Origin of the sequence: Rhizobium sp. H4, from assembly GCF_003013335.1 — a bacterium.
Classification (GTDB): Bacteria; Pseudomonadota; Alphaproteobacteria; order Rhizobiales; family Rhizobiaceae; genus Rhizobium; species Rhizobium sophoriradicis.
Window position 1 is genome coordinate 224,888 of sequence record NZ_PSOW01000001.1, and the last position, 56,641, is coordinate 281,528.

Here is a 56,641-nt window from a genome sequence, read left to right on the forward strand (position 1 = left end):
GTTCCATTCGAAGAAGGGGAAGTCGACGATCCAGCAGAGTTCGAAGCGGTCGCGGTCGACGAGGTTCAGTTCCTCGCCGGCCTTGGTGCGCGCTTCGCCGGCAAACTTGTAGAATTTTTCCGGCTCGCCGGCGACGAAGAAGCAGGCGTCGCCATCGCCGAGGCCGAGCTGGGTGCGGATCGCTTCGGTGCGCTCCTCGCCGATGTTCTTGGCGAGCGGTCCCGCACCTTCGAGCTTGTCGTTCTCGCTGCGCCAGAAGATATAGCCGAGGCCGGGCTGGCCCTGGCTCTGCGCCCAGGCGTTCATCCGGTCGCAGAAGGCGCGCGAGCCGCCGGTCTTTGCCGGGATCGCCCAGATCTGAACCTTCGGGTTGGAAGCGATCATGCCGGCGAAGACCTTGAAGCCGGAGCCGGCGAAATGGTCGGTTACCGCTTCCATGACGATCGGGTTGCGCAGATCCGGCTTGTCTGTACCATATTTGCGGATCGCCTCGTCATAGGGGATGCGCGGCCATTCCTTGGTGACCGGCTTGCCTTCGGCGAACTCCTCAAAAATCTGGGTCATCAGCGGACCCATGGTGTTCCAGACATCTTCCTGGGTGACGAAACTCATTTCGAGGTCGAGCTGGTAGAATTCGCCTGGCAGGCGGTCGGCGCGCGGGTCCTCGTCGCGGAAGCACGGCGCGATCTGGAAGTAGCGGTCGAAGCCGGCAACCATCAGCAGCTGCTTGTACTGCTGCGGCGCTTGCGGCAGCGCGTAGAAAGTGCCGGGATGGATGCGCGAGGGAACGAGGAAGTCGCGCGCGCCTTCCGGCGAGGAGGCCGTCAGGATCGGCGTCGTATATTCGGTGAAGCCGACAGCGCCCATTTCGCGGCGCATCGCCGAGATGACCAGGGTGCGCTTGACGATGTTCCGGTGCAGCGTTTCGCGGCGAAGATCGAGGAAGCGGTATTTGAGGCGGACGTCTTCAGGGTAATCAGGCTCGCCAAAAACCGGCAGCGGCAATTCCTTGGCGGCGGACAGTACCTCGATCTCCTGCGCGTAGAGCTCGATCTCGCCGGTCGCCATTGTCTTGTTGACGGTGTCTTCGGTGCGGGCCTTGACGAGGCCGTCGATGCGGATGACCCATTCGCCACGCACGGTCTCGGCCAGCTTGAAGGCCGGGCTGTCGGGATCGGCGACGACCTGGGTGATGCCGTAATGATCGCGAAGGTCGATGAACAGAACGCCGCCATGGTCGCGAACGCGATGGACCCAGCCGGAGATACGGACGGTCGAGCCGACATCCGTCTTGCGGAGGGCGGCGCATGTGTGGCTGCGATAGCGATGCATGATCTCAATTCCTGGCATGTGGCTTAAGACGGCAGCAAGGGTTCAAACGCCCTCAAGCGCCGACAAGAAAATCGGGCGGAAAAGCGCATGGACGCTCCGATTTGTCAAGGCTTGGCGCGTGCTCGCCACGCGATTGGCACGCGTTTATGGCGAAGCCGCGGCCCGTAGCTGCGGCAGTTTGGCTGCGCTTGCCGTATTGATGAAGGTGGCGGTCAACTTTAAAAGGAGGTGCATTCTCATCGTGGAGCCACGCATGCCTTTCCTGACCCGCCGCAACCTTCTCAAGGCCTCCGCTGTCGCGGGCGCCTACGGAGTCGGCATGGGCATTGCCGGCAAATTCGGACCTGCCGCGGCAGCACCGGAGCCGCAGCTGCTGACGGCTGTGAAGACCGAGGCCATGCTGACCGAGAAAGGGCCGACCCGGGATGTCATGAGCTGGGGCCATGACGGCATGCCGCCGGTTCTGAGGATGACGAAAGGGCAGCCCTACGCGGCACGGCTGAACAACCAGCTGGACGAGCCGACGACGATCCACTGGCATGGGCTGCGCATCGACAACCGCATGGACGGCGTGCCCTTCGTAACGCAGCCCTATATCTACACCGGCGACAGCTTCGACTATGCTTTCACGCCACCCGATGCCGGCACTTTCTGGTATCACCCGCATTGCAACACGCTGACGCAGATGGGACACGGCATGACCGGCATGCTCGTGGTCGAGGACCCGGCCGATCCCGATTTCGATGCCGAGGTACTGCTGAACCTGCGCGACTGGCGGCTTGGCGGAGACGGGCAGTTCATCGCCCCCTTTCGGCCGCGCGATGCCGCCAAGAGCGGCACATACGGCACGGTGCGCACTGCCAATTGGCATCAGGAACCGCAATATGACGCGCCGGCCGGGGGACTGGTGCGGCTGCGCATCGCCATCACCGACGTGACGCGCATTTTCTCGCTGACGATGGGGGGCGCCGATGCGACCGTCATCGCCATCGACGGCAATCCGGTGCCGAAACGCTTTCCCCTCGACTTGCTACAGCTCGGGCCCGGACAGCGGCTCGATCTTGCCGTGCGCATGCCGGACGGCGAAGGTGCCGTCGCGACGCTCGAGGATATCCGCGGCACGACGCCGAAGACGATTGCCAGCCTGCGCGCCGTTGGACCGTCGTTGAAACGCAATATCGGCGATCTCGGCCCGCTTGCCGAAAACCCCGTTCCTAAGGCCGATCTTTCCGCTGCCGAACAGATTCCGCTGGTGTTGAGCGCCACCGCGGAAAATGCCGCCGTCGAGAGTATCTGCGGCACGCTCGGCTACAGCTTCTGGGCGATCAACAAGGTGCCCTGGCCGGGCGATACCCCGAATCCGACGGCGCCGCTGGCGGAACTGAAGCTCGGCAAGAGCTATGTCTTCAATCTGGAGAACACAACGCCGCACGCCCATCCGATCCATCTGCACGGCATGAGCTTCACGGTTATCTCGTCCTCGACGCGGGAGGTGATGCCGCTCATCTCCGACACCTACCTCGTCCAGCCGGACGAGAAGGTGCAATTGGCCCTCGTCGCCGACAATCCCGGCGACTGGGTGCTGCATTGCCACATCATCGAACATCAGAAGACCGGCATGACCAGCTATGTCAGAGTGAGCTGAAGCATTTGCTTGCCTCAGTTTGGACGTGATTCTTCGCCAGCAATGCGCGAAGCTTATGCTGTTGTATTGACATATCGAAGCGAAAGGAGAAGGAAGGTTCAACCGACCTTTTCCTTGCGAATGAATTGATATGATCGAAACCACCGCCGATTTGGCGGCCGCCTGCAAAGAGCTGGCCAAGTCCGACTTCATTACCATCGACACCGAATTCCTGCGTGAGACGACCTTCTGGCCGGAGCTCTGCCTGATCCAGATGGCAAGCCCGACATTAGAGGTTCTCGTCGATCCGCTGGCCAAGGGCATCGACCTCGCCCCCTTCTTCGAGTTGATGGCCGACACCAAGGTGCTGAAAGTCTTTCATGCCGCACGCCAGGACATCGAAATCATCTTCAATCGCGGCAATCTCATTCCGCATCCGATCTTCGACACGCAGGTCGCCGCGATGGTCTGCGGTTTCGGCGACAGCGTCTCCTATGATCAGCTGGTCAGTCGCATCAAGAACGTCCATATCGACAAGTCGTCGCGCTTCACCGACTGGAGCCGCCGGCCGCTTTCCGACAAGCAGCTGGAATATGCGCTGGCCGACGTCACGCATCTGCGCGACGTCTATCTGTCGCTGAGTTCACAGCTCGACCGCGAAGGCCGCACGTCGTGGCTTCGCGAGGAAATGGACGTTCTCGAGGCCCGCGAAACCTACGACATGCATCCTGATGACGCCTGGCAGCGGCTGAAGATGCGATTGCGCAAGCCGCAGGAGCTGGCGATCCTGAAATATGTCGCCGCCTGGCGCGAGCGCGAGGCACGGGCGCGCAACGTGCCGCGTTCGCGCGTCTTGAAGGACGATGCGATCTACGAGATCGCCCAGCAGCAGCCCAAGGATACAGAAGCGCTCGGCCGGTTGCGCACCATTCCGAAGGGCTGGGAGCGCTCGACCTCCGGCGCCGCCGTCATCGAGGCCGTCAACGCGGCGCTCGCGCTTCCGAAGGCGGAGATGCCACATGCGCCGCGGCAGGCGCAGGCCCCTGAAGGGGCCGCTGCCGCCGTCGAACTCCTGAAGGTGCTGTTGAAGCTGATCTCGGAAAAACACGGCGTAGCGCCGAAGGTGATCGCCAACAGCGAGGATCTCGACAAGATCGCCGCCGATGGCGAGAAGGCCGACGTCGCGGCCCTGCACGGCTGGCGGCGCGATCTTTTCGGCGAGCCGGCGCTGCAGCTGATCCAGGGCCAGATCGGACTGCGATTCGCCGGCCGGAAGGTTGAAACCGTCGCGCTCTGACACCAAATCGAATTCGCTTGACGCTGTTTTCCCAGCTGAAACAATGGCCGGGCGAAACTGCGAAGCGAAGGGGCGGCATGCGGGAAATATCTCCGACGCAGAACTGGATCCTGATCGTCCTCGTCCTGGCGGCGAGCGGCGTCGTCTATGATTCGATGTTCTACTCCGACCAGACGCCGGTCATCGGCGCGATCTTCGCGCTTTTCATCGGCATGCCGATCATCGCCTTCGAGCGCAAGGTGCTGTTCCGGGGGCTCTACCGGCGCATCCAGAAGCTGCCGACCTTCATCTTCATCATCACTGAGCTGGTGATCTACGAGATCCTGATGAGCATCGGCTTTGCCTGCGCCGGCCTGCTCCTTCGGGCCTTCGGCGTGCTGAAGCCGTCGTCGCTCCTCGATCTCGTCATCATGCCCTTCGACGTCTTCCTCTATGCGCTTGCCGTCTGCTCGGCACTGATCTTCATCCTTCGCGTGCGCGAACTGCTCGGCCGCGAAGTATTCGTCAGCATGCTCATCAGCCGCTATCGCAATCCAGTCAAGGAAGAGCGTGTCTTCCTGTTCATCGATCTCGTCGATTCGACAGCTTTTGCCGAAAAGCACGGCGACCTCCGGGCACAGCAGCTGCTGAGCTCGCTGTTTGCGACTTTCGCCGAGCCGGTCCGGCGCCACAAGGGCATGATCAACGACTATGTCGGCGATGCGGCGATCATTACGTGGCCGCTTGCCCGTGGCGTCAAGGATGCGCGCTGCGTGCGCTGCATCTTCGATATCATCGCCGATATCGAAGCCAATGCCGCCGGCTGGCGGAAAAATTACGGACAGGTACCGAAGCTTCGCGCCGCCCTTCATGGCGGCGAGATCATCACCGCGGAAGTCGGCGTCGATCACCACAAGATCAGCTATTTCGGCGATACGGTGAATACGACCGCGCGGCTGGAGACGCTCTGCCGCAGTCTGAACCGACAGGTGCTGATCTCCGCGGAGCTTGCCCGGCGCTTGACCTTTCCCGACGACATCTCCTGCGACGATCTCGGCATCCATGCCGTCAAGGGACGCGGCCAGGCGCTCGGCGTCATGGCGCTTTCCTCGCGTGCGGTGACCGTTCTGAACACGCCCGCAGTCGTTCTGCACGGCTGAGCAAGCGCTTTTATCACCCGTCACCAAAGCTTCACCCAACCGTCAATTCGCTGACACGGAAGCCCTGCTAAGCGGAAAGCCATTCGCATCCGTTCCATGGGGATATTATGAAGAACGTCCTTTTTGCTTCCGTATCGCTTTTCATCCTGATTGCCGGCCCCGTTTCGGCCGACCAGCAGCAATTCCCGGCCAAGCTCGCCGGCCAGGCGATCCTGCCTGCCAACACCATGGTTGCGGCCCCGGCCAATGCCCCCGAATTCCTCAAGCATTCCGGCAAGTTCACGACGCAAGACCGCAAGCGCACCGAAGCGCTCGGCACCGTTCCCGGCAAGGACGGTGCACGTGTGACCGACCTGAAGCTTCCGTTCGACGGCCAGCCGATCCAGGGTTTCTCGGGCATCAAGACGATGGCCGACGGCACGTTCTGGACGCTCTCCGATAATGGCTTCGGTTCCAAGGCCAATTCCTCCGACTCCATGCTGTTCCTGCATCAGATGAAGTTCGACTGGGCCGCCAACAAGGCTGAAGTCGTCAACAACCTCTTCCTCTCCGACCCGAACAAGATCGCTCCGTTCCCGATCGTGCTCGAAGGCACCGACACGCGCTACCTCACCGGGGCCGACTTCGACATCGAATCGATCCAGCCGGTTGCCGATGGTTTCTGGCTCGGCGACGAGTTCGGCCCCTATATCCTGAAATTCGACACCGCGGGCCGCCTGACAGATGTGATTGCCACCACGCTCGACGGCAAGCCGGTGCTGTCGCCCGACAATCCGCTGATCCAGCTGCCGGGCAATCCGGCCGCGAAGATGCCGGTCTTCAACCTGAAGCGTTCCGGCGGCTTCGAAGGCCTCGCCATGTCGAAGGACGGCGCCAAGCTCTACGGCCTGCTCGAAGGCGCCATCTACAAGGATGACGGCACGATGGAAACGGCCGACGGCCACACCGCCATCCGCATCATCGAATTCGACGCCGCCGCCAAGAAGTGGACCGGCCGCAGCTGGCTCTATCCGTTCGATGACAAGGGCGTGTCGATCGGCGATTTCAACATGCTCGACGATACGACCGCTCTCGTCATCGAGCGCGACAGCGGCGCCGGCACCAAGGACAAGGCCTGCGCCGATCCGAAGCAGCCGAAGCCGGATTGCTTCGAGGCGCCGACTGAACTGAAGCGCGTCTACAAGATCGAGTTCAACGACGCCAATGCCGGCAAGGCCGTCCGCAAGATCGGCTATATCGACCTCTTGAACATCCAGGACCCCGACAACAAGAAGAAGGCCGGAGCCAAGGACGGCGTCTACGACATGCCGTTCGTGACGATCGAAAACGTCGATCGCGTCGACGCCACCCACATCATCATCGGCAACGACAACAACCTGCCCTTCTCGGCCGGCCGCGCCGTCGACAAGGCGGATAATAACGAGTTCAGCCTGCTTGAGGTTGGTGAGTTTTTGAACGCGAAGTAATTCGGGTTTGATGTGAGATGGAGGGGCGGTGCGGAAGTGCCGCCTTTTTCTTTGGTTTACGCACCCACTTCCTCCCTCATTCCTGTGCTCGTCACAGGAATCCAGTGCGCTCAAGTCCTTGAGCGCGGGAGAATCTTTAAAAGCAAGTGAGTCATTCACCGCGCGGACGCGCGGTGGCTGGATTCCTGTGACGAGCACAGGAATGAGGGAGAGTGGAGGGATGGCGCCGTCAACAACGGCCCTTAAAAATCTCTGCCCTATTCGAACCGAAACGCCAGCCTCTTATTCGTTAGCCGCGACAGCTGCTGCAGGCGGCCGTCCAGGCGTTCGCCGGCGAAATCGCGATATTCGGAGGGAACGACGAATTCGAGGTCGAAGTCCGGGTTCGATGATCTGCGGAAGGTCAGGTTCTTGACGATGCCCGGCATCGAGGCCGAGAAGAGGTAGACGACGCGGAGCATGCCGCCGAGCAGCTTGGCGCGCTCGATGAAGGGTGGCGTGGCGATCTGCGCAAGCGGGCCGGTGGCGCCGTCGTCGTGCAGCCCCTCGAAACGGTAATAATTGGTCAGTGCGATGAAGGCACGGCCGGGATGGCTGATGCCGACGAAGGAAGAGTGGGCGATGACGTTCAGTGCCTGCAGGCCGCGATAGTCAGGGTGGGCGCGCCAGCTGATATCGGCGAGCAGACAGGCGGCCTGGCGATAGCGGCTTTCCTCTTCGGTTTCCTGGACGTCGAAGAAGGGCATCATCCGGCCGGTCCATTCCGCCAGTTCGCGGGCATGCTCGGGCGACCGGGCACGCAGGATCGCCAATTCACCGGCGGCGGCCAGCAGCGGATCGAGACGGCGCTCACCCTCGGACAGCAGCGAGTAGAGATAGCCCTCGCGCACACCTTGCGCCGAAAAGGAAATCATCGACGGCTTCATGGCGCTCAGCACTTCCTTCATGGCGACGGCGCCGAAGGGCAGCAGCGACCTGCGGTGCTTGGACACGGCCTGCAGCGCCGGCTCCTTGGAATCGCGCGCGGTCACCACCTGTTCGAGGAACAGCATCATCGCTTCGAGCGAGACTTCATAACCCTGCATCATATGCAGCGGATAATGTGTCATCTCCATATGCAGCTTGGCGATGTTTCGCCAGGTGCCGCCAACGGCGTAGAAAGTGCGCCCCTCGCCCTTCGACAAGAGCTTTGCCGTCTTCACCTGCTTGCGGGCGAAGGCTCTGGCCTTGGAAAGCGAGCCGCCCGCATATTCCGACAGGCGCAGGCCGCCGAGCGGCAGCGTGATGCCCTTGCCGAACTCCTTGCCCTTGATGTCGATCAGTTCCAGCGAGCCGCCGCCGAGATCGCCGGCAATGCCGTCGGGATTGAAGAAGCCGCTGATAATGCCGAGCGAGGCGAATTTCGCCTCCTCCTCCCCCGACAGCACGCGAACCTTACGGCCGAGGATGGTTTCCGCCTGATGGATGAAATCGGGACCGTTGCTCGCCTCGCGGGCGGCGGCCGTCGCCAGCACATACATGGTGGCGGCGCGCGCCTGGTCGGACAGAGCCTTGAAACGGTGCAGCGCCGCCAGAGCCCTGATGACGCTCTCTTCATCCATCTTGCCGGTGACGGCTATGCCCTTGCCGAGGCCGCAGAGGACCTTTTCGTTGAAAAGAATGGTCGGCGAGCGGGACATGCCTTCGTAGACGACGAGACGAATGGAATTCGATCCGATGTCGACAACGGAGACCGGAGCGATCCCTGGAAGGCGCCCCTGGGCTTCAGATTCAACCATTTAGGTCCAGTATTACTTGTTGTTGCGGCCTTCGAGCAGGCCGGCGATGAGTTTCGGCGCGCTGGACTTCAGAGCTTCACCACGGCCCGACAGGCTCGGATTGGTCATGAAATACTGCTGCGCATTGAACGGTTCCTCGCCCCTGCGCACTTCCATGCGGCGCGACGTACCGTCGGGCAATATCTCGTAGCTTTGTTGATTGTCAATCACGTTGCCGAGCATAATCTGTGACAAGACCTGCTCGTGAACCGTCGGATTCGTCAGCGGAACCATGGTCTCGACGCGACGATCGAGATTTCTCGGCATCATGTCGGCCGAACCGATGTAAACCAGCGCCTTGTCGGACGGCAGGCCGTAGCCGTTGCCGAAGCAGAAGATGCGGCTGTGCTCGAGGAAGCGGCCGACGATCGACTTGACGCGGATCTTCTCCGAGAGACCAGGCACCTGCGGACGCAGGCAGCAGATGCCGCGCACGACGAGATCGATCTCGACGCCGGCATGGCTGGCGCGATAGAGCGCATCGATGATATCAGGATCGACGAGCGAGTTCATCTTCATCCAGATCGCCGCCGGAGCACCGTTCCTGGCATGCTGAATCTCTTCCTCGATGTGGCGCAGGATGCGCGGCCGCATCGTGTAGGGCGAAATCGCCAGCTGCATGCCCTGTTCCGGCTCGCCGTAACCGGTGATGAAGTTGAAGATGTTCGCCATGTCGTGGGCGATGACGGGATTGCAGGTGAAATAGGAGAGATCGGTATAGATCTTGGCGGTGATCGGGTGGTAGTTGCCGGTCCCGAGGTGGCAATAGGTCCTGAGCTTGCCCTCCTCACGCCGGACGACCATCGACATCTTGGCGTGGGTCTTGAGCTCGATGAAGCCGAAGACGACCTGCACGCCGGCGCGTTCGAGGTCGCGCGCCCAGCGGATGTTCGCCTCTTCGTCGAAACGGGCCTTGAGCTCGACCAGCGCCGTCACCGACTTGCCGGCCTCGGCGGCGTCGATCAGCGCACGGACGATCGGGCTGTCGTTGGAGGTGCGGTAAAGCGTCTGCTTTATCGCCAGGACGTCAGGATCGCGCGCAGCCTGGAGAAGAAACTGAACGACCACGTCGAAAGATTCGTAGGGGTGATGGACGACCATGTCCTTTTCGCGGATGGCGGCGAAGCAGTCGCCGGCATGTTCGCGGACGCGCTCGGGAAATCGCGCATTGTAGGGCTGAAACCGGAGATCGTCGCGCGGCGCCTTGGTGATCTCCGACAGGGTGTTCAACGCCAGAAGTCCCGGCAGAACGGCGACGCGGTTCTCGGGGATGCTCAACGCCTGAACGACGAACTGGCGCAGCGAAGCCGGCATTTCCGAGTCAGTCTCGATGCGGATGACCTTGCCGCGGCGGCGCCGCTTCAGCGCCGTTTCGAAGAAGCGGACGAGATCCTCGGCCTCTTCCTCGACTTCAATATCGCTGTCGCGGATGACGCGGAAAGTACCTGAGCCCTGCACCTCGTAACCCGGGTAGAGCCGATGGATGAAGATGTTGGCGACATCTTCCAGCGTGATGTAGCGGATCGTGTTCGCATCATCCGGCAGGCGGACGAAGCGGTCGAGCGCCGGCGGCAGGCGCAAGAGCGCCGTCATCGGCTCGCGACCGTTCTTGCTGACGAGCTGCAGGCCGATCGAAAAACCGAGATTGGGAATGAACGGGAACGGGTGGGCCGGGTCGATCGACAGCGGCGTCAGCACCGGAAAGATCGCCTGTTCGAATTCGGCGGCCAGCCATTGGCGGTCGGCATCGCTGAGCGCGCCGGGACGCACGATCAGGATGTCTTCCTTGGCGAGATATTGCTGCAGCACGGCGAGCGAGGCCTGCTGCTCCATCTGCAGATGGTCGATCTCCTGCAGGATCGAGTCGAGCTGCTCGGCCGGCGTCTTGCCGTCAGGGCTGCGGATGGCGATGTTCTGACGCACCTGGCCCTCGAGGCCGGCGACGCGCACCATGAAGAACTCGTCGAGATTGGCGGCGGAAATCGACAGGAAGCGGACGCGCTCGAGCAGCGGATGCTCGGTATTCAAGGTCTCTTCGAGAACTCGGCGATTGAATTGCAGCCAGGAGAATTCGCGGTTGATGAAGCGTTCGGGGCTGGTCAGCAGCTCTTCCAGCGGGGGCGTGTTGTCGTTGGTTTCCGGAGTGAGTTCCTGATGTTCTGCGACTGCGCTATCCATGGTCCACTACCCCGTTTTCAATCGCGACGGCAATTATATCAGTTTCACGACGGAACTGTGACAGTCAATCGGCCGGTTCCGAATTTCCCAATTCATTCAATACTTCGGCAGCAAGAGACCGGGTGATCTTCGTGCCCCGCGACAGGGCCAGCCGGTCGAGCCGTTCGACGATCGTCTGGGCCGCGTTCAGCGACCGCTCCATGCGGTTAACGATATAGAGCACGAGTTTGTCATCTATATAAAGCTGCCGGTCGGCGAAGAGCTTGACGATCACCTGCGACAGCAGCGCCTCATCGGGTTCGCCGATCTCGACGACCGTCGCAGCCTTCAGGCGCGAGCGCAAATCGGGCAGCTGAACCGGCCAGGACATCGGCCAGAGACGGCTTGTTATCAACAGGCTGGTGCCGTTTTCGCGAACGCTGTTGATGACATGGAAGAGCGCATTGTCGTCAAAGCCCTGGCGATCGGCATCCTCGAACAGCACCGGGCCGGCGGCCGCGGCAACTGCCGCGTCCGAGCCAAGTTCGGGATGAATGCTCACGGCGCCGCTCAACTCGCTCCAGATGCGGGCGAGATGGGATTTTCCCGAGCCGACGGGGCCGGCGAGCACGACGACCGGCGACGGCCATTCCGGCCAGGCATCGACGATCGAAACGGCGGCGGCAAGACGCTCCGAGATCAGGAGATCGTCACGGCCGCTGGCGGCATCGTGCGAAAAGAGCAGCGACAACTGCTCCGCGGCCTTGCGCTTCAGCGCAACGTTCTTCACGTCATTCATTGGGAACTGATTTCGTCTTCTGAGCGCGGCCACTCGGCGACCCGCCAAAATAAAGATCGCTCTGAAGGTAGCGCGAAAGCGCGAAGCGAACAAGAACGCCGACGGCGGCGGCGGCCGGCACGGCGACCAGAAGACCGACGAAACCGAAGAGCGCGCCGAAGGCAAACAGCGCAAACATCAGCCAGACCGGATGCAGGCCGACGCTGGAGCCGACGAGCTTCGGCTGCAGAATGTTGCCTTCGAGGAACTGGCCGCTGAAGAAGACGACGATCACCAGCCCGATCCAGGAATAATCCGGCCAGAACTGCACGATCGCTACGCCAACGGAAAGAACGAGGCCGACCAGCGAGCCGACATAGGGGATGAAACTGATCATGCCGGCAAAGAGGCCGATCAGCAGGCCGAAATTCAAGCCGACGAGCGAGAGGCCTGCGGCATAATAGATGCCGAGGATGAGGCAGAGCGAGCCCTGGCCACGGATGAAGCCGGCGATCGCCTGATCGATCTCCTTGGCGATCTGGCGGACATCGGCGACGTAATCGCGTGGTATCCACTGATCGACCTTGGAGACCATGCGGTCCCAATCGAGCAGGATATAGAAGGCGACGACCGGGGTGACGACGAGCAGCGATATGACGTCGACGATCGCCTTGCCGGAATTCCAGATCTGGGCAAAGAGGCCGGTCAAGAAACCCATGCCCTCGGAGAGGATGCCGGAGAAATTATCCTTGATCGTGCCGGCCTGACTCCTGACCCATTCCGGCAGCAGCGAGTTTTTCGAGCTATCAATGAACTGCTGCAACTGGCTGATATAGCCCGGCAGCCGCTCGGCGAAATCGTTGAACTGGCTGACGAGCACGGGAATAAGGATCATCAGCGCCAGGGTGAAGGTGATCACGAAGGCGATCAGGATGACGATCGTCGCCATGAAGCGGCTGAGGCCAAGCCGCTGCAGCCTGTCTGCCACCGGATCGAGGAAATAGGCGATCGCCATACCGGCGATGAAAGGCAGAAGGATCGAGCTGAAGACATAGAGAAAGGCGATGAAGAAGACGAGTACAGCCAGCCAGAAGAAGATCTGGCGCTTGAGACTGTTGCCGCTGATTTGCTGTGGCATCGCTTCCCCGCTGATCGCTCGCCGCCGCTGAACGCCGCGTCGTCTGCGACGCGGTCATTCAGCACATAGGATGCAGGCGTAAAGATGGTCAACCCTGTCGCGGCAATTCCGGAAAATGCCGGCTGAAGACACGGGAAATTGGGGGCTTTTGCCATGCAGCGCTTGCATAAACGGCCCTGTCATGCAATTGCGACCGGCAGATGACGCGGCGTGTCGGCCGCCTGAAAACAGCCATCGGAGACCAGCATGAGCCAGTCTGGGAAAAACGGCCTGACCTACAGCGACGCGGGCGTCGACATCGATGCCGGCAACCTCCTCGTCGAGAAGATCAAGCCGGCGGTGCGCTCGACGCGGCGTCCCGGGGCCGACGGCGAAATCGGCGGCTTCGGCGGGCTCTTCGACCTCAAGGCCGCAGGCTTTACCGACCCGGTTCTCGTCGCCGCCAATGACGGCGTCGGCACCAAGCTGAAGATCGCCATCGACGCGGACTATCACGACACCGTCGGCATCGACCTCGTCGCCATGTGCGTCAACGATCTCGTCGTCCAGGGCGCCGAACCGCTGTTCTTCCTCGATTATTTCGCCACCGGCAAGCTCGACCCCGACCAAGGTGCTGCGATCGTCGGCGGCATTGCCGCCGGCTGCCGCGAGGCCGGCTGCGCGCTGATCGGCGGCGAGACGGCCGAAATGCCGGGCATGTATTCCTCCGGCGATTACGATCTTGCCGGCTTTGCCGTCGGCGCTGCCGAACGCGGCCAGTTGCTCCCCTCCGGCGACATTGCCGAAGGCGACGTCATTCTCGGCCTCGCTTCCTCCGGCGTCCACTCCAATGGCTTCTCGCTGGTGCGCAAGATCGTTTCGCTTTCCGGCCTCGGCTGGGATGCACCGGCGCCGTTCGCCGACGGCAAGAAGCTCGGTGAAGCGCTGCTGGAGCCGACCCGCATCTATGTGAAGCCGCTGCTGAAGGCGATCCGCGAGACGCGTGCGCTGAAGGCGCTCGCCCATATTACCGGCGGCGGCTTCCCGGAAAATATTCCGCGCGTGCTGCCGAAGCATTTGGCGGCCGAGATCGACCTTGCGGCCGTCAAGGTTCCGCCAGTCTTCTCGTGGCTCGCCAGGACCGGCGGCGTCGAAGCCAAGGAAATGCTGCGCACCTTCAACTGCGGCATCGGCATGATCGTCGTCGTCGCCGCAGAGAATGTCGCCGCGGTATCGAAGGCGCTTGAAGCCGAAGGCGAAAAAGTCGTCACGCTCGGGCGCATGATCGCCCGCGCCGAAGGCGCTGCCGGCACGGTCTACAAGGGTACGCTTGCCATATGAGCACGCCGCGCAAACGCGTCGTCGTCCTCATATCCGGTGGCGGCTCCAACATGATGGCGCTGGTCGCGGCGGCGAAGGCCGCCGACTATCCGGCCGAGATCGTCGGCGTGATATCAGACAAGGCGGAGGCCGGCGGCCTTGCCAAGGCGGCGGCCGAAGGCATCGCCACCTTCGCTTTTCCCCGCAAGGATTATGCCAGCAAGGACGCGCATGAAGCGGCGATCTTTTCGGCGCTCGACGAACTTTCACCCGACATCCTCTGCCTGGCCGGCTACATGCGGTTGCTGACGCCGACCTTCATCCAGCGTTATGAAGGCCGGATGCTCAACATCCACCCTTCCTTGCTGCCGCTCTTCCCAGGCCTGCACACCCATCAGCGCGCCATCGACGCCGGCATGCGCATTGCCGGCTGCACGGTGCACTTCGTCACCGAAGGCATGGACGAAGGCCCGGTGATCGGCCAGGCCGCCGTTCCGGTCCTTTCCGGCGACACGGCCGAAAGCCTTGCCGCGCGAGTGCTCACCGTCGAGCACCAGATCTATCCGCAGGCCCTGCGGCTCTTTGCCGAAGGCCGCGTGACGATGGAAGGCGGCAAGGCGGTGGGCGCCGAGGCTTCGGCGGCTACCCCTAAGGCCCAGCTCATCTCGCTGATCGGCGATCGCGGTTAGAGCGCATCTCCGCGCGACGCGGTTCAGGCTGCGAACAAAGTCAATCAACGCCCTATGCGATCGCGGCCCCTCATCCGGCTGCCGGCACCTTCTCCCCGTAAACGGGGCGAAGGGACATGCCGCACCGGCTTCCTCAACCTTGACGCTGCATTTGGCACGTCCCCTCGCCCCGTTTACGGGGAGAGGGTTAGGGTGAGGGGCAACCACCGGTACGAACCGCAAGTTCTAGGGAAATGTACTAAGCCGCCAACGCCCGCAATGGATGCAGCGTGCCGTCGCTGTAGACGAAGCGGCCGGCGCGGAAGGTGGCGCGGATGCGGTTGATGTCGCCGGGCTCGACTACGACCAGATCGGCGCGCTGGCCGATAGCGATTTCGCCGCGGTCCAGGAGGCCGGCGGAGCGGGCGGCGTTGCCGGTCGCCATGGCGACGGCGGCCGGTAGGCCCCCTTCCACCGTGTCTGCGAGCTTGAAGATGCCGGGCACGAAGGCGGCCGGGTGATAATCGGCGGCGATGACGCTGAGCAGTCCGGCCCTTGCGGCATCGAGGGCGCTGAGATTGCCGGACATCGACTGGCCGCGCAGCGCGTTCGGCGCGCCCATCAGCGTCCAGAGGCCGCGGCGGCGCGCCTCTTCCGCCGCGGGTGCCGTCACCGGAAACTCGCTGATGGTGACGCCGAGGTCGTGCATTTCGGCGACCTTCTCGATGCTGTCGTCGTCATGCGAGGCAAGCGACAGCTTGTGCTTCAGCGACAGCGCGACGATCTCTCTCAGCTTGGTCTCGATGTCGGGGTTATTGCGCATGGCAATGCGCTTGGCGACGATCTCGGCGGCCATGTCCTCGGAAATGGCGCGGCGCTCGGAAATGCTGAGGATGTAGCTCTGCAGATTGTTGTACTGACCCTGGCCGGGCGTATGGTCGGTGAGCGAAACCATGTCGATCTGATTGGCATTCAGCAGGCGCTCGAGAGCCGGCGCGGCGCCGACATTGGTGACTTCGTAGCGGGCGTGGACGCGGTGGTCGATCAGCAGATTATCGCGCAGGCGGTTGATGCCCTCGATCACCGCCGATGTGGTCTCCAGCGAGCGCACATGGCCGTAGACACTTTCGGTGGCGAAGGAGACGGCGGCAAAGGCGGTGGTGACACCCGCGGCGGCAAGTTTCTTGTCGAGCTCGTGGATGCCGAAATCGATCGGCATCGTCGCGTTCGGCCGCGGCGCGATCTCGCGCTCGATCATGTCGCCATGCAGATCGACGAATCCCGGCATCAGCAGCCGCCCGCCACCATCGATGGCAGCGCCGGCGACCGGCTCCGGCCGGATTTCGGCGATGGCGCCGTCCTCAACACGCACAGAACCTTCGCTCACCACCTCGTTCGGGAGAACGAGAGTGAAATTGCTGAGCCACATGGGCTTTCTCCTGACCGCATCGATGATTGACTGACCGCAGCGGATAGAACCGCTTCGTGACAAACGTATGAACTTTCGAACGCCATAACCGCGATAGCGAAACCGTCCTGAGTCCAACCCGGCGGGTTGCTCGAGACCGCTCATCCGCTATCGAAGTTTATTCCTGTTCAACAGAGCCCATTGCAGCAGCATGATCGTCTTGGCGTCGAAGATCTCGCCGTTTTCGATCATCTGGGCGGCCTCATCGAGCGGGATTTCGAGAACCTCGATATCCTCGTGCTCCTCGTCCAGGCCACCGCCTTCCGCCACGCGGTCGGTTATGTCGATCAGCGAGACGAAGAAGTGGACGACTTCGGTGATGGCGCCGGGCGACGGGTAGCATTTGAAGAGGAAACTCGCGTCGCGCAGGTGGTAACCGGTTTCTTCCATCGCCTCGCGGCGGATCGCCTGTTCGGGATGATCGTCATCGAGCAAGCCGGCCGGCACCTCGATCATCCAGGCGGGATCGCCGTTCAGATGCACGGCAAGCCGGAACTGGCGGACGAGAACGACGACGTCGCGTTTGGGATCATAGAGCAGGATGCAGGCGGCGGGCGTGCGGTGATAGACCTCCCGCTTCAGCTGCTGGGTCGCGCCCTTGCGATCGATGTAATCGAGCAGGTAGCTACTCAATCGTGTCCAGCCATTCGACAGCGTTTGCTCGCTGACGATCTTCATGCGTGATTTCGGCTGCGTCATGCTGTGTCCCTGCGAAGCCAGACTTTGTTGTCGTGTACGGCCGCCCCTCCATAGGGCGCCACGGGGTCGGCGCCGGTCAGCACGTTGATGCCCTCGCCGTCGACATGCGCCTTGTTCGGCCAGAGGCCCTCCGCGATCAGCACGCCCGACTTCACCTCAGTCGTGATGCGGGCGTGGATCCGCAGATCGCCGCGGCTATTGCCGATGCGGACGAGATCGCCATGGGAAATGCCGCTGGCTTCGGCGTCGGCGGGATTGATCATCACTTCGGGGCGGCCCTCTTTCTGGCGGGAGGTCTTGGTTTCGGAGAAACTCGAATTCAAGAAGTTGCGGGCGGGCGATGTGGCGAGACGGAAGGGATGCTCGGGATCGGCGACCTCGATGACATCGACCTGATCCGGAAAAACGGGAAGCTCCGCATGCGGCCCGAGCGCGCCGATCGCCGCCGGGGGCTTGTTCGGCGCCGGCTGGTTTATCCAGTCCGGACGGAAATGGAATTTGCCGTCCGGATGGGCAAACCCGTTCAGGAAATGCGCCTCTTCGAAGGCCGGCTGACGGTCGAACCATTTATGCTCGAGGAAGTGATCGTAATCCGGCAGATCGCTCGATTTCAGGATGCGGTCGACCATCTCGCGGGCGGAAAAACCGAAGCCCGGGCGATCGGCGACCTCGAGGCGTTTTGCCAGTTCCTCGATGACGAAGAGATTGGTGCGCACGCTCGGCGGCGGCTCGACCAGCTTCGGCCCGAGCAGGATATGATTCTGGCCGCCGGCCCGGTAGATGTCGTCATGCTCGACGAACATCGTTGCCGGGATGACGATGTCGGCAATCTCGGCCGTCTCGGTCATGAACTGCTCGTGCACGGCGACGAACAGGTCGTCGCGGGCAAAGCCGCGCCTGACCAGGCGCTGCTCGGGGGCGATGTTTGCCGGATTGGTGTTCTGGATCAGCATCGCCGTCACCGGGCCTCGATGGCGCAGCGCCACGGGGTCGCCGGTGAGAACGCGGCCGATCTGCGACTGATCGAGCATGCGGATATCGGCATCCTTCATCGACCGGCCGGTCAGTTCCGCATTGTTCATGCGGAAGATATCGCTGTTGGAATGGAAGGCGCCGCCGCCCTCATATTGCCAGGAGCCGAGGACGGTGGCGACCGAGGCGGCCGCATGCATCGCGACCGCGCCGTTGCGCTGGCGGGTGAAGCCGTAGCCCAGGCGGAAAAAGGTCTTCTTCGTCGTGCCGACAAGGCGGGCGAAGGCTTCGATCTCTTCGACCGAAAGGCCGGTGATCTCGGCCGCCCATTGCGGCGTCCTGGTTTTCAGATGCGCTTCGAGGCCGGCGGGATCGTCGGCATAGCGCGCCATGTAATTCCGGTCGGCATAGCCGTCGCGGAAGGCGACGTGCATGACGGCGCAGGCAAGTGCCGCATCGGTGCCGGGCCCGACGATCAAGGCCATGTCGGCCTGCTTCATCGTCGGGTTGTCGTAAATGTCGATGACGACGATCTTGGCGCCGCGCTCCTTGCGCGCCTTGATGGCGTGGGTCATGACGTTGACCTGTGTCGAGACCGCATTGGTGCCCCAGATGACGACGCAATCGGTTCGGCCCATCTCGCGCGGATCGGGGCCGCGCAGCGTGCCGGTCGCCATGGTGAAGCCGGTCCAGGCCGGATTGGTGCAGATCGAGGAGAAGAAGCCGGAATAGCGCTTGGCGTGGCGCAGGCGGTCGATCGAATCGCGCTGTACCCAGCCCATGGTGCCGGCGTAGAAATAGGGCCAGATGGCCTCGCTGCCGTCTTTAGCCTCGGCCTTCACGAAGGCTTCGGCGATCTCGTCCAGCGCATCGTCCCAGGAAATCTGCTGCCATTGCCCTGCCCCCTTGGCACCGCTGCGGCGCAAGGGATACATCAGCCGGTCGGGATGATAGAGCCGCTCGGCATAACGGGCGACCTTGGCGCAGATGACGCCCGCGGTGTAGGAATGATCATTGGCGCCGCGCACGCGGCCGATGCGGCCATCCTCAAATAGTTCGACCTCCAGCGCGCAGGTGGAGGGACAGTCGTGCGGGCAGGCCGTGTGGCCCAGCCTGGTGTCCGGCTTCGGGGATTTGGCGTCGATGGGGGTCGCAATGTTCATGGCATTTGTATATTCCAAGGCTTGAATGGCCAAAAGCCAGAAAAACTCCCCATGACGCGAATTCATACGGACATCAGCGAAAATGAACTACCGCCACATCTACCATGCGGGCAATTTTGCCGATGTGCTGAAACATGCCGTGCTGGCGCGGCTGATCCGCTACATGCAGAAGAAGGATGGCGGCTTCCGCGTGCTCGACACGCATGCCGGCATCGGCCTCTACGACCTTTCCTCCGAGGAGGCGCAGAAAACCGGCGAATGGCTTGAGGGCATCGGCAAGCTGATGGAGGCCGACCTCGGACCGCAGGTTTCCGAGCTGCTGGAACCCTACCTCTCGGCAATTCGCGAACTCAATCCGGAGGGCGGCATCCGCTTTTATCCCGGATCGCCGAAACTGGCGCGCATGCTGTTCCGGCCGCAGGACAGGCTGTCGGCGATGGAGCTGCATCCCGAGGACTATGCGCGTCTGCACCGGCTGTTCGAAGGCGATCACCATGCGCGCATCACCGAACTCGACGGCTGGCTGGCGCTCGGCGCGCATCTGCCGCCGAAGGAAAAGCGCGGAATCGTGCTCGTCGATCCGCCCTTCGAGGAAGAGGACGAATATCAGCGCCTGGCCAAGGGGCTGGAGAGGGCCTATCGGCGCTTTCCCGGCGGCACCTATTGCCTGTGGTATCCGCTGAAGAAGGGCGCGCCGATCAAGGAATTCCACGAGACGCTGCAGGCGCTCGACATTCCGAAAATGCTCTGCGCCGAACTGACCGTGCGCAGCGATCGCGGCACGACAGGACTGACCGGCTCAGGCCTCGTCATCGTCAATCCGCCCTTCACCCTGAAGGACGAGTTGCACCAGATGCTTCCCGCGCTGAAGGACCACCTGGCGCAGGACCGCTTCGCCTCGCAACGCGCCTTCTGGCTGCGCGGCGAGAACAAGACGGCCAAGGGCGATTGACCCTACCATCGGCTTCGGGGATAGTCCGCGCCATTCACAATCTCGTCAGGTGTCCCATGAAGCTCCTCTGTTCGCCCGCATCGCCCTATTCCAGCAAGGTGCGGATGGCCGCGCATTTCCTCGGTATCGAGCTGAACGCCGTCCGAGTCGACACCAATACCGGGCCTGCGATCCTGGTGGACAACAATCCACTCGGGAAAATTCCGACGCTTCTGACGGATGACGGGGCGTCGATCTTCGACAGCGTGGCAATCATGCATTATTTCGACCGGCTGACGAAGGGCGGGCTCTATCCTTCCAAAAATGGCAAACGCACGGATGCAGAAGTGCTCGAAGCACTGTGCGACGGCATTTGCGACTGCCTGCTCACGATCGTCTACGAGCGGCGCTTCCGCGACGAGGAAAAGGTCCATCAGCCCTGGATCGACCGGCAATGGAAGAAGGTGACGGCCGGGCTTGCCCATCTCAGCGCCAAGCCGCCGAAACTCGGAAAGAAGCTCAATGGCGGGCATTTTGCACTCGCCGCCATGCTCGACTATCTCGACCTGCGCTTCAAAGACCAGTGGGAAGCCGATCATGGACCGTTGATCGACTGGCTGGAGCAATTCGAAAAGAAATTCCCCGCTCATAGCGAGCTCAAGGCCAGCGCCTGATCCGGCAGCCGATTTACGAGGATCGAGCCAACAAAAAAGCCGGGCGACGTGCCCGGCTTCCTCGTATTTCTGTCCAGTCGGCTTAGAACTTGACGCCGATACCGAGCTTGACGCTGTTCTCGTCGTAACCGCGCGAGAAGCTGCCGGAGTCGAGGTCGTAATCCTTGCTCTGGTAGTCGGTGTAGCGATATTCCAGGCGCGTCGTGATGTTGTTAGTCACGAAGGCTTCGACGCCGGCGCCGACCGTATAGCCGTAAGCCGTCTTGCTTTCGTCCGAGGTGTCATCGGAAACCTTGATGTTGCCGAGGGCAAGACCGGCGGTACCGTAGAGCAGGAAGGGGTTCATGTCGTAGCCGACGCGGCCACGGACGGAGCCGTTCCAGCCATACTTGTTCTCGACGCCGCCCGAGGAAACGTCGTCGCCGCTGTAGCCGAGGTCAGATTCAACGCCGTAGACGATCTGGCCGGCCTGCCAGTTATAGCCGGTGAAGACCTGGCCGCCGAAACCATAGGTGTGACGGTCGGAACCGAAGTCACCCATGTTGTAGGTGCCGGCGCCGCCGAGGTAGAAGCCCTCCCAGTTGCCGGCCGGCTTGACCGGGGCGTCCTGGGCGACCGGTGCTTCCGGAACCTGATCGACGGCATCGGCCGCCTGAGCTGCCGAGACGCCCGCGATTGCAAAAGCAGAGGCCATGAGGCCAGCAATGAGTACACGCATACTTTTCTCCTTTCAGTCCCGCGCCGCTTTTCATCTGTCTATCAGCGAAGCATTGGCGGGGAAATTGCCAGATGTCCCTTCCGGATCGGGACTGAAATTGAAACTGAAATGCGGATTTGAAAGAGCCAAATTGTGATATCATTGTGGCGGCCACATGGCTGAAATTCGATGTTGCTTGAGCGCAACATACACTTCATTAACCCTACTGAAGGGTTAAACTAAAAATACTTATTTTAGGAAATCGCATTCTTAAATAATACATAGAATATCAGGGCAACGATGGCAACCGCAGCGGCCTATTTATATAATCTCCGCCCGCCCCTATATAGTCGACAAACAGACTCGCGGGATCAGAAGGCTAGATTTTGAACGACGAAAGACTTCGCGCGGCCCTGATAACGGGGGCTGCCAAGAGAATAGGCCGGGCAATTGCCGAAGACCTTGCTGCAAATGGCTTTTCCGTTGCGATTCACGCGAACGGCTCCCTCGGCGAAGCCGAAGAACTGGCGGCGGAATTGCGGCGGAAGGGATATCGGGCGCTCGCGCTCAAAGCCGACCTTACCGATAGCGGCGAAACCGGCGCCCTCATAAAAAGAGCGGCGGAGGCGCTCGGTCCGATCGATCTGCTCGTCAACAACGCCTCGATCTTCCGTCAGGATTCGGCCCGCAGTTTCGATGCGGAAGCATGGGCGCAGCATTTCGATATCCATGTGCGCGCGCCCTCGATTCTTGCCGCAGCCTTTGCCGAACAGCTGCCTGATGATGCGACCGGACTGATCGTCAACATCATCGACCAGCGCGTCTGGGCGCTCAATCCGGGCTTCTATTCCTATACGCTCTCCAAGGCGGCACTCTGGACGGCGACGCAGACGATGGCGCAGACCTTTGCGCCGAAGCTGCGCGTCAACGCCATCGGCCCCGGCCCGACGGTGCGCAGCGCGCGGCAATCGGAAGAGGACTTCCAGGCTCAGATCGACGGGCTTATCATGAAGGCGGGGCCGGGATTCGGCGAGTTCGGACGAACGATTCGCTTCCTCTTCGACACGCCCTCGATCACCGGCCAGATGATTGCCCTCGACGGCGGCCAGCACCTCGCCTGGCAGACGCCCGATGTGGCGGAGATTACGGAATGAACGGACGAAAGCTGCTGGATGGCGGCGTTCTCTACGACGAAACGGATGAGAGCGAAGACGAGATCGAGGTGGAAGGCGAGGTTTCCGCCGCCCCCCTCGCGGCGGCGGTCGACTGGAACGCCGGCAGCCTCAACGAGACTGGGCTCATCGGCGCCGAACTGATCGGCGAATTCGTCAAACGCCTGCCGAACAGTCCCGGCGTCTACCGCATGTTCAATGCCGAAGGTGACGTACTTTATGTCGGCAAGGCGCGCAGCCTGAAGAAGCGTGTCGGCAATTACGCGGTCGGCCGCGTGCATTCCAACCGCATTGCCCAGATGGTGCGCCAGACGGCGAATATGGAATTCGTGACGACGCGCACGGAAACCGAAGCGCTGCTCTTGGAAGCGAATCTGATCAAGCGCTTGCGGCCGCGCTTTAACGTGCTGCTGCGCGACGACAAGTCGTTTCCCTATATTTTGATCACCGGCGATCACCGGGCGCCGGCGATTTTCAAGCATCGCGGCGCCAGGGCGCGAAAGGGCGACTATTTCGGACCTTTCGCGTCGGCGGGCGCGGTCGGGCGGACGATCAATTCGCTGCAACGCGCCTTCCTGATCCGCACCTGCACCGACAGCGTCTTCGAAACGCGCACCCGCCCCTGCCTGCTCTATCAGATCAAGCGCTGCTCCGGGCCCTGCACCCATGAGGTCAGCGACGAGGGTTACGCCGAACTGGTGCAGGAGGCGAAGGACTTCCTTTCGGGCAAAAGCCAGAAGGTGAAGTCGCATATGGCCGAAGCGATGAACCAGGCCGCCGAGGATCTCGACTTCGAGCGGGCGGCGATCTATCGCGATCGCCTGGCGGCACTTTCGCATGTGCAGAGCCACCAGGGCATCAATCCGGCCGGCGTTGAGGAAGCGGACGTTTTCGCCATCCATCACGAAGGCGGCGTCTCCTGCATCCAGGTCTTCTTCTTCCGCACCGGTCAGAACTGGGGCAACCGCGCCTATTTTCCGAAGGCCGACCCGCAGCTTTCCGGCGCCGAAGTGCTGAATGCTTTTCTGGCGCAGTTTTACGACGACAAGCCGGTGCCGAAGCAGATCATGCTGTCGGAGACGGTCGAGGAACTGGAACTGCTCGCCGCCGCACTCAGCGAAAAGGCCGGTCACAAGGTTTCCATCCTCGTGCCGCAGCGGGGCGAAAAGCGCGATCTCGTCGAGCACGTCATCGGCAATGCGCGCGAGGCGCATGGGCGAAAGCTTGCCGAGACGGCGTCGCAGTCACGACTGCTCGAGGGCTTCAAGGAGACCTTCGGGCTTGCCTATGCGCCGCAGCGCATCGAAATCTACGACAACTCACATATCATGGGCACCAATGCCGTCGGCGGCATGGTAGTGGCGGGGCCGGAAGGTTTCGTGAAGAACCAGTACCGCAAGTTCAACATCAAATCGACCGACATCACTCCCGGCGACGACTTCGGCATGATGAAAGAGGTGATGACACGGCGGTTCTCGCGGCTGATCAAGGAGGAAGGCATTCCCGACCGGACGGCGCAGGCAGCTGCTGCCGACGCCGCCGACATGCCCTTCCCAGCCTGGCCCGATGTGATCCTGATCGATGGCGGCCAGGGGCAGATGACGGCGGTGCGCGCCATCCTCGCCGAGCTCGGCATCACTGACAGCGTCATGGCGATCGGCATAGCCAAGGGTGTCGACCGCGATGCCGGGCGCGAGCGTTTTTTTCCGCCAGGGCGCGAGAGCTTCACGCTGCCGCCGCGCGATCCGGTGCTCTACTTCATCCAGCGCATGCGCGACGAGGCGCATCGCTTCGCGATCGGCTCGCACCGGGCGCGGCGCAAGAAAGAAATGGTCAAGAACCCGCTCGACGAGATCGGCGGCATCGGCCCGTCGCGCAAGCGGGCGCTGCTGCAGCATTTCGGCACCGCGAAAGCGGTTTCGCGCGCCGCTCTGTCCGACCTGATGGCGGTAGAAGGCATTTCGGAGGCCGTTGCCAAGCAGGTCTACAACCATTTCCACGACGACGCCGCGAAATAACCGCCGTCCGTCGCAAATTCCACGCAAAGGGGACGAAAAGACAGAAACAATGTTGACGGTCTACGCTCAAAGCCGTCATCTACGGCATCGGCCCGAAAATCGGAATCGATTTTCGTCAAGACGCGCGGCGCTATCGCGGCGCATCAATCAGAGAAACGATCCATGGCATCGCGTGCGTACAGCCTTCCCAACCTTCTGACTTACGGCCGCATCCTTGCCGTGCCGGTGATCGTGCTCTGCTTTTTCATCGAGGGCAGGCTGTCGATCAGCAATACGGCGCGCTGGGTGGCGCTGTGGATCTTCATCATCGCCTCGCTCACCGATTTCCTCGACGGCTATCTCGCCCGCATCTGGAACCAGACGTCGAATATCGGCCGCATGCTCGATCCGATCGCCGACAAACTGCTGGTCGCCTCGATCCTGCTGCTGGTCGCGGCCGACCAGACCATCGCCGGCTGGTCGATCTGGGCGGCGATCACCATTCTCTGCCGCGAGATCCTGGTGTCCGGCCTGCGTGAATATCTGGCGGCGCTGAAGGTCAGCGTGCCGGTGACACGTATTGCCAAATGGAAGACGACGCTGCAGCTCGTCGCCATCGCCTTCCTGCTCGCGGGTCCTGCCGGCGACGAGATTTTCCCCTATACGACGCAGACCGGTATCGCACTGTTGTGGATCGCAGCATTGCTGACCATCTATACCGGCTACGACTATTTCCGCGCCGGGTTGAAACATATCGTGGATGACGAGGAATGACGCGGCTTGTCTATTTCGCCTGGGTGCGCGAGCGCATCGGCAAGGGTGAGGAGGAGATCGACCTCCCCTCCTCCGTCGTCACCGTCGCCGATCTTCTGAATCATTTGAAGACGCTGGGCGAAGAATATGAGGCCGCACTTCAATATCCCGAGGTGATCAGGGTGGCGCTCGATATGGAGCATGTCCAGCATGACGAGCCGATATCGGGCGCCCGCGAGATTGGGATTTTTCCGCCGATGACGGGGGGATAAGACTCATCCGCCTGGGCTTTGGAAAGCTGCCAATGGGTACGACTGCGTTTTCCCTTCTCTCCCTCATTCCTGTGCTTGTCACAGGAATCCAGTGCGCCCAAGTCCTTGGGCGCGAGAGAAGCACTTGCCAAAAGGAAAAAGTCATTCACCGCGCCGACGCGCGGTGGCTGGATTCCTGTGACAAGCACAGGAATGAGGGAGGTTGGGGATACGGCAGCGCATCAAAGCAGCGGAGGCCCCTGTGGTGACCATCACCCCCACCATCCGCGTCCAGCGCGACGACTTCGACCTGCAGGCCGAAGTCGACCTGCTCTCCAAGGGCAAGCCCGGCATCGGCGCGGTCGTTACCTTCTCCGGCCTCTGCCGCGATGACGGCGGTGTGCTGGCGGCGCTGGAACTCGAGCATTATCCCGGCATGGCCGAAGCCGAGATGGCCCGCATCGGCAAACTTGCCGTCGAGCGTTTCGGGCTGCTTGGCCTGACTGCGATCCACCGCTACGGCAAGATCGCTGTGGGCGAGAATATCGTCCTCGTCGTTGCGGCCGCGCCGCACCGGCAGGCGGCGTTCGACGGCGCCAACTTCGTCATGGATTTCCTGAAGACCGCGGCCCCTTTCTGGAAGAAAGAACACGGCAAGGACGGCGCTGCCGGCGACTGGGTCGCGGCGAAAGACGCCGACGACGCGGCGCGCGACAAGTGGAAATAAATCAGCGCATTTCCTGATTATCCGAGCAACGGAAATGCGCTGCTCTTCTTGTTTTACGCAATTCCGGACGCAAAACCGCTGCGCACTTTTGCTGGAATTGCTCAGAGCACCACGCGCTCCCTGCGGCTCATGACCAGCAATAGGACGAGCAGCGAGAAGATGACGAGATCGCGCCAGACGAAGGGGCCGTAGGCGCCCCATAGGGTTTCGACGACGGCAAGCCCGGCGGCGCCGCCGGCCGAGCGCAGCGGATCGGAATAGCCGCCGACAGCGGCGATCAGCAGCACCTTCAGCCCGAACATCAGGCCGGCGCCGAAATCCATCGAACCGTAATAGAAAGTGGCGAGGATGCCGCAGATCGTGGCAACGAGGGCGGCGGCCACATAGGCGACGAGGAAGACGCGGCTGGCGCTGGTGCCGCAGAGCTCGGCGGCCAGTGGATCGTCGGTGACCGCGCGCCAGAGGCGGCCCCAGGCGGTGCGCCGGAGGATCAGCGTACCCACTGCGACGATGGCCGCCATCAGTGCGGTATCGATCAGCTGGATATGGGTGAGCGTCACCTCGAACGGCCCATCGCTCCAGAAGACGACCGTGTCGTTCAGAAACGGCGGCAGCCAGATCGCCCTAGTATCGGCGGCGAGCCGGGCGGTTTCCATCAGCACGATCATGATGCCGAGGGCAGCGACGATGACTGTGTTCGGCGACTTGCTGACCAGCGGCAGCATGATCGAGCGGCCGATCCAGATGCCCGCCGCCAGCGAATAGGCGATCGCGGCACAGGCGCCGACGGCAAGGGCGGCCGGCAGCACCAGCCAGAAGCGGTTGAAGGCGAGCTCGGTGAAAAGCAGCAGGATCTGGCCGGAGAAGGCGAAGATCGCCCCATAGGTGATATCGGCTCGCTTGGTGACGCCGAAGGCGACGGCATAACCGAAGGCGAGCGCGGCATAGAGGGCGGCAAGCGGAACCGCATTCGCCAGCTGCTGCAGAAGATAGGCCATTCCGGACACTCCGCGTCACCAAAATTATAACTGGTAAAACTCATTTCACCAGTTATAATTTTATGATGAGCTTTTCCTGGACCCCTCACCGTTTTGCCGGCGGCGCATTGGCGCTCGATGTCGCCAACAGCGTCGTTCTGCGCCACGATGCAGCACGGCGGATCGACCGCTTCGCTGTCAGCAATCAGATGCGCGACTTTCCGCACGCTGCCGCCGAATTCTGCGCCGAACGCGCCCTCTTCGGCAATATCGCCCCGGTGGCTAAGGAAAACGAGGCGGATTTCATCGCGCTGCGGGAAGCGATCGACCTCTATTTCCGCGAGCGTATACTGACGGGCGGCGACGACCAATCGCTGGCGGCACTGCTGGAGGCGGTAGCGAAGGTGCTGCGCGAAGCAAACCCCGGCAGCGTGGCGGCGGCGACCGCCCATTCGGTGCTGCGACTGATCGCCATGCCCGATTCGGAACGCATGAAGATCTGCGGCAATTGCGGCTGGCTGTTTATCGACCGCAGCAAGAACAGGAGCCGGGCCTGGTGCGACATGGCGGTCTGCGGCAACCGCGCCAAGGCGAACCGGCATTATCGCCGCAAGAAGGAGGAAATCCCATGCGGAAACATCTGATCGTCACGGCGACAGCAATCGGCCTCGTGCTGTCCGCCTGCCGGCGCGAGGCCGAGAATCTGGTCGAGGTCACTGGCCATCTGTTCGTCTTCAACTATCGGGTAGCGAGCGCCACCTATCTGCTGACGCTGAAGAAGACCGGTCCCATCCCTGACGGCTCGGTCATCATCGCCGAATTCGAAAATCCTCAGGGCGGCGCGCCGCTGGTGCTGAACCAGAAAGTCTACCCGATCGACGACAAGATCGCGCTGCAGAGCCAAAACCTGCATTGCGTGCGCAAGGACCGCCCCTATTCCGTCAGCATCCGGCTGGTCGACAAGGACGGCAAGGTGCTGCAGGAATTGAAGACGCAGTTCCGCTCCGACCTCGACCAGACCGTGCTGCCGAGCAAGCCGCTCGTCCTGGGTGCGTTTTATGACAAGAACCCGGAGGTCTTCAAGCCGGACGGCAGCGTCGATTTCTCGAACACCGACAAATGCCCGGCATAAAAAAGCCGGAGCGAAGCCCCGGCTTTCGAGAGTCAATTCAAGGCATTGGAAGCGAATGCCGACCTATGGCCTCAGCCGACGATTTCGGTGTCGGAGAACCAGTACTTGATTTCCTGGGCAGCGGTTTCCGGAGCGTCCGAGCCGTGAACCGAGTTTTCGCCGATCGACAGCGCATGAACCTTGCGGATCGTGCCTTCATCAGCGTTTGCCGGGTTGGTCGCGCCCATGATCTCGCGGTTCTTCAGGATGGCACCTTCGCCTTCCAGAACCTGGACGACGGTCGGGCCGGAGGTCATGCCTTCGACCAGTTCGCCGAAGAAGGGACGATCCTTGTGAACGGCGTAGAAGCCTTCGGCTTCGCGGCGGCTCATCCAGACGCGCTTCGAGGCGACGACGCGCAGGCCGGCATCTTCGAGCATCTTGGTGATGGCACCCGTCAGGTTGCGCTTGGTTGCGTCCGGCTTGATCATCGAGAAGGTGCGTTCAATCGCCATAGTCAAATCCTCTGTTTTCTCGGGAAAAGTGGGCGGTCTTTACCCGCCCCAACGCCCGAAAACAAGAGGTAGGCGGCAATTTCACGCCGCTGTCACAGTCCGGCCGCGGCTTTCATGAAGATCGAGGCAGCGTTCGAACCAGCCCAGGACCGGATCGTCGGCCGCGAGCATTGCAAGGCCGGTGCAGACACGCAGCCATTGCAGCGCGCCGAAGACGATATAGTCGGCAAAGAGCGGCGTCTGCCCGCCGATGAAGGGCTGGAACTTCAGCATATGCCGCAGCGGCTCCAGCTTGGCGCCGAAGGCGGCTTTCTCCGCCTCGCTATCGGCGGCAATGACGTCAAACGATTTGCCAAGACGAGCCTCGCGGCTTTCACGGAAATAGGCCTTGTCTCCCTCGTCGAGGATCGCATGGATGTCGAGAAGCCCGATCCGCATGATCGCCGGATGGATGATCATCTGCGAATAGCCTTCCACCATGCGTGACAGCGCCTTGCCGCCCTCGCCGTTGAAGAGCGACGGCCGCGTCGGATAGGCCTCCTCCAGATAGAGAGCGATGGCGAAACTGTCGGGGATCAGCCTGCCATTGTCGTCGAGGACGGGCAGAGTCGGCGAGACACCGCCGCCGATTTCGCGGATGCGGGCGTAGGTCGTCGGAATCTCTTCGAAATCGAGTCCCTTATGCGCCAGCGCCATCACCGCCTTCCAGCAATGGGGCGAAAAGAAGCGCCGCTCATCGGCGCCGCAGAGGGAATAGAGAGCTCTGGTCATGACAGTCCTTTCGTGATCGCAACTCCCTGCATTCGACGACAGAACGCGCCCGCGATCAAATCAGGAAATTTCATGGCGTCATCACTGCGATTTCTGCGGAAGCAAGCTAGAGCCTTTCCTGGTTAGATTGAAGCATTCTGCCGGAGCAGGTTTTCGTCAGGGCAGAGGCGATTGGCGATGGGCATACCCCCAGGTATGTCCGAGCCGATCGCCTCTGATCCTGGCGGAAAGATGCCCGGCCCACCGGCCGCACCGCTTCGCTATGGCGAAGCGATAAGTGCGTCCGGCGCTTTTGAGTCTTGCAGATTTGCCAGGCAAATCTGCGGGAGGGTTGGCTGAAACGGGCCGGCTGATCGACCGGCCGGCTTGGCCGTAGAGCTGGGCTACGACGCGCGCCGGCCGGTCGACCATCCGACTCCGTTTGAGCCAACAGAATGATTCAATCTAACCAGGAAAGGCTCTTGATTGCCCTTCCCAGGACAGGAGGAGCACATGCTCAGGCACTACAGGATGTTCGCCGCCTATAATCGCTGGGCCAATGCCCAGGTCTATGCGGCGGCGGCCGAACTCAGCGATGCGGAATTCCGCAGCGACCGCGGCGCCTTCTTCGGCTCGCTGCATCGAACCCTCAACCATCTGCTCGTTGCCGACCGAATATGGATGAAGCGCTTCACCGGCACCGGCGAGGCGCCGATGAGCCTCGATGCCGTGCTTTTCGAGGAGTTCGATGCGCTTGCCGTTGCACGCAAGGCAGAGGACGAGCGGATCATTGGCTGGACGGGCACGCTGGACGAGACAAGCCTTGCTGCCAACTTCACCTACTCGCCGGTGAGCCAACCGATCGCGATTACACAGCCGCTGTGGACCGCGCTCTCCCATCTCTTCAACCACCAGACCCACCATCGCGGCCAGTGCCACATGACGCTGACGGCGCTCGGCAAGCCGAGCCTTGGGCTCGACCTGATCTATTTCCTGCGCAGCGAGGGCCGCGAGTGGATGTGAGCGTCTCCGTATCAACAGGGCATTAACCGCCTTTACCGGTTGCGCCTGGAATCCAGCGCTTCCCACCCTCAGATTCAGCCTCTCTTAAAAGCTTGCGGGCATAGCGGAATGACGGAAAAGGCCGGGGCCGCGAGGGATCGTCATGCAGAATGCAAGCGCAAACGCATTGGTGCCGCGCGAGACACGCCCTGGGCCCATCGCGGACATCCAGAAGATCGCCCAGCACATGGCGCGTCTCAACGTCGCCGGGCTGCCGCGCAACTATGAACTCTTCCATGAGGCAATCGTCGGGCTCAACGCAGGTCTCGCCCAGGATATCGCTGCGCTCGGGCCTCACCCGCACCAAGCGTTGCTTGACGAGCTCGGGCTGAAATACCGCCTCGTCGGCCATTGCGGGCTGGCAGGCGAGACGTCGCGCAACGAGGCGAGCCGTTTGCTGCGTGAGGTAGCGGAGAGGCTTGCCGAAGGGATGCGGTACCGGGATGCCTTTGCGCGCGCCTGCGACACGATCCTGAAATCCGTCTCCAGCCATGAGGACCAGAGCCTTGCCGCCTTCATCGGCGAGCTCGACTATCTCTCGGCCTCGCTGACGAGCGTATCGTCGGCGGAAATGCAAATCGGCGCCAGGCTGGCGGATGATATCAAGAGGCTGGAAACGCTCGAGCGCGGCATTTCGGCGATGCAGGCGGCCGCCGTCGCCGACAGGATCACCGGACTTCCCAATCGCATCGCGCTCAACCGCGTGATCGCCGACCTCTACGAGCGCGAAGAGGGTGCCGCCGGCAGTGCGCTTGTCATGGTCGATGTCGACAATTTCACCGATCTCAATGAGAGATATGGCACGCCGGCCGGCAACAAGATCCTGAAGAAGCTCGCCGGCCTCTTCCAAAAATCGGTCAAGAAGAACGACTTCGTCGCCCGCACCGAGGCGGACGAATTCGCCCTGCTGTTTTCCAATGTCGGCATGCAGGATGCGATGGCGATTGCCGAGCGCCTGCGCGCCTCCGTCGAAGACAATCTGGTCTTCGCGACCTCAGACAAGGGCGATAGCGGCAGGCTGACCATCTCGGTCGGCGTGGCGCTCAGCACGGACGCGGCAACACCGGGGCAATTGCAGGCCAATGCCCGCGTCGCCCTTCTCGCCGCTCAATCGAACCCGCGCCAGCCGGTGCAGGCCTTCGGCCGCTGAGGCGGTTTCGATCTCTTGCGGCGGATAAGAGCCTTGCCGGGCCGGCAAGCAAGCTGACCGGCGCCAAGCGCTCTTGCCTTGGCCGGCGCTTTCGGCCAAAACGCCGGCCATGATCACGCTCACCGAAATTTCCGCCCGCATAGCCGGGCGCCTGCTTCTCGACAATGCCAGCCTGTCGCTGCCTTCGGGCACCAAGGCCGGCCTCGTCGGCCGTAACGGCGCCGGCAAGTCCACGCTGTTTCGCGTCATTACCGGCGATCTCGGCTCGGAGACCGGATCGGTGTCGATCCCGAAGGCGGCACGCATCGGCCAGGTGGCCCAGGAAGCGCCGGGGACCGAGCAGCCCCTGATCGAGATCGTGCTTGCCGCCGACAAGGAGCGCGCGGCCCTGCTTGCCGAAGCGGAAACGGCAAGCGATCCGCACCGCATCGCCGAAATCCAGATGCGCCTCGTCGATATCGACGCGCATTCGGCCGAGGCGCGCGCCGCGAGCATTCTTGCCGGCCTCGGCTTCGACAGGGACGCGCAAGCCCGTCCCGCTTCCTCCTTCTCGGGCGGCTGGCGCATGCGCGTGGCGCTCGCCGCCGTGCTGTTTGCCGAGCCGGACCTGCTTCTGCTCGACGAGCCGACCAACTATCTCGACCTCGAAGGCACGATGTGGCTGGAGGATTACATCCGCCGCTATCCGCACACTGTGATCATCATCAGCCACGATCGCGACCTCTTGAACAATGCGGTCAATTCCATCGTCCATCTCGACCAGAAAAAGCTCACCTTCTACCGCGGCAATTACGATCAGTTCGAGCGGCAGAAGGCGGAAGCCGACGAACTCCAGACGAAGGCCAAGGCCAAGAACGAGGCGGCGCGCAAACATCTGCAGAGCTTCATCGATCGCTTCAAGGCCAAGGCCTCCAAGGCCCGGCAGGCGCAGTCGCGCGTCAAGGCGCTCGAGCGCATGGGCACGGTTGCGGCCGTCATCGAGGACCACGTACAGCCGATCACCTTTCCCGAGCCCGAAAAGCAGCCGGCATCGCCGATCGTCGCGGTCCAGGGCGGCGCCGTCGGCTACCAGCCAGGCAAACCGATCCTGAAGAACCTCAATCTGCGCATCGACAATGACGATCGCATCGCCCTTCTCGGTTCGAACGGAAACGGCAAATCAACCTTCGCGAAATTCATCTCCGGCAGGCTTGCCCCGGAGAGTGGCGAAGTGAAGCTCGCACCCTCCCTGAAGATCGGCTTTTTCGCGCAGCACCAGCTCGACGACCTTATCCCCGAGCAGTCGGCGGTGGAGCATGTGCGGCGGCTGATGCCTGGCGACCCGGAGGCCAAAGTGCGCGCCCGTGTCGCCCAGATGGGACTGGCGACCGAGAAGATGGCTACCGCCGCCAAGGATCTTTCCGGCGGCGAAAAAGCCCGCCTGCTGATGGGGCTTGCCGCCTTCCATGCGCCGAACCTGCTCATCCTCGACGAGCCGACCAACCATCTCGACATCGACAGCCGGCGCGCACTGATCGAGGCGCTGAACGATTACGAAGGCGCCGTCATCCTGATCTCGCACGACCGTCACCTGATCGAGGCGACGGTCGACCGGCTCTGGCTGGTCAACGGCGGCACCGTCACCGCCTTCGAAGGCGATATGGACGAATATCGCGACCTGATCGTCGCCTCGGGCAAAAAAAAAGAAGAAAAGCTGCAGCCGGCTGACGATGCGACCTCCAAGGCCGATCAACGCAAGCTCAATGCGGAGCGGCGCGCTTCGCTGACGCCGCTGAAGAAAAAGATCAACGAAATCGAATCCTTGACGGCCAAGCTGGAGAAACAGATTCAGGCGCTTGACGCGGAACTTGCAAATCCCGCCCTCTACGAGAAAACGCCCGCCAAGGCCGCCGAAAAGGCAAAGCAGCGCGGCGAGGCCGCGGCAAAACTCGCTGCTGCCGAGGAAGAATGGCTGATGCTGTCGTCGGAATACGAAGAAGCGATGGCGGGATAGCCACAGTCGCGCCACCCTCGCCATGCGCGACATGGTGGTCATGGATCTCGACATCGACAGCAAGGACTATTTCACCACGACGCCGGCCTCCGTAACGCAGCGGACGATGGACCAGTTGCACAAGCGCGGCCACGGCATCATTCTCATGCATGACATCCACAAGCGCACGGCGAAGATGTTGCCGACCCTGCTTTCGAAACTCGAAGCCGAAGGCTACAAGGTCGTGACGCTGAAGTTCAAGAAGACGCGCCCCCCCAACAACCTCGTCGCTTCGGCCGATTTCGTGATGACCCGCGAACGCGGGTTGTCAACTCGAGACCGGCTGCCTAGATCTGATCGACGTCAACTGAAGCCGGTAGGGACATGAACCTTCATCTCGAAGCGGACGAGGATCCGCGCACCCGCCAGTTCATCGACGAACATAACGCGCTGTCCGACGCGGTATTGAGAACGCCGGAATTCGCCAGGGATCGCGACGCGATCAAAACCCTGATCGAGCGGCAGGACCGGCTGATCGTGGCGATGCGCCGCGGCGGCTGGCTGTTCGATTTCCGGCAGAGCAAGGACAATCCGCTCGGCGTCTGGCTGCGTCTGCCGGCCGATCAGCAGCCGCTGCCGGAGGCCGGTTGGGAGGTGGTCTTCGACCTCGACGCCTTCTGCCTCAGTGAAGGCAAGCGCTGGACCTGGCGCGGCGTCGTCACCTGCCCGTGGGAGCCGACGCGCGTGCTGCTCACACTTTCGGACGGCGGCTCCGATCTTCTCCGCCTGCTCGAATTCAACGCAGAGAGCAAAGAGATCGTCGAGGGCGGCTTCGACACGCCGGCGGCACGATCGCATGCCAACTGGCTAAGCCGCGACGAGATCTGCTATTTCGGTTCGATCGACCGATTTTCGGCAACCCGCTCCGGATGGCCGCGCGTCGGGCGGCGACTGAAGCGCGGGCAGCGGCCGGAAGATGCCGCCGTCATGTTCGAAGCCGCCGACGAGGACGTCTATGGCTTCAATCTCGTTATCGACCCTGCCCTGTCGGGCACCTCGGCGGATGCCGGATTGATCGACATCTTCGTCGCTGCCCATGAGATCGGCGTCGCCAGCGCCTTCCTGACTGCCGACGACGGCACGCAGCGGCGCATCGATCTGCCCAAGGAAGCGGACTTCCAGTTCAATCACGATCATTGCCTCTGGCGGGCAAAGACCGATGAGCGCGTTCCCACCGGCAGCCTGGTGCTGCAGCGCTTCGATCCCGGCTCGGCGACAGGTCCGCTCGGGCCGGAGCGGATCCTGTTTCAGCCTGGCGAGGGCCAGTCCGTCTCGCAGATGATGCTGATGCGTGAATGGTGCGTGTTCATCATCTCCGATCGGCTGCGTCCGCGTCTCATGGTGCTCGACCTGACGAGGCCCGATGCCCGACAGCGCGAGATCGCGCTGCCGGCGGATATGCAGACGGCGCATTTCAGGCCGCTCTATGCGGATCTGCATCTTGGTGACGACACGCTCTACATTGTCGGTCAGGGTTTCCTGCAGCCGCCCACCTGCTACCGCCTCGAACTCTCCGATCGCAGCAAACAGCCAGAGCCGGCCTTCACCGCCGTGGCGCCGAGCTATTTCGATGCCACCGGCATGTCATCCGAGCTACTGGAGGCGGTTTCTGAAGACGGAACGAGGGTTGCCTATCGGCTGGTCCTGCCGAGACAGTGGACCAGGGGCGCGCTGCCGGTGCTGATCTACGGCTATGGCGGCTTCGATGTTTCGCTGTCGCCGAATTATTCCGGCGTGACCGGTCGCTGGCTGGAAGAAGGCGGGGCCTATGTACAGGCCTATATCCGCGGCGGTGGCGAATTCGGGCCCGACTGGTATCGCAGCGCCAAACGGCAGGGGCGAGACCGGGCCTTTGCCGATTTCGTCGCCATCGCCCGCGATCTCGTCGCCCGCGGCTACACCGTGCCGTCGCGGATCGCCTGCCAGGGCGGCAGCAATGGCGGCTTGCTGACCGGCGTGATGGTGACGCGCTATCCGCATGATTTCGGCGCGATCTGGTGCCAGGTGCCGGTGCTCGATATGACACGTTTCCATCTGTTCAGCGCCGGGCAAGCCTGGATGGACGAATATGGCGATCCGGAGGTCTCGGTGGATCGGGACTTCATGCTCGGTTATTCCCCGCTTCACAATGTCAGGCCGGCGAGCGAGATCGCCTATCCTCCGATCTATATCGAAAGCTCCACCAATGACGACCGTGTGCATCCCTCGCATGCACGCCGTTTTGCCGCGCGGCTGGAGGAGGCAGGACATAGGCCGCTCTTCCATGAATTCGGCCTGGGCGGGCATGGCGGCGACGGCGATTCGCAAGAGCGCGCCGCCCGCGCGGCGATGGGTTACAGCTTCCTTCGCCAAACTATCATGAGATAGACGGGCCATCATGGGGTAGGATGATGCAATGAATGAAGGAGGAGAGCTTGTCGCCGCTCCTCTTTCTGCTACAAGAAGCGCAATAAATCATACTTTTCACAGGTTCGAGCGAAACACCATGTCTCCTATCAATCTCGCCATCGTGGGCGTCGGCAAGATCGTCCGCGACCAGCACCTCCCCTCCATCGCCAAGAACGCCGATTTCAAGCTCGCCGCCACGGCCAGCCGCCACGGCACGGTCGAGGGCATCAACAGCTATACGACGATCGAGGCGATGCTCGACGCCGAGCCCTCGATCGATGCGGTTTCGCTCTGCATGCCGCCGCAATACCGCTACGAGGCCGCTTATAAGGCGCTCGTCGCCGGCAAACACGTCTTCCTGGAAAAGCCGCCCGGTGCGACGCTGAGCGAAGTCGCCGACCTCGAGGCGCTTGCCGCAAAGCAGGGCGCGTCGCTGTTTGCCAGCTGGCATTCGCGCTATGCGCCGGCGGTCGAAGCCGCCAAGGCGTTTCTTGCCTCGACGACGATCGAGAGCGTGCATGTGATCTGGAAGGAAGACGTCCGCCACTGGCATCCGAACCAGGAATGGATCTGGCAGGCCGGCGGTCTCGGCGTTTTCGATCCCGGCATCAATGCGCTGTCGATCGTCACCCACATCCTGCCGCGGCCGATCTTCATCACCGAGGCCGTGCTCGAATTCCCCGAAAACCGCGATGCGCCGATCGCCGCCGACATTCATTTCCGCAATGCCGACGGCCTGCCGGTCCGCGCCGAATTCGACTGGCGCCAGACCGGCAAGCAGAGCTGGGACATCGTCGCCGAAACGGCAGCCGGCCAGATGGTGCTTGCCGAAGGCGGCGCCAAGCTTTCGATTAACGGGACGCTGACCTTCGCCGAACCGGAGCAGGAATATCCCTCGCTCTACCGTCGCTTCGCCGAAATCATCAAGGCCGGCAAATCGGATGTCGATCTGGCGCCGCTGCGCCATGTCGCCGACGCCTTCATGCTCGGCAAGCGGAAATTCGTCGAAGCCTTCCACGATTGAGCCACTTGGCGGTCCTTGCCTGTCAGCCTGACAGCAAGGACCACTCTGGAGGCCTGCTCAGGCCTTCTTCTCCCACCGCCCTTCCGGCGTCTGCTGCCAATAGGTGAGGTTATGCCCCTCGCCTTTCAGCCTCTTCCATTGCGCGCGCGCTGCTTCCAGTTGCTCCTGATCGTGACCGTCGAACATTAAGACGATACGCTCGTAAGAGGCTGCCGGCGGCGGCTCGGCGCCGTCGACGATGAAACGCACCGTGGCCGCATTGGCGTTGTCCGACGTGACCGTCAAAAGCACCGGCTGGTCCTCGGCGAAATCGGCCTCGTCGGTGCCGTGCGGCAGAAAACTCTCTTCGCGGAACGTCCATAGATGCGCATCGAGTGCATCGCGCCGCGCCGGCTCACGCGTCTGAACGGCGACGCGCCAGCCGCGCTCGACGCTTTTGTCGATGAGCGGCGGAAGCGCGTCTTCCAGCCTGGTTTCGGTCAGATGATAGAAGAGAATGTCGGTCATCAGGCTTCATAATGGGTGCGAACGAGCTCGTCGAGCAGGCGCACGCCGAAGCCCGATCCCCAGGATTGGTTGATCTCGTCCTGCGGCGAGCCCATCGCCGTGCCGGCGATATCCAGATGCGCCCAGGGCGTGTCCTGCACGAAACGCTTGAGGAAATGTGCTGCGGTGATCGAGCCGGCCTGGCGGCCGCCGGTGTTCTTCATGTCGGCGAACTTGCTGTCGATCAGCTTGTCGTAATCCTTGCCGAGCGGCATGCGCCAGAGTTTCTCGTTGGTCGAAAGGCCGGCCGCCGTCAGCTGGCCGGAGAGCTCATCGTCATTGGAGAACAGACCGGCATGCACATTGCCGAGCGCCACGACGATCGCGCCGGTCAGGGTGGCGAGATTGATCATGAACTGCGGCTTGAAGCGATCATTGCAATACCAAAGCGCGTCGCAGAGCACGAGTCGGCCCTCGGCATCGGTATTGATCACCTCGATCGTCTGGCCGGACATGGAGGTGACGATGTCCCCCGGACGCTGGGCGTTGCCATCAGGCATGTTCTCGACCAGGCCGATGATGCCAACGGCGTTGACGGCGGCCTTGCGGGAGGCGAGCACATGCATCAAGCCGGTTACGGCGGCGGCGCCGCCCATATCGCCCTTCATGTCTTCCATGCCGGCGGCCGGCTTGATCGAAATGCCGCCGGTGTCGAAGACGACGCCCTTGCCGATGAAGGCGATCGGACGATCCTTGCCCTTGCCGCCCTTCCACTGCATGACCGCCAGGCGCGGCGGGCGCACGGAACCCTGGGCGACGCCGAGCAAGGCGCCCATGCCGAGACGGCGCATTTCCTTCTCGGTGAGGATCTCCACCTCGACGCCGAGCATTTCCAGTTCCTTTGCCCTGGCGGCGAATTCGACAGGGCCGAGTGCGTTCGGCGGTTCGTTGACGAGGTCACGGGCGAGATTGACGCCGCCTGCGATCGCTTCGGAATCGGAAAACGCCTTCTTAGCGCCGCCCGCATCGGCGGTGACGATCGTCACCTTGACGGACTTCGCCGGTTTCTCCTCGTCGTCGTTCTTCTTTGTCTTGTAGGAATCGAAGCTGTAGGCGCGTAGCAGCATGCCGAGCGCAAAATCGGCGGCGGCGCGCGCGTCCGTCGCGACGCCGGGGATGTCGAGGAAGACGGCCGCCCTGTCGGTATTCTTGATTTTCGATGCCGCAGCGCCGCCGGCCTTCAGCCAGTCATGAGCGGTAAGTTCGGCCGCCTTGCCAAGGCCGAGAACGACGATGCGCTCCACCGGCGCGCCTTCCGGGGCGACGATATCGAGCGCGGCCATGGATTTTCCGGAGAATCGCGCGATCTTCGTAGCCTTGGCGATCACGCCTGCCGGATCGGCCGTTTCAGCGCCGGCGGCGGCGTCGGCCTCCACGGTCTTCAACAGGATCGCCAGCCCACTATTGAGCTTTGCCGACTTCGCGAATGAAATTTCGAACTTTGCTGACATGTCTTCTCCGCTGGGATTCTTGGAAATCCGTCCCTGGCGGATAATTTCGCGTTTGCCGGGTCTGTCAATGGCTTGCGACACTTGTTATGGTCGCTCGCGGCCGTCCAGGCCCACATGTTTCCGTCAGTTTCGTAGATATTCGCGTTGACAGATTTTTCGAAAAATCGATGGCGGAGCTCGGTGATCCGCCTGCCGAAGACGACTTTCGGTGCATTCATGCTGTTGTTCTGGGCGTGGTGGGGGCTGCTGATCGTCTTCCGCGCCTTCCCCGGGATCGACATCTATTTTTCCCAGCTTTTTTTCCTTGGCACCGATTGTGACGTGACCGCCGCTGCCGGAAGCATCTGCGGCGGTTTTCCCTATCGTGACTCGGGGAACTTCGACCTGCTGCGCACCATCTTCTTCCGCCTCCCCTATGTCGTGGCGATCGTGATGCTGTGGAAATTGATCGAGTGCTACCAGCAGCATGGCGCGACCTTCAATGCCGATCGGGCGCGCAAGCTTAAGGTCGCCTTGGGAACGCTGCTGATCGGCCCGGTGCTGCTGGTCAACGTCGTCCTGAAGGAACATTGGGGCCGGCCGCGGCCGGTGCAGACGGATATTTTCGGCGGCGCCCTGCATTTCGTCGAGGCCGGTTCGCTTGCCGGCAAATGCGTCTCCAACTGCTCCTTTGTCTCCGGCGAGGCGGCGAGCGCCGGTTGGCTGTTCTGCCTGCTGCTCTTCGTTCCGAAATCGCTGCGCTATGCTCTGGTGCCCCCGATCGTCGCCGTCTCCATCCTGACCCCGGCCCTGCGGCTGTCCTTCGGCGCACACTATCTCTCCGATGTCACGCTCGGATGGCTCTCCTCGCTGGTCGTCTTCGCAGCGCTGCTGGCGTTAACTGAGTCGCAACAGCACCAAAAAAATTCTGAAATTTGAATGAATTTTTGACACCTGCTTGTCGCAAAACCGCGACAAAGAGCGTAGAGGGATTCTCCTGCAAGCCGTTTGGGCCTGCAGGTGCTTTCAAGGGCCGGCATGAAACTACTCGAGACATACATATTGCGGCGCGTCAGCCAGATGTTTCTCGTGGCGCTCCTGCCGGTGCTGGCGATCATTTGGACGACACAGGTGCTGCAGCGCATCAACCTCGTCACCGACAGCGGCCAGTCGATCGGTTCGTTCGCCAAACTGGCGACGATGATCCTGCCGTCGATCATTCCTGTCGTGCTGCCCTTCGCGCTTGTCATCGCCATCACCCAGACGCTGACGACGATGAACAACGATTCCGAGCTGACCGTCATCGACGCGGCCGGGGCACGGCGCAGCATTCTGATCCGCCCGATCCTGCTGCTCGCCGCCGTCATCAGCGTCTTTTCCTTCTTCGTCGACAATATCGTCGAGCCGCGGGCAAAGACCGTGGCGCGTCAGATGATCGCCGAGACCTACGCCGATCTTCTCTCCTCGGTCATCGAAGAAAAGACCTTCCGTAAGCTCGACGAGGGTCTCTACGTGCAGATCTCGCAGCGCCTGGCGGGCCGCATGCTGAAGGGCCTGTTCGTCGCCGACGAGCGGGATCCGGCCTATGAGCTGATCTATTACGCCAAGGAAGGCGCCGTCGACGATACCGGCACGACGCTGATCATGCATGACGGCGAGGTGCATCGCAAAACGCCCGACGGCAACGTCTCGGTCATCAATTTCGATTCCTATTCCTTCGACCTCTCGGACATGACCGAGAGCCGCGGCCAGGCGACACTGAAAGCCAGCGACCGTGACCTGTGGTTCCTGTTCAATCCGGATCCGAACGACAAAGACTTTACGATCCGGCCGCAGAGCTATCGCGCCGAACTGCATCGGCGGCTGACGGACTGGATCCTGCCCGTCGTCTTTGCCCTGTTTTCGCTGGCAATCGCCGGCGACGCGCGCTCGCACCGCGAAGCGCGGCTGCATCCGATGGTGAGCGCGCTCGGCTATGCCTTCGCGCTGCGATGGGCTGCTTTCTATGCGGCGAACCAGATCGACACCGATCCGGAATATATCGCCGTTCTCTACGCCCTTCCGATCGTCAGCAGCGTCGTCTCGATCATCTTCCTCAGCCTGCACAAGCGACTGGTCATGCCTTCGTTCATAAGGGACCGAATATCGGCTTCCTGGAGACGAACGCAGGAACGACTGCTTGCCGCGACCAGCAGGTCCGGCGGGGGCGCTGCCCAATGATGTTCGGGACATTGTCGCGTTATTTCTTTCGTCGCTACCTGGCGACGACCGCCTGGTTCCTGATCGGTGCGTCGGCAATCGCCTTTCTGCTTGATTTCAGCGAGACGGCGGGGCGCATGTCCGGCCTGCCCGGCTACACGATCGGCGGCGGCATCGTGATGACGGCCGTGCGCCTGCCGCTCATTCTGCAGCAGACAATCCCCTTCGTCGCGCTTTTCGTCGGCATGACGGTTTTGATCGGGCTCAATCGCAAATATGAGCTCGTCGTCACCCGCGCAGCCGGCATCTCGGTCTGGCAGTTCATGTTCCCCTTCGTCGCCGGCTCACTGGCGCTCGGCGTGCTGACGACGACGGCGCTCAACCCGCTTGCCGCCTGGGGACAGCGCCAGGCGCTGCTCGTCGAATCCGACTGGCGCGGCGAAAACGCGGTTCTGCGCAAGGCGCCCCAGATTCCGTGGCTGCGCCAGATCAGCGGCCGGGACGATGTCATCATCGGCGCCCAGACGGTCCAGGAGAACGGAACCAAGCTGGTCGACGCCGTGTTGATCCATTTCGATTCAAGCGGCCGAGTCATTATGAGACAGGATGCCGCCACGGCTAAGTTGGAAGATGGTTACTGGCAGCTTAACGGTGTCGTCGAGCGCAAGCCTGGCGAAATCCCGCTGCGCAAAGCTTCGGTCCAACTTCGCACCAATCTGAAACAGGATTTCGTTCAGGAGCGGCTGACAGCGCCGGAAACAATTGGTTTCTTTGACCTTTCCAACCGCATTGCGGCGGCCAAATCCTTCGGCATCTCGACCAAGGCATTGGAGACGCAATTCAACTCTCTGTTGTCCCAGCCATTGCTGCTGGTGGCCATGACTCTCATTGCTGCAACAGTGTCCCTAAAATTTAGCCGGTTCAACCAATCCCGCTCCGTGATTCTGGGTGGAATCCTGTCAGGCTTCATGCTTTATGTCATCACCGTGCTTGTTAAAGCATTCGGAAGCAGTGGAGTCGTGCCTCCCTTCGTGGCGACCTGGATACCGGTGGTCGTCGCGCTGGCCTTGGGCGCGACTATTTTGCTTCATCAGGAGGACGGCTAGTGGCGGTAGGCGACCGCAAGTATATTAGTAAACAATCGGTTGCCCTGCTTGTCGGTGCGGCTCTATGTTCCTATTTCGGCAGCGTCCCGGCCTCCTACGGCCAGGCCAGCACGCCTGAGCAAAATATCGAGAATAAGATTCCTGAAGGCGCCAAGCTTCTGCTTTCCGCCAATGAACTCGTCTATAACCGTGACGCCGAAATCGTCTCGGCGGTCGGCGGCGTGCAGATCAACTATGGCGGCTACAAGATGGTCGCGCAGAAGGTCGAGTACAATCAGAAGACCGGCCGGATGACTGCGATCGGCAATGTCGAGATGGTCAGTCCGGACGGCAACCGCATCTATGCCGACAACCTTGACGTGACCGACAATTTTGCCGACGGATTCCTAAACTCGCTGCGCATCGAGACCTCCGATAATACGCGTATCGTCGCGGAGAGCGGCGAGCGTGTCGGCGGCACGAAGATGATTCTCAACAAGGGCGTCTACACCGCCTGCCTTCCCTGCGCCGAAGATCCGAAGCGCGCGCCCTTCTGGCAAGTCAAGGCCAAGCGCGTGATCCAGAATGGCGAGACCCATACGATCCGTCTGGAGCGAGCCCGCTTCGAGTTGCTCGGTTACCCGATTGCCTTCGTGCCGTTCATCGAGGTTCCCGACAATACGGTGAAGCGCAAGTCCGGTTTCCTGTTCCCGACAATGAGCCTGTCGCAGAATCTCGGCTTCGGTCTTTCCATTCCTTATTATTACGTGATCTCGCCGAGCATGGATGCGACGGTCACCGCAACCGGCTACACGGCGCAGGGCTTCCTCGTCGAAGGCGAATTCCGCCAACGCTTCGAAAACGGCACGCATATTCTGCGCGTCGCCGGCATCGACCAAGCGAACCCGGGCAATTTCAGCTCCGGTACCAGCGATGCCGAAGCCGAGCAGCGCGGCATGGTGGCGTCGAAGGCAGAGTTCCGCATCAATCCGCGCTGGACGTTCGGCTGGGACGTCATGATGCAGAGCGACAACAATTTCTCGAAGACCTACAAGCTCCGTGGCTTGAGCGGCACGGATCGCACGAACCAGATCTACCTGACTGGGCTCGGCAAGCGGAATTATTTCGACATGCGGGCGTTTTATTTCGACGTCCAGGATGCCGACCGCACGAACACCGCCGAGAAACAGCAGGCGATCGTCTATCCCTCGCTCGATTATCATTATGTAGCGCCTCAGCCGCTTGCAGGCGGCGAGCTTTCCGCGGACGTCAACCTGACGAATATTTCGCGCACACATGACGACTTTTACACTGTCGACGGCTTCGACCGCTTCCGCGGCCTGAAGGGCCAGACGTCGCGCCTGACCGCCGAACTTCAGTGGAAACGCACCTACGTTACGCCGACCGGCCTGGTGATCACGCCGCTTCTGGCCGCGCGCGGCGACGCTTTCGCGCTGAACATGAACGACCCCACAGGTTACGCCGGCAATTACCTTGACGACAATTCCGCCACCCGTTCGATGCTCACCGCCGGGCTGGAGGTGCGTTATCCCATTCTGATGACGACTGATAACAGCACCCATATCCTCGAGCCGATCGCACAGATCTATGCCCGCCCCGACGAGCAACTCGCCGGCCGGCTGCCGAACGAGGATGCTCAGAGCTTCGTCTTCGACGCGACGTCGCTTTTCGATCGCGACAAGTTCTCAGGCTACGACCGTATTGAAGGCGGCACCCGCGCCAATCTCGGCGTCCAGTATACCGGGACTTTCGACAGCGGTTACAAGCTGCACGGCATATTCGGCCAGTCTTACCAGATCGCCGGCCAGAACTCGTTCGCGACCGATGACCTCGTCAATGTCGGCGCGGATTCGGGCCTCGAAACCGACCGCTCCGATTATGTCGGTCTCGGCGGCGTCGAAACGCCATACGGTGTGTCCGTCGCCGCTTCCTACCGTCTCGACGAGAAGGATTTCGAGTTCCGGCGCGGCGACCTGACAACGGCCTACCAGAACGACACCTTCCAGACGCAGGTGACCTACACCCATCTCAGCGCCCAGCCGGCCTACGGCTTCGCCGAGGACAATGACGAGATCCAGACCAGCAGCAGAGTCAAGTTCAAGGACTATTGGTCGATCTTCGGCGGCATCGCCTGGGATCTGAACAATGATGTGATCAGCCGCCGGACGCTCGGCCTTTCCTATGAGGACGAGTGCACGATCTTCACGATCGCCTATACCGACAGCCGGGATTCCGAGGACGAGTCGGCAAGCGACTGGACAATCGGCGCGCGGCTGACGTTCCGCACGCTCGGCGACATCAAGATCGGCTCCGATAGCCTCTCCAACTAGCAGGCGAACGGCGTAAACATGGCTTCAGGTCATTCTTTCGCCGTAAGCCTGTGCAGGACATTGCCGCCAGCCGATATCTGAGGCATAGGGGATTTGCGCCGTGACGGAGGCGATTTCCGCGTGTCTCGCACTGTGGTAAGGACGCCGCGAACAACGTCACGCGGCGCTAATGGGAGGTCAACAGATGATTGACGCGAAAAAAGCCATAACCGCCTTCCTCGCCGGCGCAGCGCTTGCCTTGATGGGCCTTGCCGGCCCGGCGCTGGCAGCAAGCGAAGTCCAGGCCGTGGTGAACGGCACTGCCATCACCAGCGGCGATGTCGCCAAGCGGCAGGCCTTCCTGCGCCTGCAGCATACGAAGGCCGATGCCAAGACCGCCAAGGAGCAGTTGATCGACGAAACGCTCAAGCGGCAGGAGGTCGCCCGCGTCCGCATGTCGGTTTCGCAGCAGGACGTCGATGCGTCTTTCGCGCGCTTTTCGGCCGGCAACAAGCTTTCCGTCGAACAGATGTCGCAAATCCTCGATCGTGCCGGCGTCGGCGTCGACCATTTCAAAGGCTTCATCGCCGTGCAGATGAGCTGGCCGCGTGTCGTCAATGCGCGTTACGGCTCGACCTCGCGGCTGTCGAATTACGATCTCGTCTCGCGCATGATGCAGAACAACAAGCAGAAGCCGGTGACGACGGAATATATGCTGCAGCAGATCATCTTCGTCATCCCGCAAGCCAAGCGCGCCGCCATCACCGGCAAGCGCAAGGGCGAGGCCGAGGCGTCGCGCTCGAAATTCCCCGGTTGCGACCAGTCAAAGGTCTTTGCCGCAACGATGCGCGATGTCGCCGTGCGCGACCTCGGCCGCATGCTCGCTCCCGAGATCCCGCCGGATTGGAAGCCTCTGGTCGAGCAGGCCAAGGGCAACACGACTGGTACCCGCGTCACCGACAAGGGCGTCGAATATCTGGCGATCTGCAGCCAGCGCCAGGTTTCCGACGACCAGGCCGCTGAAATGGTCTTCCGCCAGGAGGATCTCGACAAGTCCAAGGCCGGCAAGAATGGCCCGCCGGAAAACGAGAACAGCAAGAAATACCTGGATGAACTGCGCAAGAAGGCGCAGATCGCCTATCGCTGACCACGATGGCGATACCGTTCTCACGACCGCTTGCGCTGAGCCAGGGCGACCCTGCCGGCATCGGGCCGGATATCACTCTGATGGCTTGGCTCCGGCGGCGTGAACTCGGCCTGCCGCCTTTTTTCCTGATCGGCGATCCCGATGTCCTGGCCTTGCGAGCCCGCCAGCTCAACCTGGCGGTTTCCATCCGTGAGATCGACAGCGCCGACGAATCTACCGGCTCATTTGCCGATGCGCTGCCCGTCATGAGCGTGCCTGTTGGCATTGAGGTCGTGGCGGGTGAGCCGCATGCGGCAACGGCGAAAGGCACGATCGCGGCGATCGAGAAAGCCGTATCGCTTGTCATCGGCGGCGAGGCGCTCGCAGTCGTCACCAATCCGATCGCCAAGGCCGTGCTCTATGAGGCGGGCTTCCGCTTTCCCGGCCATACCGAATTTCTCGCCGATCTCGCCGCCAGAGCAACCGGCCGGCCGGTGACCCCTGTGATGATGCTGTCCGGACCGAAGCTCAGGGCCATTCCCGTCACCGTTCACATTCCGCTCCGGGACGTGCCGCAGGCGCTGACGGAGGATTTGGTCATGGAAACCTGCCGGATTGCTCACGGAGATCTGAGGCAGCGCTTCGGTATCGATGCGCCGCGGCTGGCGGTTGCCGGCCTCAATCCGCATGCCGGCGAAACCGGAACGATCGGCAGGGAAGACGAGGATCTCATCCGCCCGGCAATCGAGCGCCTGCGCGACGAGGGTATCGACGCCATTGGCCCCCTGCCCGCCGATACGATGTTTCATGACGAGGCGCGGGCGCGGTACGATGTCGCCATCTGCATGTATCACGATCAGGCCCTGATCCCCGCCAAGGCGCTCGGTTTTGACGACAGCGTCAATGTCACGCTCGGACTTCCCTTCGTGCGCACCTCGCCGGATCACGGCACCGCTTTCGGCATTGCAGGCAAAGGGCTGGCGCGCGAGCAGAGCCTCGTTGCGGCGCTGAAGCTCGCCGCGCAGCTCGGCCGCACTTGGGAAAGCCGCCGCTGATGGCAGCACTCGATGGCCTGCCGCCGCTTCGCGACGTCATCCAGCGTCACGGCCTTGATGCGCGCAAGGCGCTCGGGCAGAACTTCCTGCTGGACCTGAACCTGACGCAGAAGATCGCCCGCACGGCGGGCGGGCTCGAAGGGACCACCGTTTTCGAAGTCGGCCCCGGTCCCGGCGGGCTGACGCGGGCGATCCTGGCGCTCGGCGCCAAAAAGGTGATCGCCATCGAACGGGACACACGCTGCCTGCCGGCGCTTGCCGAGATCGCCGACCACTATCCGGGCCGGTTGGAGGTGATCGAAGGCGATGCGCTGAAAACGGATTTCGAGTCCCTGGCGCCGGAAGGCCCGGTCAAGATCATCGCCAACCTGCCCTATAATGTCGGCACGCAGCTGCTGGTCAACTGGCTGCTGCCGAAGGCCTGGCCGCCGTTCTGGCAGTCGCTGACGCTGATGTTTCAGAAGGAAGTCGGCGAGCGTATCGTCGCCGGCGAGGACGACGACCATTACGGCCGGCTCGGCGTGCTCAGTGGCTGGCGGACCGAGGCGCGCATGGCCTTCGACGTGCCGCCGCAAGCCTTCACGCCGCCGCCGAAAGTGACGTCGACGGTGGTGCATCTGACGCCGCGGGAAAATCCCATCCCCTGCTCCGTCGCCAATCTGGAAAAGGTGACCCAGGCCGCCTTCGGCCAGCGCCGCAAGATGCTGCGCCAGAGCCTGAAGCCGCTCGGCGGCGAGAGCCTGCTCGTCAAGGCCGGGATCGATCCGGCCCGGCGGGCGGAGACCCTGTCCGTCGAGGAATTCTGCCTGTTAGCAAATTGCCTTTAATGCATGTCGCCCGGAAGTGTGCAGCGGTTCCGGGACAACGAAATGCATATAAAAAAGGCCAAAGCGCGTCGCATGAATCAAATTTGATGCGCTTTAAAGCGACGGCGTCTCTTCCAGCAATTCGCGGACGAAATCGAACATGCCGTGGCGGCGGTCGCGGCGCAGGCGTTCGGCCTTGACGATCGACTGGACGGCGTCGAAGGCGGTGTTGAGATCGTCGTTGACGATGACATAGTCATACTCGCGCCAGTGGCTGATCTCGGCACGGCTGTTGGCGAGGCGCGTCTGAATGACTTCCTCGGAATCTTCGGCACGGCGGTGCAGCCGCGATTGGAGTTCCGTCATGGTCGGCGGCAGCACGAAGATCGACACGACGTCGGCCGACATCTTCTCCTGCAACTGCTGGGCGCCCTGCCAATCGATATCGAAGAGCATATCGCGGCCCTCGGCCATGGCTTGCTCGACCGGCTCGCGCGGCGTGCCGTAGAAATTGCCATGCACCTCGGCCCATTCGAGCAGGGCGTCGCTGTCGCGCAGCCGCTCGAACTCGCGCACGCTCTTGAAGTGGTAATGCACACCTTCGACCTCGCTCGGGCGGCGCTGGCGCGTGGTGACGCTGACGGAAAGACCGATATGCTTGTCGGTCTCCAGAAGCGTGCGTGCGATGGTGGACTTGCCGGCGCCGGACGGCGACGAAATGACAAGCATCAGACCGCGGCGGGCGATCTGCACGGGCGAGGATTTCGCCGGTTTCATGTCCTACTCCAAATTCTGGACCTGCTCGCGGAACTGGTCGATCACGACTTTCAGTTCGATGCCGGCGGCAGTAACCGCCGAGGCATTCGACTTCGAGCAGATGGTATTCGATTCGCGGTTAAATTCCTGTGCAAGGAAGTCCAGCCGGCGCCCGGCAGGTCCGCCTTTCACCAGGAGATCACGCGCTGCGGCGACATGCGCCTTCAGGCGGTCGATTTCTTCGCGCAGATCCGCCTTGGTCGCCAGCAACGCGGCTTCGGCATGCAGCCTGTCGCGGTCGAGAGCGGCCATGCCGTCCATCAGCAAGGCGACCTGTGCCGCGAGCCGGGAGGCGATCTCCTGCGGCGAGCGCGAGGGATCCGTCTCGATCGTTCGCGTCAGGCCCTCGATCGTTGCGACATGATCGAGAAGAATGCGGGAGAGCGCCGCCCCTTCCTGTTCGCGCATCGCCCGGAGGTCGGCAAGCGCGGCCATGAGGCCGGCGGCAATATCGGCATCCCGGGCGGCCAGCGCCTCCTCGCCGTCCTCGCCCTCGCGGAACTCCACGATGCCGCGCACCAGAAGCAGCGTATCGAGCTTCAGCGGCGCCGGATCGATCACGTCCACCAGCTGCTCGCGCATGGCAAGCACGGCGGCAAGCGCTTGCCTGTTCAGCACCGCCTCGAAACGGTTCTCGTCGGCGGTGACCGAGAGCGAAGCCTGCAGGTTGCCGCGGCTGAAACTTTCGCCGGCAAGGCGGCGGACCTCCGCCTCCATGCGTTCAAGACCGGGCGGCAGGCGCAGGCGCAGGTCGAAGCCCTTGCCGTTGACCGAGCGCAATTCCCATGCCCAGCGCCAGCGGCCGCTCGTTCCCTCTCGCCGCGCAAAACCGGTCATGGACTGCAAAGCCATGCGAGCCTCCGAAATCTTCAGTTGATCTTCTTTTTCTTCGGCGGCGGCGCGACAGTCGCGCCATTCTCGGCCGGCTGCTCTTCCGGCTGGCCATCGACCGCGATGTTCGGATCCGAACCCTTGTCGGCCTCGAGCTTGCGCCAGCGCTTGACGTTGGCATTGTGCTCTTCGAGCGTCGCGGCGAAAACGTGGCCGCCGGTACCGTCGGCGACGAAATAGAGATCCTCGGTTTTCCAAGGGTTGGCGACGGCTTCCAGCGCATCCTTGCCGGGATTGGCGATCGGCGTCGGCGGCAGACCCTTGATGACATAGGTATTATACGGCGTATCCCGCTTCAGGTCCGACTGATAGATCGGCCGGTCGGCCGGCTTCCCCTCGCCCCCGAAGAGCCCGTAGATGATCGTCGGATCGGACTGCAGGCGCATGCCCTTGCCAAGCCGGTTCAGGAAAACGGAAGCGACATGGGCACGTTCGTCGGGAACGCCGGTCTCCTTTTCGACGATGGAGGCGAGTGTGACGAATTCCTCTTTGGATCGCAGCGGCAGCGAGGAATCACGCTTGTCCCAGACCTGATCGACGAGCTTCTGCTGTGCCGCCGCCATCTGTTCGACGATTTCCGAACGCTTGGTGCCGCGCGAGAACTTGTAGGTATCCGGACGCAGGCTGCCTTCGGCCGGCAGCGCAGCCGGCAGGTCGCCTTCCAGCACCGGGTCCTGCAGCATGCGGTCGAACATCTGGCGAACCGTCAGACCTTCGGGGAAGGAAACCGAATAGAGAATGGACTTGCCTGATTTCAGCAGCTCCATGATATCGCTCATGGAGGCTCTCGCCTTGATCTCGTATTCGCCGGCCTTCAGGCTCTCGCCGGCGGAAAGATGTGTCGCCGTCAGATATCGGAAGATGCGGGCGTCGGAGATGATCGCATTGCGCTCGAGGTTGGTAGCGATTTCGGCGAGACCCGCGCCGTTGCGGACGATGAAATTGGTGTTCGTCTGCAGCGGACCCGGGCTCTGATAGGTCGATGTCGCGTAGTAGAAGCCAATGACTGCGACGACGCAGACCAGGACCGCCATCGTCATGATGAAGTTCAGAAAGAGGACGATCTGGCTGCGTGCGTTCCTGGAGCGCTTCGGCGGCTCAGGAACACGTTCCGGACGCAGGGCCTCGTTCGGCGACTTCGGGATGATCGGTCCCTTCTGCGCCTGGCTGTCGTTGCTCTGGTTCGTCGTATCGCTCACCGGCAATCCTCTAAAACTTGGCCCTTATTCCGCTATTTCGCGAAGCAATGCGGCAAAAACAGGTTCTGCCACGGTTCAACGAAGCCGCTGCCGGTCGTTCAACTCCAGCACGCCTCTGCAGCGGGCCTCTTTACTCCCCGTAACGGCGCAGCACGAGCGATGCGTTCGTGCCCCCGAATCCGAACGAATTGGACAGCGCCACGTTGATTTCTCGCTCGCGAGCCTTGTGCGGAACAAGATCGATCGCCGTCTCGCGCTCAGGATTATCGAGATTGAGTGTCGGCGGAGCGATATTGTCACGGATGGCGAGCGTAGCGAAGATCGCCTCGATGGCGCCGGCCGCACCGAGAAGGTGTCCGGTCGCCGACTTGGTCGAGGACATGGAGATCTTCGAGGCCGCGTTGCCGACCAGCCGCTCGACCGCCCCGAGTTCGATCGTGTCGGCCATGGTCGAAGTACCATGGGCGTTGATGTAGTCGATGTCGGCCGGCGTCAGCCCGGCGCGCTTCAGCGCCATCGCCATGCAGCGGCCGGCCCCCTCGCCGTCTTCTGACGGCGCGGTGATGTGATAGGCATCGCCCGACAGGCCGTAGCCGACGATTTCAGCGTAGATCCTGGCGCCGCGCGCCTTGGCATGTTCCAGCTCTTCGAGCACGACGATGCCGGCGCCTTCGCCCATCACGAAGCCGTCGCGGTCGCGGTCATAGGGGCGCGAAGCCTTCTGCGGGTCGTCGTTGTGCTGGGTCGACAGCGCCTTGCAGGCGGCAAAGCCCGCCAGCGAAATGCGGCTGACGGGCGATTCCGTGCCGCCGGCGACCATGACGTCTGCGTCGCCAAGCGCGATCAGCCGCGCGGCATCGCCGATCGCATGCGCGCCGGTCGAGCAGGCGGTGACGACCGAATGATTGGGTCCGCGCAGCTTGTGGCGGATCGAAACCTGACCGGAAACCAGATTGATCAAGCGGCCGGGAATGAAGAATGGGGAGATACGGCGCGGGCCTTTGTCGCGCAGGGTGTAACCCGCCTCGACGATGCCTTCGATGCCGCCGATACCGGAGCCGATCAGCACGCCGGTGGCGATCTGATCCTCATCGCTCTCGGGATGCCAGTTGGCATCGGCAAGCGCCATGTCGGCGGCAGCCATGCCAAAGATGATGAAGGGATCGACCTTGCGCTGTTCCTTCGGCTCCATCCACTGATCGACATTGAAGGTGCCGTCGGCACCGTCGCCGAGCGGAATACGGCAGGCGATCTTGGCGGGAAGGTCATCGACCTCGAATTCGGTGACGAGGCGGGCGCCGTTCTGGCCGGCGAGCAGCCGCGACCACGTCACCTCAGTTCCGCATCCCAAGGGTGATACCATGCCGGTACCTGTGATGACGACACGTCTCATCGCGTGCTTTCCCCCGTCTCTTATGTTCTATGGAGAAATAGGCCGAAAAGAAAAGGGCGGACTCCAGGCCCGCCCTTTCTCAAATATATAGGATCAGGCCTGGGCCTTCTCAATGAACTTCACTGCATCGCCGACCGTCAGGATCGAGTCAGCTGCGTCGTCGGGGATTTCAACGCCGAATTCTTCTTCGAAAGCCATGACAAGTTCGACCGTGTCGAGCGAGTCGGCGCCCAGATCGTCGATAAAGCTGGCGCTCTCGACGACCTTGTCGGCATCGACGCCAAGATGATCAATAACAATTTTCTTTACGCGTTCTGCGATATCGCTCATGTCGGTTTCCTCGACCTTATGTCCTGATCGGAATGCCCTTGCGGCACCCCTACCCTGTTTCAGCCTGCGATGTTTTCAGACATCCTCGGCAAACTCGTTTACCCGGCTTCAGAGATTTCCGAGGCTTGCGAAAAGCCCGCCGGTCCGTCTGCTTTCTCGGGACGACTGTTCACAGTCATGGCCCGCTTAACATGGTTTAAGTCTGCCGCAAAGCCAGAAAATCAACGCTTCGTGATTGCTCAACATGCTATTGGCGGAAATACCCCCATGCCGACGGTTTGTCGTTTCAGATCATCGCCATGCCGCCGTTTACGTGCAGCGTCTGGCCGGTCATGTAGGCAGCCTCGGAGGACGCAAGATAGGCAACCGCCGAGGCGACTTCGCCGCCCGTGCCCATCCGCTTCATCGGGATCGCTCCCATGATCGCCTCCTTCTGCTTGTCGTTCAGCTTGCCGGTCATGGCGCTTTCGATGAAGCCGGGCGCGACACAGTTGACGGTCACGTTGCGAGTGGCAATTTCCTGCGCCAGCGACTTGGTGAAGCCGATCATGCCGGCCTTGGAGGCGCAATAGTTGGCCTGCCCCGGATTGCCGGTGACGCCGACGACCGAGGTGATGTTGATGATGCGGCCATAGCGGCGGCGCATCATCGGGTGCGTCAACTCGCGCGTCAGGCGGAAGGTCGATGTCAGATTGACTTCGAGAACGGCGTCCCAATCCTCGTCGCTCATGCGCACGAAGAGACCGTCCCTGGTGATGCCGGCATTGTTGACGAGAATATCGACGCCATCGAGTTCGGCTTCGGCCTTCTGGCCGAGCGCCTTGACCTCGTCGCGGTCGGACAGGTTGGCCGGGAAGATCTTGACGCGCTCGCCGAGCTCGGCCGCCAACGCTTCCAGCTTCTCGACGCGAGTGCCGTGCAGGCCGACGGTGGCGCCCTGCTTATGAAGAAGGCGGGCGATTTCCTCGCCGATGCCGCCCGATGCGCCGGTGACGAGAGCCTTGCGGCCGGAAAGATCGAGCATGGAAACGTTCCTTATATCTGGAGATATCAATCAGGCCATGAGGGCGACGACGGCCGCGTCGATATCCGCCGGACCGCCGACGGAGATGCCGTTGACTGTTTTGTCGATGCGGCGGGCAAGGCCGGTCAGCACCTTGCCGGAACCGAGTTCATAAAGTGTGCTCACGCCATTGCCGGCGAACCATTCCACCGTCTCGCGCCAGCGGACCTGGCCGGTCACCTGCTCGACCAGGAGGCTCGCGATCTCGTCGGCGCCCGTTACCGGGGCGGCGCGAACATTGGCAATGAGAGGCACCACGGGATCGGACTTGGCAACCGTTGTCAGCGCCGCGCGCATGGCCTCGGCGGCAGGCGCCATCAGCTTGGAATGGAAAGGGGCCGAGACCGGCAGCAGGATGGCGCGCTTGGCGCCCTTGTCGGTTGCAAGCCCGGCGGCCTTTTCGACGGCCGCTTTCTCACCCGAAATGACGATCTGGCCGCCGCCATTGTCGTTGGCGATCTGGCAGGCGCCGGTGGCGGCGGCCTCGTCGCAGACGGCTGCGACGTCGGCATGTTCCAACCCGATGATCGCCGCCATGGCGCCGACGCCGACGGGAACGGCGGCCTGCATGGCATTGCCGCGAATGCGCAGCAGCCGCGCCGTATCGGCGAGCGAAAAGGTGCCGGCGGCGCAAAGTGCGGAATATTCGCCGAGCGAGTGCCCGGCGACAAAGGCGACCTTGGACTTCAGATCCAACCCCTTGGCTTGGAGAACACGGACGACGGCGATCGAGACGGCCATCAACGCCGGCTGGGCGTTTGCCGTCAAGGTCAACGTGTCCTCCGGACCGTTGAACATGACGTCCGAAAGCTTTTCACCGAGCGCCTCGTCGACTTCGTCGAAAACGGCGCGGGCTTCCGCGAAATTCTCGGCCAGATCCTTGCCCATGCCGACGGCTTGACTGCCCTGGCCGGGGAAAGTGAAAGCAATGGTCATTCTGATGTCCCTGATTGCGCCCCTCGAGGCTGTTTTGCCTCCAATTGACATTCTTTCCGGCAGAGTCAAGTGGCGGCACCTTCTGCGCAAAGCCTTTCGCACCGGCGCAAAAGCCCGGCTTTTGCTCTTGCGCTCCGCCAAATCCGGCTTAGATTCGCGCTGAGCTTCCCAAGACTTCCACCTCTCTCCCAAGGTTTTCCCATGAAGTACAAATCGCTAGGCCGGACCGAGATTTCCGTTTCAGAGATCTGCCTCGGCACCATGACCTGGGGCTCGCAGAACAGCGAAAGCGACGCGCATGCGCAGATGAATTATGCCGTCGAGAAAGGCGTCAATTTCTTCGATACCGCCGAGCTCTACCCGACAACCCCGGTTTCGCCTGAAACACAGGGCTGGACCGAAGACTATATCGGCAGCTGGTTCGAAAAGACCGGCAAGCGAAGAGAGATCGTGCTCGCCACCAAGGTCGCCGGCCGCGGCCGCGATTATATACGCGGCGGCGAAGGCGCGGATTCAAAGAATATCCGCCTGGCGCTCGAGGCCAGCTTGAAGCGGCTGAAGACGGATTATGTCGACCTCTACCAGGTGCACTGGCCGAACCGCGGGCATTTCCACTTCCGGCAGAATTGGAGCTACAACCCCTTCAACCAGGATCGCGACAAGGCCGTCGCCAACATGCTCGACATCCTGGAAACGCTGGGGGCACTGGTCAAGGAAGGCAAGATCCGGGCGATCGGCCTTTCCAACGAAACCACTTGGGGCATCCAGAAATACCTGACCCTCTCCGAACAGAAGAGCCTGCCGCGCGTCGCCAGCGTTCAGAACGAGTACAATCTGCTCTACCGTCATTTCGACCTCGATCTCGCCGAGCTCTCGCATTACGAGGATGTCGGGCTTCTCGCCTATTCGCCGCTCGCCGGCGGCATCCTGACCGGCAAATATGTCGATGGTGGCAGGCCGAAGGGGTCGCGCGCTTCGATCAATCCCGATATCGGGGGCCGCCTGCAGCCGCTGCAGGAGCCGGCGACCAAGGCCTATCTGGAAATCGCCGCCCGATACGGTCTCGACCCGTCGGCCATGGCGCTCGCCTTCTGCCTGTCGAGACCCTTCATGGCTTCGGTCATCATCGGCGCAACCTCGATGGAGCAGTTGAAAACCGATCTCGGCGCAGCCGAGCTGAGGCTTTCGGAAGAGGTGCTGGCGGAGATTGCCAAGGTGCACCGGCAGTATCCGCTGACGCTGTGATGACGCGGCCAGGCGCTGCCGATTGGTCCCCGTCGGGCTCGCATGTCCGATTGGGGTTGCCTTTCCGCGAAAAATCCGTATAAGCCGCCCTGTTCGTTAACCCGGTCTTCTGGCTGGTGGCTGAACGGAGGGCCGGTTTGCAAGTCGCAAATCGTTCGGAACGGAAGCGTTCCAGCCTCCCGTGTCTCCGCTCTCGACCGTCTCGGAAACGCTTTTCTTGCCTGGGTCCGCCCTATCAGGAGCAGTCGTTGAGGCTTAGCCGCCGAATATCGGGTTGAACCAAACGCAAGAAAGGCAAAGCTGTCATGGCTCTTTATGAACATGTATTCCTTGCCCGGCAGGATATTTCCGCTCAGCAGGTCGATGCCCTCGTAGAACAGTACAAGGGCGTGATCGAAGCAAACGGCGGCAAGGTCGGGCGTATCGAGAACTGGGGCCTCAAGTCCCTCACCTACCGCATCAAGAAGAACCGTAAGGCGCATTACGCGCTGATGGACATCGATGCTCCGGCTGCTGCGATCCAGGAAATGGAACGCCAGATGCGCATCAGCGAAGACGTTCTTCGCTACATGACCATCGCCGTCGAAAAGCACGAAGAAGGCCCGTCTGCCATGCTGCAGAAGCGCGACCGCGACGACCGCGGCCCGCGTGAAGGCGGCGACCGTGGCCCGCGCCGCGAATTCGGCGACCGTCCGCCGCGCCGTGACGGCGACTTCCAGCGTGGCCCGCGTCCGGATCGCGCTCCCCGCGAAGACCGTGCATAAGGAGATATAAGAATGTCTGAAGCTTCCTCCGCACCGGTCCGCCGCCCGTTCCATCGCCGTCGCAAGACCTGCCCGTTCTCCGGCGCAAACGCACCGCGGATCGACTACAAGGACGTCCGCCTGCTGCAGCGCTACATTTCCGAGCGCGGCAAGATCGTTCCGTCCCGCATCACGGCCGTTTCCCAGAAGAAGCAGCGCG

The 56,641-nt window shown here is 62.1% G+C and carries 51 protein-coding genes and 1 pseudogene (2 of these 52 cut by a window edge); 31 read left to right on the forward strand and 21 right to left on the reverse strand.

The features are described 5' to 3' along the window. Positions 1–1,332, reverse strand: the 5' portion of a protein-coding gene (aspS, locus tag C4N04_RS01145) for an aspartate--tRNA ligase (protein WP_077993235.1). The gene continues 459 nt to the left of window position 1, outside the view; the window shows 1,332 of its 1,791 coding nt (coding positions 1–1,332); its start codon is at positions 1,330–1,332; the stop codon falls past the left edge of the window. A gap of 253 nt (positions 1,333–1,585) precedes the next feature. Here aspS and C4N04_RS01155 point away from each other — a divergent pair, with 253 nt between their 5' ends. From C4N04_RS01155 to C4N04_RS01170, 4 genes are all read left to right on the forward strand, one after another. Then, the gene (locus C4N04_RS01155; protein ID WP_077993233.1) at positions 1,586–2,977 is read left to right on the forward strand and encodes a multicopper oxidase family protein; all 1,392 of its coding nucleotides are present in this window, start codon (positions 1,586–1,588) and stop codon (positions 2,975–2,977) included. 130 nt (positions 2,978–3,107) lie between these two features. Then, positions 3,108–4,253 carry a ribonuclease D gene (rnd, locus tag C4N04_RS01160; RefSeq protein ID WP_077993228.1) on the forward strand — a complete coding sequence of 382 codons (1,146 nt, stop codon included), beginning with the start codon at positions 3,108–3,110 and terminating at the stop codon, positions 4,251–4,253. Between the two features lie 77 nt (positions 4,254–4,330). Next, a complete protein-coding gene (locus C4N04_RS01165; protein WP_077993428.1) occupies positions 4,331–5,392 on the forward strand; it encodes an adenylate/guanylate cyclase domain-containing protein in 1,062 nt (353 codons plus the stop codon). A 107-nt stretch (positions 5,393–5,499) separates the two neighbouring features. Beyond that, a complete protein-coding gene (locus tag C4N04_RS01170; RefSeq protein WP_077993226.1) occupies positions 5,500–6,858 on the forward strand; it encodes an esterase-like activity of phytase family protein in 1,359 nt (452 codons plus the stop codon). A 257-nt stretch (positions 6,859–7,115) separates the two neighbouring features. Here the strand turns inward: C4N04_RS01170 and ppx are convergent, their stop codons facing one another. The 4 genes from ppx to C4N04_RS01190 form a co-directional block, all read right to left on the reverse strand. Then, a complete protein-coding gene (gene ppx / locus C4N04_RS01175) occupies positions 7,116–8,636 on the reverse strand; it encodes an exopolyphosphatase (RefSeq protein WP_077993225.1) in 1,521 nt (506 codons plus the stop codon). A gap of 12 nt (positions 8,637–8,648) precedes the next feature. After that, positions 8,649–10,853, reverse strand: a complete 2,205-nt coding sequence (locus C4N04_RS01180) for an RNA degradosome polyphosphate kinase (protein WP_038688059.1) — start codon at positions 10,851–10,853, stop codon at positions 8,649–8,651. Positions 10,854–10,917: 64 nt separating this feature from the next. Further along, the gene (hdaA, locus tag C4N04_RS01185; RefSeq protein ID WP_009994955.1) at positions 10,918–11,631 is read right to left on the reverse strand and encodes a DnaA regulatory inactivator HdaA; all 714 of its coding nucleotides are present in this window, start codon (positions 11,629–11,631) and stop codon (positions 10,918–10,920) included. Continuing rightward, the gene (locus tag C4N04_RS01190) at positions 11,624–12,748 is read right to left on the reverse strand and encodes an AI-2E family transporter (RefSeq protein ID WP_106795269.1); all 1,125 of its coding nucleotides are present in this window, start codon (positions 12,746–12,748) and stop codon (positions 11,624–11,626) included. The genes hdaA and C4N04_RS01190 overlap by 8 nt, the downstream gene beginning before the upstream one ends. 246 nt (positions 12,749–12,994) lie before the next feature. Here C4N04_RS01190 and purM point away from each other — a divergent pair, with 246 nt between their 5' ends. Next, the gene (gene purM, locus C4N04_RS01195; protein WP_077993221.1) at positions 12,995–14,068 is read left to right on the forward strand and encodes a phosphoribosylformylglycinamidine cyclo-ligase; all 1,074 of its coding nucleotides are present in this window, start codon (positions 12,995–12,997) and stop codon (positions 14,066–14,068) included. Continuing rightward, positions 14,065–14,736: a phosphoribosylglycinamide formyltransferase gene (gene purN, locus C4N04_RS01200; protein ID WP_009992173.1), complete on the forward strand. Its 672-nt coding sequence runs from the start codon at positions 14,065–14,067 to the stop codon at positions 14,734–14,736. Before purM ends, purN begins: the two co-directional genes overlap by 4 nt. Before the next feature lie 238 nt (positions 14,737–14,974). Here the strand turns inward: purN and C4N04_RS01205 are convergent, their stop codons facing one another. The 3 genes from C4N04_RS01205 to C4N04_RS01215 all read right to left on the reverse strand — a co-directional run bounded on the left by C4N04_RS01205 (position 14,975) and on the right by C4N04_RS01215 (position 19,083). Continuing rightward, entirely contained in the window at positions 14,975–16,144 is a 1,170-nt protein-coding gene (locus C4N04_RS01205; protein ID WP_009995514.1) for an alpha-D-ribose 1-methylphosphonate 5-triphosphate diphosphatase, read from the reverse strand. A gap of 147 nt (positions 16,145–16,291) precedes the next feature. Then, entirely contained in the window at positions 16,292–16,882 is a 591-nt protein-coding gene (locus C4N04_RS01210; RefSeq protein ID WP_077993219.1) for an NUDIX domain-containing protein, read from the reverse strand. After that, complete coding sequence (locus C4N04_RS01215; protein WP_077993217.1) at positions 16,879–19,083, reverse strand: molybdopterin oxidoreductase family protein; 2,205 nt, start codon at positions 19,081–19,083, stop codon at positions 16,879–16,881. Before C4N04_RS01215 ends, C4N04_RS01210 begins: the two co-directional genes overlap by 4 nt. 16 nt (positions 19,084–19,099) lie before the next feature. On the opposite strand from C4N04_RS01215, the gene C4N04_RS01220 reads away from it, so the two are divergent. Both C4N04_RS01220 and C4N04_RS01225 read left to right on the forward strand, forming a co-directional pair. Then, the gene (locus C4N04_RS01220; protein WP_009990753.1) at positions 19,100–19,969 is read left to right on the forward strand and encodes a 23S rRNA (adenine(2030)-N(6))-methyltransferase RlmJ; all 870 of its coding nucleotides are present in this window, start codon (positions 19,100–19,102) and stop codon (positions 19,967–19,969) included. 56 nt (positions 19,970–20,025) lie between these two features. Continuing rightward, positions 20,026–20,622, forward strand: coding sequence for a glutathione S-transferase (locus C4N04_RS01225; protein WP_077993215.1), 597 nt, complete (start codon positions 20,026–20,028; stop codon positions 20,620–20,622). A gap of 82 nt (positions 20,623–20,704) precedes the next feature. Here C4N04_RS01225 and C4N04_RS01230 read toward each other — a convergent pair whose 3' ends face one another. Next, positions 20,705–21,340 (reverse strand): outer membrane protein, encoded by a 636-nt coding sequence (locus C4N04_RS01230; RefSeq protein WP_038688042.1) that lies wholly within the window; start codon positions 21,338–21,340, stop codon positions 20,705–20,707. A gap of 365 nt (positions 21,341–21,705) precedes the next feature. Between C4N04_RS01230 and C4N04_RS01235 the strand changes: the two genes are divergently transcribed. The 5 genes from C4N04_RS01235 to C4N04_RS01260 all read left to right on the forward strand — a co-directional run bounded on the left by C4N04_RS01235 (position 21,706) and on the right by C4N04_RS01260 (position 26,219). After that, positions 21,706–22,473 (forward strand): SDR family oxidoreductase, encoded by a 768-nt coding sequence (locus C4N04_RS01235; protein ID WP_009992149.1) that lies wholly within the window; start codon positions 21,706–21,708, stop codon positions 22,471–22,473. After that, on the forward strand, positions 22,470–24,509 hold the full coding sequence (gene uvrC / locus C4N04_RS01240; RefSeq protein WP_077993214.1) for an excinuclease ABC subunit UvrC: 2,040 nt from the start codon (positions 22,470–22,472) through the stop codon (positions 24,507–24,509). Before C4N04_RS01235 ends, uvrC begins: the two co-directional genes overlap by 4 nt. A 162-nt stretch (positions 24,510–24,671) precedes the next feature. Beyond that, positions 24,672–25,262, forward strand: coding sequence for a CDP-diacylglycerol--glycerol-3-phosphate 3-phosphatidyltransferase (gene pgsA, locus C4N04_RS01245; protein WP_064682126.1), 591 nt, complete (start codon positions 24,672–24,674; stop codon positions 25,260–25,262). Next, entirely contained in the window at positions 25,259–25,513 is a 255-nt protein-coding gene (gene moaD, locus C4N04_RS01250) for a molybdopterin converting factor subunit 1 (RefSeq protein WP_106795270.1), read from the forward strand. The genes pgsA and moaD overlap by 4 nt, the downstream gene beginning before the upstream one ends. Positions 25,514–25,757: 244 nt before the next feature. Beyond that, positions 25,758–26,219 (forward strand): molybdenum cofactor biosynthesis protein MoaE, encoded by a 462-nt coding sequence (locus C4N04_RS01260; RefSeq protein WP_038692423.1) that lies wholly within the window; start codon positions 25,758–25,760, stop codon positions 26,217–26,219. A 101-nt stretch (positions 26,220–26,320) separates the two neighbouring features. Here C4N04_RS01260 and C4N04_RS01265 read toward each other — a convergent pair whose 3' ends face one another. Beyond that, positions 26,321–27,217: a branched-chain amino acid ABC transporter permease gene (locus C4N04_RS01265; RefSeq protein ID WP_039618938.1), complete on the reverse strand. Its 897-nt coding sequence runs from the start codon at positions 27,215–27,217 to the stop codon at positions 26,321–26,323. Between the two features lie 65 nt (positions 27,218–27,282). On the opposite strand from C4N04_RS01265, the gene C4N04_RS01270 reads away from it, so the two are divergent. Beyond that, positions 27,283–27,840 (forward strand): CGNR zinc finger domain-containing protein, encoded by a 558-nt coding sequence (locus C4N04_RS01270; RefSeq protein ID WP_077993426.1) that lies wholly within the window; start codon positions 27,283–27,285, stop codon positions 27,838–27,840. Beyond that, entirely contained in the window at positions 27,825–28,328 is a 504-nt protein-coding gene (locus tag C4N04_RS01275) for a hypothetical protein (protein WP_009996181.1), read from the forward strand. The genes C4N04_RS01270 and C4N04_RS01275 overlap by 16 nt, the downstream gene beginning before the upstream one ends. 71 nt (positions 28,329–28,399) lie before the next feature. Here the strand turns inward: C4N04_RS01275 and ndk are convergent, their stop codons facing one another. After that, positions 28,400–28,822 (reverse strand): nucleoside-diphosphate kinase, encoded by a 423-nt coding sequence (ndk, locus tag C4N04_RS01280; protein ID WP_004680549.1) that lies wholly within the window; start codon positions 28,820–28,822, stop codon positions 28,400–28,402. An 81-nt stretch (positions 28,823–28,903) separates the two neighbouring features. Continuing rightward, entirely contained in the window at positions 28,904–29,593 is a 690-nt protein-coding gene (locus C4N04_RS01285) for a glutathione S-transferase family protein (protein WP_009996178.1), read from the reverse strand. A gap of 492 nt (positions 29,594–30,085) precedes the next feature. Here C4N04_RS01285 and C4N04_RS01300 point away from each other — a divergent pair, with 492 nt between their 5' ends. The 6 genes and pseudogenes from C4N04_RS01300 (at position 30,086) to C4N04_RS01325 (ending at position 37,228) form a co-directional block, all read left to right on the forward strand. Further along, positions 30,086–30,595, forward strand: a complete 510-nt coding sequence (locus C4N04_RS01300; RefSeq protein ID WP_077993212.1) for a DinB family protein — start codon at positions 30,086–30,088, stop codon at positions 30,593–30,595. Positions 30,596–30,737: 142 nt separating this feature from the next. Then, entirely contained in the window at positions 30,738–31,784 is a 1,047-nt protein-coding gene (locus C4N04_RS01305; protein WP_106795272.1) for a GGDEF domain-containing protein, read from the forward strand. A 109-nt stretch (positions 31,785–31,893) separates the two neighbouring features. Beyond that, the gene (locus C4N04_RS01310) at positions 31,894–33,777 is read left to right on the forward strand and encodes an ABC-F family ATP-binding cassette domain-containing protein (RefSeq protein WP_009996009.1); all 1,884 of its coding nucleotides are present in this window, start codon (positions 31,894–31,896) and stop codon (positions 33,775–33,777) included. Continuing rightward, positions 33,773–34,072, forward strand: a pseudogene (locus C4N04_RS01315) (polysaccharide deacetylase family protein); the annotation flags it as partial. The gene C4N04_RS01310 and the pseudogene C4N04_RS01315, both read left to right, overlap by 5 nt. Positions 34,073–34,140: 68 nt before the next feature. Next, on the forward strand, positions 34,141–36,183 hold the full coding sequence (locus C4N04_RS01320) for a prolyl oligopeptidase family serine peptidase (protein ID WP_106795273.1): 2,043 nt from the start codon (positions 34,141–34,143) through the stop codon (positions 36,181–36,183). 118 nt (positions 36,184–36,301) lie between these two features. Continuing rightward, complete coding sequence (locus C4N04_RS01325) at positions 36,302–37,228, forward strand: Gfo/Idh/MocA family oxidoreductase (RefSeq protein WP_096769376.1); 927 nt, start codon at positions 36,302–36,304, stop codon at positions 37,226–37,228. Between the two features lie 57 nt (positions 37,229–37,285). Here the strand turns inward: C4N04_RS01325 and C4N04_RS01330 are convergent, their stop codons facing one another. Together C4N04_RS01330 and C4N04_RS01335 are read right to left on the reverse strand one after the other, a co-directional pair. Further along, positions 37,286–37,735: a DNA polymerase III subunit chi gene (locus C4N04_RS01330; RefSeq protein ID WP_106795274.1), complete on the reverse strand. Its 450-nt coding sequence runs from the start codon at positions 37,733–37,735 to the stop codon at positions 37,286–37,288. Further along, on the reverse strand, positions 37,735–39,225 hold the full coding sequence (locus tag C4N04_RS01335; RefSeq protein ID WP_096769378.1) for a leucyl aminopeptidase: 1,491 nt from the start codon (positions 39,223–39,225) through the stop codon (positions 37,735–37,737). Before C4N04_RS01335 ends, C4N04_RS01330 begins: the two co-directional genes overlap by 1 nt. A gap of 144 nt (positions 39,226–39,369) precedes the next feature. Between C4N04_RS01335 and C4N04_RS01340 the strand changes: the two genes are divergently transcribed. From C4N04_RS01340 to rsmA, 7 genes are all read left to right on the forward strand, one after another. Next, on the forward strand, positions 39,370–40,143 hold the full coding sequence (locus tag C4N04_RS01340; protein ID WP_096769379.1) for a phosphatase PAP2 family protein: 774 nt from the start codon (positions 39,370–39,372) through the stop codon (positions 40,141–40,143). 99 nt (positions 40,144–40,242) lie between these two features. Beyond that, positions 40,243–41,424: an LPS export ABC transporter permease LptF gene (gene lptF, locus C4N04_RS01345; protein WP_106795387.1), complete on the forward strand. Its 1,182-nt coding sequence runs from the start codon at positions 40,243–40,245 to the stop codon at positions 41,422–41,424. Further along, positions 41,421–42,509 (forward strand): LPS export ABC transporter permease LptG, encoded by a 1,089-nt coding sequence (lptG, locus tag C4N04_RS01350; protein ID WP_009991368.1) that lies wholly within the window; start codon positions 41,421–41,423, stop codon positions 42,507–42,509. Before lptF ends, lptG begins: the two co-directional genes overlap by 4 nt. After that, complete coding sequence (locus C4N04_RS01355) at positions 42,509–44,839, forward strand: LPS-assembly protein LptD (RefSeq protein WP_077993202.1); 2,331 nt, start codon at positions 42,509–42,511, stop codon at positions 44,837–44,839. Before lptG ends, C4N04_RS01355 begins: the two co-directional genes overlap by 1 nt. A gap of 184 nt (positions 44,840–45,023) precedes the next feature. Continuing rightward, positions 45,024–45,965 (forward strand): peptidylprolyl isomerase, encoded by a 942-nt coding sequence (locus C4N04_RS01360; protein ID WP_009993161.1) that lies wholly within the window; start codon positions 45,024–45,026, stop codon positions 45,963–45,965. Positions 45,966–45,970: 5 nt separating this feature from the next. Then, positions 45,971–46,999, forward strand: a complete 1,029-nt coding sequence (gene pdxA, locus C4N04_RS01365; RefSeq protein ID WP_106795275.1) for a 4-hydroxythreonine-4-phosphate dehydrogenase PdxA — start codon at positions 45,971–45,973, stop codon at positions 46,997–46,999. Continuing rightward, entirely contained in the window at positions 46,999–47,826 is an 828-nt protein-coding gene (gene rsmA / locus C4N04_RS01370) for a 16S rRNA (adenine(1518)-N(6)/adenine(1519)-N(6))-dimethyltransferase RsmA (protein ID WP_096762186.1), read from the forward strand. Before pdxA ends, rsmA begins: the two co-directional genes overlap by 1 nt. A 93-nt stretch (positions 47,827–47,919) precedes the next feature. Here the strand turns inward: rsmA and gmk are convergent, their stop codons facing one another. The 7 genes from gmk to fabD all read right to left on the reverse strand — a co-directional run bounded on the left by gmk (position 47,920) and on the right by fabD (position 54,433). After that, positions 47,920–48,582 (reverse strand): guanylate kinase, encoded by a 663-nt coding sequence (gene gmk / locus C4N04_RS01375; RefSeq protein ID WP_077993199.1) that lies wholly within the window; start codon positions 48,580–48,582, stop codon positions 47,920–47,922. A 3-nt stretch (positions 48,583–48,585) separates the two neighbouring features. Further along, complete coding sequence (locus tag C4N04_RS01380) at positions 48,586–49,473, reverse strand: YicC/YloC family endoribonuclease (protein ID WP_038688007.1); 888 nt, start codon at positions 49,471–49,473, stop codon at positions 48,586–48,588. Positions 49,474–49,490: 17 nt separating this feature from the next. Continuing rightward, positions 49,491–50,711, reverse strand: coding sequence for an endolytic transglycosylase MltG (gene mltG, locus C4N04_RS01385; RefSeq protein WP_096762226.1), 1,221 nt, complete (start codon positions 50,709–50,711; stop codon positions 49,491–49,493). A 130-nt stretch (positions 50,712–50,841) separates the two neighbouring features. Beyond that, positions 50,842–52,104: a beta-ketoacyl-ACP synthase II gene (gene fabF, locus C4N04_RS01390; protein WP_077993198.1), complete on the reverse strand. Its 1,263-nt coding sequence runs from the start codon at positions 52,102–52,104 to the stop codon at positions 50,842–50,844. Positions 52,105–52,197: 93 nt separating this feature from the next. Continuing rightward, positions 52,198–52,434 carry an acyl carrier protein gene (locus C4N04_RS01395; protein WP_003547058.1) on the reverse strand — a complete coding sequence of 79 codons (237 nt, stop codon included), beginning with the start codon at positions 52,432–52,434 and terminating at the stop codon, positions 52,198–52,200. Between the two features lie 286 nt (positions 52,435–52,720). Beyond that, on the reverse strand, positions 52,721–53,458 hold the full coding sequence (fabG, locus tag C4N04_RS01400) for a 3-oxoacyl-[acyl-carrier-protein] reductase (protein WP_077993196.1): 738 nt from the start codon (positions 53,456–53,458) through the stop codon (positions 52,721–52,723). Between the two features lie 30 nt (positions 53,459–53,488). Further along, positions 53,489–54,433, reverse strand: a complete 945-nt coding sequence (gene fabD, locus C4N04_RS01405) for an ACP S-malonyltransferase (protein ID WP_096762187.1) — start codon at positions 54,431–54,433, stop codon at positions 53,489–53,491. Between the two features lie 201 nt (positions 54,434–54,634). Between fabD and C4N04_RS01410 the strand changes: the two genes are divergently transcribed. From C4N04_RS01410 to rpsR, 3 genes are all read left to right on the forward strand, one after another. Further along, positions 54,635–55,678, forward strand: coding sequence for an aldo/keto reductase (locus tag C4N04_RS01410; RefSeq protein ID WP_077993191.1), 1,044 nt, complete (start codon positions 54,635–54,637; stop codon positions 55,676–55,678). 305 nt (positions 55,679–55,983) lie between these two features. After that, positions 55,984–56,442, forward strand: a complete 459-nt coding sequence (rpsF, locus tag C4N04_RS01415) for a 30S ribosomal protein S6 (RefSeq protein ID WP_004680499.1) — start codon at positions 55,984–55,986, stop codon at positions 56,440–56,442. Positions 56,443–56,454: 12 nt separating this feature from the next. After that, positions 56,455–56,641: the 5' portion of a 30S ribosomal protein S18 gene (gene rpsR, locus C4N04_RS01420; protein WP_004680498.1), read on the forward strand. Its footprint extends 62 nt past the window's final position; only the first 187 of its 249 coding nucleotides appear in the window; its start codon is at positions 56,455–56,457; its stop codon lies off the right edge, out of view.

What these genes read in the sequence shown, in the direction of transcription:
- C4N04_RS01155 (WP_077993233.1), top strand. Translation starts at nt 1,586, where the DNA reads ATGCCTTTCCTGACCCGCCGCAACCTTCTCAAGGCCTCCGCTGTCGCG.
- rnd (WP_077993228.1), top strand. Translation starts at nt 3,108, where the DNA reads ATGATCGAAACCACCGCCGATTTGGCGGCCGCCTGCAAAGAGCTGGCC.
- C4N04_RS01165 (WP_077993428.1), top strand. Translation starts at nt 4,331, where the DNA reads ATGCGGGAAATATCTCCGACGCAGAACTGGATCCTGATCGTCCTCGTC.
- C4N04_RS01170 (WP_077993226.1), top strand. Translation starts at nt 5,500, where the DNA reads ATGAAGAACGTCCTTTTTGCTTCCGTATCGCTTTTCATCCTGATTGCC.
- ppx (WP_077993225.1), bottom strand. Translation starts at nt 8,636, where the DNA reads ATGGTTGAATCTGAAGCCCAGGGGCGCCTTCCAGGGATCGCTCCGGTC.
- C4N04_RS01180 (WP_038688059.1), bottom strand. Translation starts at nt 10,853, where the DNA reads ATGGATAGCGCAGTCGCAGAACATCAGGAACTCACTCCGGAAACCAAC.
- hdaA (WP_009994955.1), bottom strand. Translation starts at nt 11,631, where the DNA reads ATGAATGACGTGAAGAACGTTGCGCTGAAGCGCAAGGCCGCGGAGCAG.
- C4N04_RS01190 (WP_106795269.1), bottom strand. Translation starts at nt 12,748, where the DNA reads ATGCCACAGCAAATCAGCGGCAACAGTCTCAAGCGCCAGATCTTCTTC.
- purM (WP_077993221.1), top strand. Translation starts at nt 12,995, where the DNA reads ATGAGCCAGTCTGGGAAAAACGGCCTGACCTACAGCGACGCGGGCGTC.
- purN (WP_009992173.1), top strand. Translation starts at nt 14,065, where the DNA reads ATGAGCACGCCGCGCAAACGCGTCGTCGTCCTCATATCCGGTGGCGGC.
- C4N04_RS01205 (WP_009995514.1), bottom strand. Translation starts at nt 16,144, where the DNA reads ATGTGGCTCAGCAATTTCACTCTCGTTCTCCCGAACGAGGTGGTGAGC.
- C4N04_RS01210 (WP_077993219.1), bottom strand. Translation starts at nt 16,882, where the DNA reads ATGACGCAGCCGAAATCACGCATGAAGATCGTCAGCGAGCAAACGCTG.
- C4N04_RS01215 (WP_077993217.1), bottom strand. Translation starts at nt 19,083, where the DNA reads ATGAATTCGCGTCATGGGGAGTTTTTCTGGCTTTTGGCCATTCAAGCC.
- C4N04_RS01220 (WP_009990753.1), top strand. Translation starts at nt 19,100, where the DNA reads ATGAACTACCGCCACATCTACCATGCGGGCAATTTTGCCGATGTGCTG.
- C4N04_RS01225 (WP_077993215.1), top strand. Translation starts at nt 20,026, where the DNA reads ATGAAGCTCCTCTGTTCGCCCGCATCGCCCTATTCCAGCAAGGTGCGG.
- C4N04_RS01230 (WP_038688042.1), bottom strand. Translation starts at nt 21,340, where the DNA reads ATGCGTGTACTCATTGCTGGCCTCATGGCCTCTGCTTTTGCAATCGCG.
- uvrC (WP_077993214.1), top strand. Translation starts at nt 22,470, where the DNA reads ATGAACGGACGAAAGCTGCTGGATGGCGGCGTTCTCTACGACGAAACG.
- pgsA (WP_064682126.1), top strand. Translation starts at nt 24,672, where the DNA reads ATGGCATCGCGTGCGTACAGCCTTCCCAACCTTCTGACTTACGGCCGC.
- moaD (WP_106795270.1), top strand. Translation starts at nt 25,259, where the DNA reads ATGACGCGGCTTGTCTATTTCGCCTGGGTGCGCGAGCGCATCGGCAAG.
- C4N04_RS01265 (WP_039618938.1), bottom strand. Translation starts at nt 27,217, where the DNA reads ATGGCCTATCTTCTGCAGCAGCTGGCGAATGCGGTTCCGCTTGCCGCC.
- C4N04_RS01270 (WP_077993426.1), top strand. Translation starts at nt 27,283, where the DNA reads ATGAGCTTTTCCTGGACCCCTCACCGTTTTGCCGGCGGCGCATTGGCG.
- C4N04_RS01275 (WP_009996181.1), top strand. Translation starts at nt 27,825, where the DNA reads ATGCGGAAACATCTGATCGTCACGGCGACAGCAATCGGCCTCGTGCTG.
- ndk (WP_004680549.1), bottom strand. Translation starts at nt 28,822, where the DNA reads ATGGCGATTGAACGCACCTTCTCGATGATCAAGCCGGACGCAACCAAG.
- C4N04_RS01285 (WP_009996178.1), bottom strand. Translation starts at nt 29,593, where the DNA reads ATGACCAGAGCTCTCTATTCCCTCTGCGGCGCCGATGAGCGGCGCTTC.
- C4N04_RS01300 (WP_077993212.1), top strand. Translation starts at nt 30,086, where the DNA reads ATGCTCAGGCACTACAGGATGTTCGCCGCCTATAATCGCTGGGCCAAT.
- C4N04_RS01305 (WP_106795272.1), top strand. Translation starts at nt 30,738, where the DNA reads ATGCAGAATGCAAGCGCAAACGCATTGGTGCCGCGCGAGACACGCCCT.
- C4N04_RS01310 (WP_009996009.1), top strand. Translation starts at nt 31,894, where the DNA reads ATGATCACGCTCACCGAAATTTCCGCCCGCATAGCCGGGCGCCTGCTT.
- C4N04_RS01320 (WP_106795273.1), top strand. Translation starts at nt 34,141, where the DNA reads ATGAACCTTCATCTCGAAGCGGACGAGGATCCGCGCACCCGCCAGTTC.
- C4N04_RS01325 (WP_096769376.1), top strand. Translation starts at nt 36,302, where the DNA reads ATGTCTCCTATCAATCTCGCCATCGTGGGCGTCGGCAAGATCGTCCGC.
- C4N04_RS01330 (WP_106795274.1), bottom strand. Translation starts at nt 37,735, where the DNA reads ATGACCGACATTCTCTTCTATCATCTGACCGAAACCAGGCTGGAAGAC.
- C4N04_RS01335 (WP_096769378.1), bottom strand. Translation starts at nt 39,225, where the DNA reads ATGTCAGCAAAGTTCGAAATTTCATTCGCGAAGTCGGCAAAGCTCAAT.
- lptF (WP_106795387.1), top strand. Translation starts at nt 40,243, where the DNA reads ATGAAACTACTCGAGACATACATATTGCGGCGCGTCAGCCAGATGTTT.
- lptG (WP_009991368.1), top strand. Translation starts at nt 41,421, where the DNA reads ATGATGTTCGGGACATTGTCGCGTTATTTCTTTCGTCGCTACCTGGCG.
- C4N04_RS01360 (WP_009993161.1), top strand. Translation starts at nt 45,024, where the DNA reads ATGATTGACGCGAAAAAAGCCATAACCGCCTTCCTCGCCGGCGCAGCG.
- pdxA (WP_106795275.1), top strand. Translation starts at nt 45,971, where the DNA reads ATGGCGATACCGTTCTCACGACCGCTTGCGCTGAGCCAGGGCGACCCT.
- rsmA (WP_096762186.1), top strand. Translation starts at nt 46,999, where the DNA reads ATGGCAGCACTCGATGGCCTGCCGCCGCTTCGCGACGTCATCCAGCGT.
- gmk (WP_077993199.1), bottom strand. Translation starts at nt 48,582, where the DNA reads ATGAAACCGGCGAAATCCTCGCCCGTGCAGATCGCCCGCCGCGGTCTG.
- C4N04_RS01380 (WP_038688007.1), bottom strand. Translation starts at nt 49,473, where the DNA reads ATGGCTTTGCAGTCCATGACCGGTTTTGCGCGGCGAGAGGGAACGAGC.
- fabF (WP_077993198.1), bottom strand. Translation starts at nt 52,104, where the DNA reads ATGAGACGTGTCGTCATCACAGGTACCGGCATGGTATCACCCTTGGGA.
- C4N04_RS01395 (WP_003547058.1), bottom strand. Translation starts at nt 52,434, where the DNA reads ATGAGCGATATCGCAGAACGCGTAAAGAAAATTGTTATTGATCATCTT.
- fabG (WP_077993196.1), bottom strand. Translation starts at nt 53,458, where the DNA reads ATGCTCGATCTTTCCGGCCGCAAGGCTCTCGTCACCGGCGCATCGGGC.
- fabD (WP_096762187.1), bottom strand. Translation starts at nt 54,433, where the DNA reads ATGACCATTGCTTTCACTTTCCCCGGCCAGGGCAGTCAAGCCGTCGGC.
- C4N04_RS01410 (WP_077993191.1), top strand. Translation starts at nt 54,635, where the DNA reads ATGAAGTACAAATCGCTAGGCCGGACCGAGATTTCCGTTTCAGAGATC.
- rpsF (WP_004680499.1), top strand. Translation starts at nt 55,984, where the DNA reads ATGGCTCTTTATGAACATGTATTCCTTGCCCGGCAGGATATTTCCGCT.